Origin of the sequence: Brevundimonas sp., assembly GCF_052436175.1 — a bacterium.
Lineage (GTDB): Bacteria > Pseudomonadota > Alphaproteobacteria > Caulobacterales > Caulobacteraceae > Brevundimonas.
This window is the reverse complement of sequence record NZ_JBQVNM010000014.1, coordinates 1-51,173: the sequence shown is the minus strand read 5'-3', so window position 1 is coordinate 51,173 and position 51,173 is coordinate 1. Positions and strand designations below refer to the sequence as shown.

General features: G+C 68.2%; 57 protein-coding genes and 1 tRNA gene. 22 read left to right on the top strand and 36 right to left on the bottom strand.

Annotated elements, in window-relative coordinates; translation table 11 throughout:
* Window positions 1-35: 35 nt before the first annotated feature.
* Entirely contained in the window at window positions 36-995 is a 960-nt protein-coding gene (gene fabD, locus ACT6QK_RS05540; RefSeq protein WP_444596816.1) for an ACP S-malonyltransferase, read from the bottom strand.
* A gap of 253 nt (window positions 996-1,248) precedes the next feature.
* On the opposite strand from fabD, the gene rpsF reads away from it, so the two are divergent.
* The 7 genes from rpsF to alr all read left to right on the top strand — a co-directional run bounded on the left by rpsF (window position 1,249) and on the right by alr (window position 8,475).
* Window positions 1,249-1,626, top strand: a complete 378-nt coding sequence (gene rpsF, locus ACT6QK_RS05535) for a 30S ribosomal protein S6 (protein ID WP_444596815.1) — start codon at window positions 1,249-1,251, stop codon at window positions 1,624-1,626.
* Window positions 1,627-1,640: 14 nt separating this feature from the next.
* Window positions 1,641-1,922 carry a 30S ribosomal protein S18 gene (rpsR, locus tag ACT6QK_RS05530; protein WP_444596814.1) on the top strand — a complete coding sequence of 94 codons (282 nt, stop codon included), beginning with the start codon at window positions 1,641-1,643 and terminating at the stop codon, window positions 1,920-1,922.
* A gap of 1 nt (window position 1,923) precedes the next feature.
* Window positions 1,924-2,508 (top strand): 50S ribosomal protein L9, encoded by a 585-nt coding sequence (gene rplI / locus ACT6QK_RS05525; protein ID WP_444596813.1) that lies wholly within the window; start codon window positions 1,924-1,926, stop codon window positions 2,506-2,508.
* Between the two features lie 315 nt (window positions 2,509-2,823).
* Window positions 2,824-5,286: a TonB-dependent receptor plug domain-containing protein gene (locus ACT6QK_RS05520; protein ID WP_444596812.1), complete on the top strand. Its 2,463-nt coding sequence runs from the start codon at window positions 2,824-2,826 to the stop codon at window positions 5,284-5,286.
* 119 nt (window positions 5,287-5,405) lie between these two features.
* The gene (locus ACT6QK_RS05515; protein WP_444596811.1) at window positions 5,406-5,774 is read left to right on the top strand and encodes a hypothetical protein; all 369 of its coding nucleotides are present in this window, start codon (window positions 5,406-5,408) and stop codon (window positions 5,772-5,774) included.
* 111 nt (window positions 5,775-5,885) lie between these two features.
* Window positions 5,886-7,370, top strand: coding sequence for a replicative DNA helicase (locus ACT6QK_RS05510; RefSeq protein WP_444596810.1), 1,485 nt, complete (start codon window positions 5,886-5,888; stop codon window positions 7,368-7,370).
* Window positions 7,371-7,419: 49 nt separating this feature from the next.
* Window positions 7,420-8,475: an alanine racemase gene (gene alr, locus ACT6QK_RS05505; protein ID WP_444596809.1), complete on the top strand. Its 1,056-nt coding sequence runs from the start codon at window positions 7,420-7,422 to the stop codon at window positions 8,473-8,475.
* On the opposite strand, the gene ACT6QK_RS05500 is transcribed toward alr, so the two are convergent.
* Entirely contained in the window at window positions 8,472-9,080 is a 609-nt protein-coding gene (locus ACT6QK_RS05500) for a YIP1 family protein (RefSeq protein ID WP_444596808.1), read from the bottom strand. The two genes, alr and ACT6QK_RS05500, sit on opposite strands and share 4 nt — an antisense overlap.
* Before the next feature lie 155 nt (window positions 9,081-9,235).
* On the opposite strand from ACT6QK_RS05500, the gene radA reads away from it, so the two are divergent.
* Genes radA through ACT6QK_RS05475 form a run of 5 tightly spaced genes read left to right on the top strand, consistent with a single transcriptional unit; the run spans window position 9,236 to window position 13,956 of the window.
* The gene (gene radA, locus ACT6QK_RS05495; RefSeq protein WP_444596807.1) at window positions 9,236-10,600 is read left to right on the top strand and encodes a DNA repair protein RadA; all 1,365 of its coding nucleotides are present in this window, start codon (window positions 9,236-9,238) and stop codon (window positions 10,598-10,600) included.
* A gap of 30 nt (window positions 10,601-10,630) precedes the next feature.
* Complete coding sequence (locus ACT6QK_RS05490; RefSeq protein WP_444596806.1) at window positions 10,631-11,227, top strand: CvpA family protein; 597 nt, start codon at window positions 10,631-10,633, stop codon at window positions 11,225-11,227.
* A 27-nt stretch (window positions 11,228-11,254) separates the two neighbouring features.
* Window positions 11,255-12,769, top strand: a complete 1,515-nt coding sequence (purF, locus tag ACT6QK_RS05485) for an amidophosphoribosyltransferase (RefSeq protein WP_444596805.1) — start codon at window positions 11,255-11,257, stop codon at window positions 12,767-12,769.
* Between the two features lie 51 nt (window positions 12,770-12,820).
* A complete protein-coding gene (locus tag ACT6QK_RS05480; protein ID WP_444596804.1) occupies window positions 12,821-13,165 on the top strand; it encodes a VOC family protein in 345 nt (114 codons plus the stop codon).
* Window positions 13,166-13,203: 38 nt separating this feature from the next.
* Complete coding sequence (locus ACT6QK_RS05475; RefSeq protein WP_444596803.1) at window positions 13,204-13,956, top strand: SDR family NAD(P)-dependent oxidoreductase; 753 nt, start codon at window positions 13,204-13,206, stop codon at window positions 13,954-13,956.
* A gap of 3 nt (window positions 13,957-13,959) precedes the next feature.
* Here the strand turns inward: ACT6QK_RS05475 and der are convergent, their stop codons facing one another.
* From der to ACT6QK_RS05440, 7 genes are all read right to left on the bottom strand, one after another.
* Window positions 13,960-15,579, bottom strand: a complete 1,620-nt coding sequence (gene der / locus ACT6QK_RS05470; protein WP_444596802.1) for a ribosome biogenesis GTPase Der — start codon at window positions 15,577-15,579, stop codon at window positions 13,960-13,962.
* A 54-nt stretch (window positions 15,580-15,633) separates the two neighbouring features.
* Window positions 15,634-17,058: an outer membrane protein assembly factor BamB family protein gene (locus ACT6QK_RS05465; protein WP_444596801.1), complete on the bottom strand. Its 1,425-nt coding sequence runs from the start codon at window positions 17,056-17,058 to the stop codon at window positions 15,634-15,636.
* Window positions 17,059-17,081: 23 nt separating this feature from the next.
* Window positions 17,082-17,843, bottom strand: a complete 762-nt coding sequence (locus ACT6QK_RS05460; RefSeq protein WP_444596800.1) for a tetratricopeptide repeat protein — start codon at window positions 17,841-17,843, stop codon at window positions 17,082-17,084.
* Between the two features lie 89 nt (window positions 17,844-17,932).
* The gene (panB, locus tag ACT6QK_RS05455; protein ID WP_444596799.1) at window positions 17,933-18,769 is read right to left on the bottom strand and encodes a 3-methyl-2-oxobutanoate hydroxymethyltransferase; all 837 of its coding nucleotides are present in this window, start codon (window positions 18,767-18,769) and stop codon (window positions 17,933-17,935) included.
* Window positions 18,770-19,183: a hypothetical protein gene (locus ACT6QK_RS05450; protein WP_444596798.1), complete on the bottom strand. Its 414-nt coding sequence runs from the start codon at window positions 19,181-19,183 to the stop codon at window positions 18,770-18,772. It abuts the gene before it with no gap.
* Complete coding sequence (locus ACT6QK_RS05445; protein ID WP_444596797.1) at window positions 19,170-19,730, bottom strand: RNA polymerase sigma factor; 561 nt, start codon at window positions 19,728-19,730, stop codon at window positions 19,170-19,172. Before ACT6QK_RS05445 ends, ACT6QK_RS05450 begins: the two co-directional genes overlap by 14 nt.
* Before the next feature lie 27 nt (window positions 19,731-19,757).
* Window positions 19,758-20,153: a DUF6249 domain-containing protein gene (locus tag ACT6QK_RS05440; RefSeq protein WP_444596796.1), complete on the bottom strand. Its 396-nt coding sequence runs from the start codon at window positions 20,151-20,153 to the stop codon at window positions 19,758-19,760.
* Window positions 20,154-20,306: 153 nt separating this feature from the next.
* On the opposite strand from ACT6QK_RS05440, the gene ACT6QK_RS05435 reads away from it, so the two are divergent.
* Complete coding sequence (locus ACT6QK_RS05435; protein ID WP_444596795.1) at window positions 20,307-21,137, top strand: endonuclease/exonuclease/phosphatase family protein; 831 nt, start codon at window positions 20,307-20,309, stop codon at window positions 21,135-21,137.
* On the opposite strand, the gene ACT6QK_RS05430 is transcribed toward ACT6QK_RS05435, so the two are convergent.
* The 3 genes from ACT6QK_RS05430 to ACT6QK_RS05420 are packed head-to-tail and all read right to left on the bottom strand — an operon-like array spanning window position 21,124 to window position 22,369.
* Window positions 21,124-21,417, bottom strand: coding sequence for a hypothetical protein (locus ACT6QK_RS05430; RefSeq protein WP_444596794.1), 294 nt, complete (start codon window positions 21,415-21,417; stop codon window positions 21,124-21,126). The genes ACT6QK_RS05435 and ACT6QK_RS05430 overlap by 14 nt on opposite strands.
* Window positions 21,407-21,937, bottom strand: a complete 531-nt coding sequence (locus tag ACT6QK_RS05425) for an RNA polymerase sigma factor (protein ID WP_444596793.1) — start codon at window positions 21,935-21,937, stop codon at window positions 21,407-21,409. The genes ACT6QK_RS05430 and ACT6QK_RS05425 overlap by 11 nt, the downstream gene beginning before the upstream one ends.
* Before the next feature lie 24 nt (window positions 21,938-21,961).
* The gene (locus ACT6QK_RS05420; RefSeq protein WP_444596792.1) at window positions 21,962-22,369 is read right to left on the bottom strand and encodes a hypothetical protein; all 408 of its coding nucleotides are present in this window, start codon (window positions 22,367-22,369) and stop codon (window positions 21,962-21,964) included.
* 171 nt (window positions 22,370-22,540) lie between these two features.
* On the opposite strand from ACT6QK_RS05420, the gene ACT6QK_RS05415 reads away from it, so the two are divergent.
* Together ACT6QK_RS05415 and ACT6QK_RS05410 are read left to right on the top strand one after the other, a co-directional pair.
* Entirely contained in the window at window positions 22,541-23,038 is a 498-nt protein-coding gene (locus ACT6QK_RS05415) for a hypothetical protein (protein ID WP_444596791.1), read from the top strand.
* Window positions 23,039-23,051: 13 nt separating this feature from the next.
* Window positions 23,052-23,291: a DUF2188 domain-containing protein gene (locus tag ACT6QK_RS05410; RefSeq protein ID WP_444596790.1), complete on the top strand. Its 240-nt coding sequence runs from the start codon at window positions 23,052-23,054 to the stop codon at window positions 23,289-23,291.
* On the opposite strand, the gene ACT6QK_RS05405 is transcribed toward ACT6QK_RS05410, so the two are convergent.
* Window positions 23,288-23,638, bottom strand: coding sequence for an ArsC family reductase (locus tag ACT6QK_RS05405; protein ID WP_444596789.1), 351 nt, complete (start codon window positions 23,636-23,638; stop codon window positions 23,288-23,290). The genes ACT6QK_RS05410 and ACT6QK_RS05405 overlap by 4 nt on opposite strands.
* Window positions 23,639-23,682: 44 nt before the next feature.
* Window positions 23,683-24,414, bottom strand: coding sequence for a hypothetical protein (locus tag ACT6QK_RS05400; RefSeq protein WP_444596788.1), 732 nt, complete (start codon window positions 24,412-24,414; stop codon window positions 23,683-23,685).
* 96 nt (window positions 24,415-24,510) lie between these two features.
* On the opposite strand from ACT6QK_RS05400, the gene ACT6QK_RS05395 reads away from it, so the two are divergent.
* Window positions 24,511-25,299 carry a crotonase/enoyl-CoA hydratase family protein gene (locus ACT6QK_RS05395; protein ID WP_444596787.1) on the top strand — a complete coding sequence of 263 codons (789 nt, stop codon included), beginning with the start codon at window positions 24,511-24,513 and terminating at the stop codon, window positions 25,297-25,299.
* On the opposite strand, the gene ACT6QK_RS05390 is transcribed toward ACT6QK_RS05395, so the two are convergent.
* Genes ACT6QK_RS05390 through guaB form a run of 6 tightly spaced genes read right to left on the bottom strand, consistent with a single transcriptional unit; the run spans window position 25,300 to window position 31,603 of the window.
* Complete coding sequence (locus ACT6QK_RS05390) at window positions 25,300-26,220, bottom strand: alpha/beta hydrolase family esterase (RefSeq protein WP_444596786.1); 921 nt, start codon at window positions 26,218-26,220, stop codon at window positions 25,300-25,302. It abuts the gene before it with no gap.
* Between the two features lie 2 nt (window positions 26,221-26,222).
* Window positions 26,223-27,782, bottom strand: coding sequence for a glutamine-hydrolyzing GMP synthase (guaA, locus tag ACT6QK_RS05385; RefSeq protein ID WP_444596785.1), 1,560 nt, complete (start codon window positions 27,780-27,782; stop codon window positions 26,223-26,225).
* On the bottom strand, window positions 27,779-28,474 hold the full coding sequence (locus ACT6QK_RS05380) for a 5'-methylthioadenosine/S-adenosylhomocysteine nucleosidase (protein ID WP_444596784.1): 696 nt from the start codon (window positions 28,472-28,474) through the stop codon (window positions 27,779-27,781). The genes guaA and ACT6QK_RS05380 overlap by 4 nt, the downstream gene beginning before the upstream one ends.
* A complete protein-coding gene (locus ACT6QK_RS05375; RefSeq protein WP_444596783.1) occupies window positions 28,471-29,724 on the bottom strand; it encodes an RsmB/NOP family class I SAM-dependent RNA methyltransferase in 1,254 nt (417 codons plus the stop codon). The genes ACT6QK_RS05380 and ACT6QK_RS05375 overlap by 4 nt, the downstream gene beginning before the upstream one ends.
* A 1-nt stretch (window position 29,725) precedes the next feature.
* Entirely contained in the window at window positions 29,726-30,127 is a 402-nt protein-coding gene (locus ACT6QK_RS05370; RefSeq protein WP_444596782.1) for an MAPEG family protein, read from the bottom strand.
* An 18-nt stretch (window positions 30,128-30,145) separates the two neighbouring features.
* On the bottom strand, window positions 30,146-31,603 hold the full coding sequence (guaB, locus tag ACT6QK_RS05365) for an IMP dehydrogenase (protein ID WP_444596781.1): 1,458 nt from the start codon (window positions 31,601-31,603) through the stop codon (window positions 30,146-30,148).
* Window positions 31,604-31,735: 132 nt separating this feature from the next.
* On the opposite strand from guaB, the gene ACT6QK_RS05360 reads away from it, so the two are divergent.
* Window positions 31,736-32,293 carry a DUF2061 domain-containing protein gene (locus ACT6QK_RS05360; protein ID WP_444596780.1) on the top strand — a complete coding sequence of 186 codons (558 nt, stop codon included), beginning with the start codon at window positions 31,736-31,738 and terminating at the stop codon, window positions 32,291-32,293.
* 7 nt (window positions 32,294-32,300) lie between these two features.
* Here ACT6QK_RS05360 and ACT6QK_RS05355 read toward each other — a convergent pair whose 3' ends face one another.
* Window positions 32,301-33,029 carry an RlmE family RNA methyltransferase gene (locus tag ACT6QK_RS05355; RefSeq protein ID WP_444596779.1) on the bottom strand — a complete coding sequence of 243 codons (729 nt, stop codon included), beginning with the start codon at window positions 33,027-33,029 and terminating at the stop codon, window positions 32,301-32,303.
* A 68-nt stretch (window positions 33,030-33,097) separates the two neighbouring features.
* On the opposite strand from ACT6QK_RS05355, the gene ACT6QK_RS05350 reads away from it, so the two are divergent.
* Entirely contained in the window at window positions 33,098-33,559 is a 462-nt protein-coding gene (locus ACT6QK_RS05350; protein ID WP_444596778.1) for a peptidylprolyl isomerase, read from the top strand.
* A gap of 43 nt (window positions 33,560-33,602) precedes the next feature.
* Here the strand turns inward: ACT6QK_RS05350 and ACT6QK_RS05345 are convergent, their stop codons facing one another.
* From ACT6QK_RS05345 to ACT6QK_RS05335, 3 genes are read right to left on the bottom strand one after another with little or no spacing between them, the layout of a single operon-like run.
* Window positions 33,603-34,181 carry a hypothetical protein gene (locus ACT6QK_RS05345; RefSeq protein WP_444596777.1) on the bottom strand — a complete coding sequence of 193 codons (579 nt, stop codon included), beginning with the start codon at window positions 34,179-34,181 and terminating at the stop codon, window positions 33,603-33,605.
* Complete coding sequence (locus ACT6QK_RS05340) at window positions 34,181-34,801, bottom strand: methyltransferase family protein (protein ID WP_444596776.1); 621 nt, start codon at window positions 34,799-34,801, stop codon at window positions 34,181-34,183. The genes ACT6QK_RS05345 and ACT6QK_RS05340 overlap by 1 nt, the downstream gene beginning before the upstream one ends.
* Window positions 34,802-34,860: 59 nt before the next feature.
* A complete protein-coding gene (locus tag ACT6QK_RS05335; RefSeq protein ID WP_444596775.1) occupies window positions 34,861-35,850 on the bottom strand; it encodes a M28 family peptidase in 990 nt (329 codons plus the stop codon).
* A 107-nt stretch (window positions 35,851-35,957) separates the two neighbouring features.
* Between ACT6QK_RS05335 and ligA the strand changes: the two genes are divergently transcribed.
* Entirely contained in the window at window positions 35,958-38,282 is a 2,325-nt protein-coding gene (gene ligA / locus ACT6QK_RS05330; protein ID WP_444596774.1) for an NAD-dependent DNA ligase LigA, read from the top strand.
* 38 nt (window positions 38,283-38,320) lie between these two features.
* On the opposite strand, the gene ACT6QK_RS05325 is transcribed toward ligA, so the two are convergent.
* The 9 genes from ACT6QK_RS05325 to ACT6QK_RS05285 form a co-directional block, all read right to left on the bottom strand.
* Entirely contained in the window at window positions 38,321-39,310 is a 990-nt protein-coding gene (locus ACT6QK_RS05325) for an aldo/keto reductase (protein WP_444596773.1), read from the bottom strand.
* Window positions 39,311-39,370: 60 nt separating this feature from the next.
* Window positions 39,371-39,760 carry a type II toxin-antitoxin system VapC family toxin gene (locus ACT6QK_RS05320; protein WP_444596772.1) on the bottom strand — a complete coding sequence of 130 codons (390 nt, stop codon included), beginning with the start codon at window positions 39,758-39,760 and terminating at the stop codon, window positions 39,371-39,373.
* Window positions 39,757-40,011 (bottom strand): type II toxin-antitoxin system VapB family antitoxin, encoded by a 255-nt coding sequence (locus tag ACT6QK_RS05315; protein ID WP_444596771.1) that lies wholly within the window; start codon window positions 40,009-40,011, stop codon window positions 39,757-39,759. Before ACT6QK_RS05315 ends, ACT6QK_RS05320 begins: the two co-directional genes overlap by 4 nt.
* Before the next feature lie 34 nt (window positions 40,012-40,045).
* Window positions 40,046-41,875, bottom strand: a complete 1,830-nt coding sequence (locus tag ACT6QK_RS05310) for an aminopeptidase P family protein (RefSeq protein ID WP_444596770.1) — start codon at window positions 41,873-41,875, stop codon at window positions 40,046-40,048.
* Between the two features lie 232 nt (window positions 41,876-42,107).
* Window positions 42,108-44,111 (bottom strand): acetyl/propionyl/methylcrotonyl-CoA carboxylase subunit alpha, encoded by a 2,004-nt coding sequence (locus ACT6QK_RS05305; RefSeq protein WP_444596769.1) that lies wholly within the window; start codon window positions 44,109-44,111, stop codon window positions 42,108-42,110.
* 44 nt (window positions 44,112-44,155) lie between these two features.
* Window positions 44,156-44,500: a type II toxin-antitoxin system PemK/MazF family toxin gene (locus ACT6QK_RS05300; RefSeq protein ID WP_444596768.1), complete on the bottom strand. Its 345-nt coding sequence runs from the start codon at window positions 44,498-44,500 to the stop codon at window positions 44,156-44,158.
* Complete coding sequence (locus ACT6QK_RS05295) at window positions 44,487-44,702, bottom strand: AbrB/MazE/SpoVT family DNA-binding domain-containing protein (RefSeq protein ID WP_444596767.1); 216 nt, start codon at window positions 44,700-44,702, stop codon at window positions 44,487-44,489. The genes ACT6QK_RS05300 and ACT6QK_RS05295 overlap by 14 nt, the downstream gene beginning before the upstream one ends.
* Window positions 44,703-44,792: 90 nt before the next feature.
* The gene (locus ACT6QK_RS05290) at window positions 44,793-45,692 is read right to left on the bottom strand and encodes an enoyl-CoA hydratase-related protein (RefSeq protein ID WP_444596766.1); all 900 of its coding nucleotides are present in this window, start codon (window positions 45,690-45,692) and stop codon (window positions 44,793-44,795) included.
* A gap of 13 nt (window positions 45,693-45,705) precedes the next feature.
* Window positions 45,706-47,313 (bottom strand): carboxyl transferase domain-containing protein, encoded by a 1,608-nt coding sequence (locus ACT6QK_RS05285; RefSeq protein ID WP_444596765.1) that lies wholly within the window; start codon window positions 47,311-47,313, stop codon window positions 45,706-45,708.
* Window positions 47,314-47,391: 78 nt separating this feature from the next.
* Here ACT6QK_RS05285 and ACT6QK_RS05280 point away from each other — a divergent pair, with 78 nt between their 5' ends.
* Window positions 47,392-47,829: an HIT family protein gene (locus ACT6QK_RS05280; protein WP_444596764.1), complete on the top strand. Its 438-nt coding sequence runs from the start codon at window positions 47,392-47,394 to the stop codon at window positions 47,827-47,829.
* Between the two features lie 9 nt (window positions 47,830-47,838).
* Here ACT6QK_RS05280 and ACT6QK_RS05275 read toward each other — a convergent pair whose 3' ends face one another.
* Window positions 47,839-48,192, bottom strand: a complete 354-nt coding sequence (locus tag ACT6QK_RS05275; RefSeq protein ID WP_444596763.1) for a DMT family protein — start codon at window positions 48,190-48,192, stop codon at window positions 47,839-47,841.
* 53 nt (window positions 48,193-48,245) lie between these two features.
* Between ACT6QK_RS05275 and ACT6QK_RS05270 the strand changes: the two genes are divergently transcribed.
* Together ACT6QK_RS05270 and ACT6QK_RS05265 are read left to right on the top strand one after the other, a co-directional pair.
* A tRNA-Thr gene (locus ACT6QK_RS05270) sits at window positions 48,246-48,321 on the top strand.
* Between the two features lie 38 nt (window positions 48,322-48,359).
* Window positions 48,360-48,992 (top strand): TetR/AcrR family transcriptional regulator, encoded by a 633-nt coding sequence (locus ACT6QK_RS05265; protein WP_444596762.1) that lies wholly within the window; start codon window positions 48,360-48,362, stop codon window positions 48,990-48,992.
* Between the two features lie 223 nt (window positions 48,993-49,215).
* Here the strand turns inward: ACT6QK_RS05265 and ACT6QK_RS05260 are convergent, their stop codons facing one another.
* The gene (locus tag ACT6QK_RS05260) at window positions 49,216-50,004 is read right to left on the bottom strand and encodes a prepilin peptidase (RefSeq protein WP_444596761.1); all 789 of its coding nucleotides are present in this window, start codon (window positions 50,002-50,004) and stop codon (window positions 49,216-49,218) included.
* Between the two features lie 155 nt (window positions 50,005-50,159).
* On the bottom strand, window positions 50,160-51,173 hold a 1,014-nt coding region (gene feoB / locus ACT6QK_RS05255; protein WP_444596760.1), incomplete at its 5' end, for a ferrous iron transporter B.

The following is a 51,173-nucleotide window of genomic DNA, read 5'->3' as shown; positions in this document are numbered from 1 at the left end:
GCCCTCGGGTCAAGCCCGAGGGTGACGGGTCTGGTTCAGGGCGACTTGGCACAAGCTTCCAGGTCTTCCGGCGTGTTCATCGCGACCGCTGCTGCGTCCGGCGCGATCCGCTTGGCCATGCCGGGGAGGACCTGCCCGGAGCCGACCTCGGCGAAGCGGGTGACGCCGCCCCCGCCTTCGCTGGACGGCGTCGCCAGCCACTCCATCGATTCGCGCCAGCGGACGCGGCCGGTGACCTGCTCGACAAGCAGACGGCGGATGACCTCGGGGTCAGTCTCCGGACGGGCCGTCACATTGGCCACCACCTTCGTAACCGGGGCCACGATGGTCGCGGTCGCCAGGGCCGCCGACATCTCGTCGGCGGCGGGCTGCATCAACGGACAGTGGAAGGGCGCCGAGACGTTCAGGGGGATGGCCCGCGCGCCCAGTTCCTTGGCCTTCTCGATGGCCCGATCGACGGCGGCCTTCTCTCCCGAGATGACGATGTTGCCGGCGTTGTTGTCGTTGGCCACGACGCAGACCCCGACTTCGGAACCCGCCGCCGCCGCCGCTTCCGCCAGTGTCAGGTCCGTCTTCGGTCCGATCAGGGAGGCCATCGCCCCCTGCCCCACCGGCACGGCCCGCTGCATGGCCTGACCGCGCAACTTCAGCAGTCGCGCCGTATCGGCCAGCGACAGCGCGCCCGAGGCCGCCAGCGCCGAATACTCGCCCAGCGAATGGCCGGCCACAAAGCCAGCGGCCGACACATCGACGCCGAACTCGGCCTTCAGCGCCCGGATCGCCGCCATCGACACGGCCATCAGGGCCGGCTGGGCGTTCTCGGTCAGGGTCAGCTGGTCCTCCGGCCCCTCGCGCATCAGCATCGACAGCGACTGGCCCAGCGCCTCGTCCACCTCGGCGAAGACCTCGCGCGCGCTGGGAAAGGCGTCCGCCAGGGCCGCCCCCATGCCGACCGACTGGCTGCCCTGACCGGGAAACAGAAGCGCGAGTGTCATGGATCGCCTACAAACCGTTGAATCAGGCCGCGAGGGGTAGGCCGAACGTCCCGCAAGGGCAAGATCAGCTGTCACGGCATCCGCCTTGCCCTGTCGCCCCTTTTCCCCTATACGCCCCCGCTTTCCAGGGCTTCGGTCCTGACGCGGATCACCAAAGGGTCGGGAAGTCGTTCCGGCCGCCGCATCAGGATCCATCGTGGATCAGGCTCTACCCGGCCTGCCCGCGCCGACGCCCGCCAAGGGAGACTGACGAATGGCTCTTTACGAGCACACGGTCATGTCGCGCCAGGATATCAGCGCGCAACAGGCCGAAGCCCTCAATGACACCATCAAGGACCTGATCGTCGCCGGCGGCGGCTCGGTCGCCAAGATCGAATACTGGGGCCTGCGCAACCTGACCTATCGGGTCAAGAAGAACCGCAAGGCGCACTATTCGCTGCTGGCCATCGATTGCCCTCCGGCCGCCATGGCCGAGGTCGAGCGCCAACTGTCGATCAATGAAGACGTCCTGCGCTGGCTGACCGTCCGCGTCGAGGAACTGGACCTTGAACTGTCGCCGTTGCTGGCCCGCCGTGAACGTGAGCGCGAGCGCGAACGTGAACGCGGTCCCCGCGAAGAAGTCGAAGCGTAAGGAGCGCCAAGAACATGACTGACGCCACCTCCCGCAATGTTCCCGGCACGCCGGTGAACGCCTCGGCCGGCCCTCGCCGTCCCTTCTATCGTCGCCGCAAGGTCTGCCCGTTCTCGGGCGAAGGCGCGCCGAAGATCGACTACAAGGACGTCAAGCTGCTGCAGCGCTACATTTCCGAACGCGGCAAGATCGTGCCCTCGCGCATCACCGCCGTGTCCCAGATCAAGCAACGCGAACTGGCCAAGGCCATCAAGCGCGCCCGCTATCTGGCCCTCCTGCCCTACGTGGTGAAGTAAGATGAAGGTCGTTCTCCTGGAACGCGTCGAAAACCTCGGCGCCATCGGCGACGTCGTCACCGTCAAGGACGGCTTCGCCCGCAACTTCCTCCTGCCCCGCGAGAAGGCGCTGCGCGCCACCTCGAAGAACCTGGAGAAGTTCGAACTGGATCGTGCGGCCATCGAGGCCCGCAACGACCGCAACAAGGGCGAGGCCCAGAAGGTCGCCGACAAGATCGACGGCCAGTCCTACGTCATGATCCGTCAGGCCGGCGAAACCGGCCAGCTCTACGGATCGGTCGCCGGCCGCGACGTCGCCGAAGCCATCCAGGCTGAAGGCGGCAAGGTCGAGCGCTCGCAGGTCGTCCTGAACACGGCGATCAAGACCCTGGGCGTCCATGAGGTGCTGGTTCGCCTGCACGCCGAGGTCTCCGCCACGGTCAAGATCAACATCGCGCGCTCGGCCGACGAAGCCGAACGTCAGGCCAAGGGCGAGGACGTGATCAAGTCGGCCTACGACAACGATCGCGAAGCCGCCGCCGAACAGGCCCGCGACATGGTCGAGGGCGGCGCCGGTCAACAGGACGGGCTCGGAACCGAAGCCTGATCCTTTCGGATCGCTGATGATCAGGGGCGCGCCTTCGGGCGCGCCCCTTTTCAATTCCGGCTCGCGGCGAAATCATGTCAAATTTGCAACGGCTCGCCGCCAAGCGCAATCGACATGCTTGACCATGGCCCATGGCGACCACACCTTTCCCGATGTGGTGAATGAGCGCCCATCGACGCAATAATATTGCGTCCGGTTCGCACATAGCCATCAGAGGGGGAAGCGACACCGGCGATCAACGCCGGGACCCGAGACAGGCATTTCCTCCGGCGTCGTCGCACGTCGGTCATTTCAACGCCGTTCGTCAGGTCACTCATGCTCGCTCGCACCCCCCGCTCCTGGCTCCTGGGATTCGTCTCGGTCGGAGCCCTGCTGTCCCTCCCCTATGCCGCCTCGGCCCAGAGCACTGAGCCCGACGCCGACACGGTTGAGGAAATCGTCGTCACCGGCACCCGGACGGTCGGCCGCACGCGCCTGGACACGATCGCCCCGGTTGACGTCATTAGCGGCGAGACCCTGACCCGCCAGGGCGCCGGCACCGAGTTGGCCGCCGCTCTCGCCGCCCAGGCGCCCTCGATCAACTTCCCCCGCCCCGCCATTTCCGACGGGTCCGACCACGTCCGTCCCGCCACCCTGCGCGGCCTGGCGCCGGACCAGACCCTCGTGCTCATCAACGGCCAGCGCGGACACATCAGCGCCTTGGTCAACGTCAACGGCAGCCTCGGTCGCGGCGCCGCCGCCTTCGACCTGAACACCGTGCCGGCCGTGACGCTCAACGCCGTGGAGGTGCTGCGTGACGGCGCCTCGGCCCAATACGGCTCGGACGCCATCGCCGGCGTGGTGAACCTGCGCCTGCGCGAAGCGTCCAGCGGCGGCGGCCTGACCCTCAACTACGGCCGGTACGATACGGAGTTCGATACCGCGCGCGGCTCTCACTCCCGCACGGACGGCGAACAGACCTCCCTGTCGGGCTGGGTCGGCCTGCCCCTCTTCGGCGACGGCTTCATCACCGTCTCGGGCGAGGCCCAGAAGCGCGAACCGACCAACCGTTCCGACTATGCGGCGCCCGCCGCGACGCCGAACGCCTCGACCACGACCGTGCTGGGCCGCTTCGGCGACCCCCTGGTCGAATCCCAGTCCCTCTGGTTCAACGCCGGCAAGCCCCTCTCGGGCGACTGGAGCGCCTATGCCTTCGGCGGCGTCCAGAACAAGGACACCGAGTCCGCCGCCACGGCGCGCGCCTTCAACAACGCCAACAACATCCTGTCGATCTACCCGAATGGCTTCCTGCCCAAGATCGCGACCCACATCAACGACTACAATCTGTACGGCGGCCTCAAGGGACCGGCCTGGGGGATCGACTGGGATCTGTCGGCCAGCTGGGGGCGCAACGCGCTCGACTACCGCGTCAACGACTCGATCAACGCCTCCTACGGCGTAAACTCACTGCGCAACTTCCGCGCCGGCGGTCTCGAGTACGAACAGATGATCCTCGCCGTCGACGGGGTTCGCCCGCTCGATGTGGGACTTTATGAGCCGCTCAACCTGGCCTTCGGCGCCGAATACCGCACCGAGGAGTTCGTCCAGACCGCCGGTCAGGTCCAGTCCTATGCCCGCGCCCCCGGTAGCGCGCTCGGCGGCGGCGCCCAGGGCTTCCCCGGCTTCAGCCCGGCCAACGCCATCGACAAGGACCGCAGCAACTGGGGCGCCTATGTCGACGTCGAGGGCAAGCTGACCGAGGCCTTCTCCTTCGGCGCCGCGGGCCGCTACGAGGACTATTCCGACTTCGGCGACCAGTTCACCGGCAAGCTCTCGGCCCGCTACGACTTCAGCCCCTCGTTCGCCCTGCGCGGCGCGGTCTCGACCGGCTTCCGCGCTCCGGCCCTGCAGCAGCAGTACTTCAGCTATATCGCGACCAACCTGGTCACCACGGTCGTCGGTGGCGTGCCGGTCACCAACCTGATCCAGAGCGGCACCTTCCGCGTCGATGATCCGGTGTCCATCGCCCTCGGCGCCAAGCCGCTCGAGCCCGAGACCTCGGTCAACTATTCGTTCGGCGGCGTCTTCCGCGCGGGCGGGTTCGAACTGACCATCGACGCCTACCAGATCGAGGTAAAGGACCGGATCATCCTGTCCGAGAATCTCGGCCCGACCCGGCCCAGCCAGTCGACGGCGACCACCAACGCCGTGCTGGCCATCATTCAGCCTTTGGGCGTCTCATCGGCCCGCTTCTTCACCAACGGGCTGGAGACGACGACCCAGGGCATCGACATCGTCGGGCGCTATCGTCTGCCGACGGACTTCGGTCGCTTCGACTTCACCCTGGCGGGCAACTTCAACGACACCTCGGTGGACAAGGTGCCGGGCGTCCCGGTGGTCTCCATCCCGGTGTCGCCCAACTTCCTGTTCGACCGCGCCAACATCCTGGCCTTCGAGGAAGCCACGCCTGCGACCAAGGTCGTCGGCTCGCTGGACTGGACCTTCGACGACCTGTCGGTCACGGCCCGCGCGACCTATTACGACAGTGTTCTGGTCGCCAATAACTCCAGCACCCTCGACTATTCGACGGGCGACGACACGCTGGTCGATCTGGAGGCCCGGTACAAGTTCCCGGCCGGTGTCGGCCTGGCGGTCGGCGTCAACAACCTGACGGACGAATACCCCGAATACACCCCGGCGACCCTGAACGCCGCCACGGGTTCGGTCGGCTTCCCGCAGTACTCGCCCTACGGCTTCAACGGCCGCGTCTTCTACGGGCGGCTCAGCTACAGCTTCTGATCCACGGATCGGCAGCCTGACAGACGGCGCGGAACCCGGGTTCCGCGCCGTTTTCTTTGGCCTTGATTTCGCCGCGCCGCCGTTCTCAACCTTGGCCGTCAGCCTTGGGGAGTTGCGTCATGATCCGAACAACCACGGCCATCGCCGGAGCCCTGTTGCTGATGGCCATGGCGCCGCCGCCCATGACGCTGGAAGAGTTTGTCGTCACCGCCAACCGCATCCCGATGAACCCGACCTCGCTGTTGCGTTCCGACGCCCGGCGGCTGATGCGGGAATCCGAGGGCGCCTTCAAAAGCGTGCTTGGCGAGATGCGGACAGCGCGCCGCGCCGGCCGTCCCACCGCCGCCTGTCCGCCGGAACGGGTCAACATCAACGCGACCCAGTTTCTGGCCCACCTCAACGCCATCCCCGCCAGCCAGCGGCGGACGATGACGGTGGCTGACGGGGTGCGGCACTGGACCATCGCCAACTATCCCTGCCCTGCCTGACCCTGCCGCAACAGGAAATTCCGACCGTCCACAGCAGGGGAAACTTGTCCCCGTTCATGTCTCCGACCGGCTCTGACGCAGCCGCGCGCGAAGGCTATGGCGTTAACCGACATGAACGCCTTCGCTCCGATCTCCAGCGACTCCGTCGCCATTCCGTCCCTGCCCCACAACCTCGAGGCCGAGCAGGCGCTGCTGGGCGCCCTGATGTTCGACAACGGCATCTTCGAGCGGCTGAGCGACCGCCTGCGCGGCAGTCATTTCTACGAGCCCTTCCACCAGCGCCTCTACGACGCCATCGAGGACCACATCCGTCAGGGTCTGCTGGCCGAGCCGACCATCCTGATGGAGCGGTTCAAGCAGGACCCGGCCTTCGCCGAGTTCGGCGGCCTGCGCTACCTCGCCGACCTGATGGACCGGGCCCCTCCGGGCGCCAACGCCCCCGACTATGCGCGGGTCGTCTATGACTTGGCCCTGCGCCGTGACCTGATCCGCATCGGCGGCGAGATCATCAAGGACGCGCCGGATCCAGAACGCGCCGCCATCGACCAGATCGAACAGGCCGAACTGACCCTCTATTCCCTGGCCGAGACGGGCGCGCCCTCCTCCGGCTTCGTCAGCTTCTCGACCGCCCTGGCCGGCGCCGTCCAGATGGCGGGCGAGGCCTATCAACGCGACGGCAAGCTGGCCGGCCTGGCCTCGGGCCTCGACGACCTCGACTCCAAGCTCGGCGGTATGCACCCGTCCGACCTGCTGATCCTCGCGGGCCGCCCGTCGATGGGCAAGACGGCCCTAGCCACCAACATCGCCTTCAACGTGGCCCGCTCCTACCGCTGGGAGCCCACGCCGGACGGACGCAAGACGGTCTCCGGCGGTGTCGTCGCCTTCTATTCGCTGGAAATGAGCGCCGAGCAGCTGGCCATGCGGATCCTGGCTGACGCCTCCGGCGTCTCGTCCGACAAGCTGCGCAAGGGCGAGATCGACGCCTCGGACTTCGGCAAGGTGCGCGACGCCGCCATCGAGATCGGCGAAAGCCCGCTTTACATCGACGCCACCGGCGGCATCTCCATCTCCAAGCTGGCCGCTCGCGCCCGGCGCCTGAAGCGGATGGAACAGGGGCTGGACCTCATCATCGTCGACTACCTGCAGCTCATCACCGTCGGCGAGGGCAACGGCCAGAAGAACCGGGTGCAGGAGGTCTCCGAGATCACCGGCGGCCTGAAGGCCCTGGCCAAAGAGCTCAACGTCCCGATCATCGCCCTGTCCCAGCTGTCGCGTCAGGTCGAGAACCGCGAGGACAAGCGGCCCCAGTTGTCCGACCTGCGCGAATCCGGCTCGATCGAGCAGGACGCCGACTGTGTCATGTTCGTCTACCGCGAGGCCTACTACCTCGGCCGCACCGAGCCGCGCGAAGGCACCGAGGAACATCTGAAATGGCAGGAGGACATGGACCGCGTCCGGGGCACCGCCGAGGTCGTCATCGGCAAGCAGCGCCATGGCCCCATCGGTATCGTCAAACTGTCCTTCCACGACGACACGGTGAAGTTCGGCAACCTGGCGCGCGGCTACGGCAGCGCCTTCGGCGACATTCCGGAATAGGTCGCGGTTTTCGGATGACCCGCGTCCCGCAAGCGGCCTAAGTGCCGCCATGGCCGAGCCTGCCCTTCCCCCCATCAGCCTGACCGTCGATCTCGACGCCCTGGCCCGGAACTACCGGACCCTGGCCGCCGTCAGCGGGGTTGAGGTGCATCCGGTGGTCAAGGCCGACGGCTATGGACTGGGGGCGGTCCCCTGTGCGACCCGCCTGATGGCCGAGGGCGCCCGCACCTTCTATGTCGCCCGGGCGGCCGGAGGGCTGACCCTGCGCGCCGCCTTGGGCGAGACGCCGACGATCTACGTTCTCGACGGTTGCGACGGCGACAGCGCGGGGGCCCTCAGGGCGGCGAACCTTCGCCCCGTGCTCAACCATCCCGATCAGCTTCGCGTCTGGACGGCGGCGGGCGGCGGCGCCTGCGGTCTCCAGATCGACACCGGCATGAACCGCCTCGGCTTCCGCCCGGAGTATCCGCCCGAGCCCTTCGCCGGTCTGGAGCTGGTCATGAGCCATCTGGCCTGCGCCGACGAACCGTCCAACCCCATGAACCGGCGTCAGCGCGACGCCTTCGCCGCTGTCGCCGGCCGCTATCCCGGCGTCACCCGCTCCCTGTCGAACTCCAGCGGCTGCTTCCTCGGCCCGGACTTCGCTTTCGACGCCGTCCGGCCGGGCATCTGCCTTTACGGCGGCGGACCGGAGGGGCGCCCGGACGACCGCATCGCCCCCGTCGCCACCCTCACCGCCGAGGTCATTCAGGTGCGCGACGTCCCCACCGGCGAGAGCGTCGGCTACTCACGCGGCTTCGTCGCCGATCACCGGACGCGCGTGGCGACCTGCTCCGCCGGATACGCCGACGGCGTCCTGAGGTCTCTCGGCGAGAGCGGCCGGGGCCGGGTCTGGCTCAACGGCGCCCTGCGTCCGATCCTGGGTCGGTTGTCGATGGATCTTCTGGCCGTCGACGTCACCGGAGCCGATGTCGCCACGGGCGACAGGGCCGAGGTGTTCGGCGCCCATCGCCTGCTGGACGACGCGGCGTCAGCGGCGGGAACGATCAGCTACGAGTTGCTGACCTCCGTCGCGGCGCGCGTCCCCCGTCGCTATCCGGATTAGAGAACCCCGGCGGCCACCACGGTGCTGGCGGCGAACCCGACCATCAGCAGGCCGGTGATCGAACCGATAATCACCCAGATGACCAGGGCGGCGATGATGACCACGGCCGTGTAGCCCAGCGCCTTGTCCTGAGGCGCGCCCATGACACGCGGCAAGCCGAGATAGAGCAAATAGAGGCTGTACAGGGCTCCGATGATGCCGAGGGCCGCCAGGGCGCCGGGCAGAAGTTCCAGGACGCCCGCCACCCAGGTCGCCGTCGAGGAGTAGACCGCGACCTTCATCGCCGACAGCCGATCCTTTGTCCCGCCGAAGCTCGGCGCCAGCATTTCGATGATGATGCCCAGGATATAGACCCCGACCAGCGACAGGATGTAGCCGACCACCCCGCCGATCACGGCTCCCACGACGCTTTCGCCGTAGAGAACGGCGGCGATCAGGCTGCAGATGGGGCTGATCGCAGCCAGGATCGCCGCATAGCCGGTGAACAGACTGCCGATCGTCTGGTGCTCGGCCCTGATGATGCCCCATTCCGCGCTCGGATTCATCAGAATGCCCTTTACCCGCGCGACGAGCGACGGATTTAGGACGGGCGGCGAGTCGGTCATGAGGATCTCCAATGCGGTCTGGCGCAGCTTGACTGGAAATTCGCCGGTGCGCCAGTGACGCCACTGTGACGCCCTCGAAATCCCGGCGTCGAATTCGGACGCACGCCTCCGCTCGCCCCCTGCCCGTCGCCCCAACCATGATGTAAGCCCGGATCATGGCGAGAGACGGCGCGATCTATGTTTGTCAGTCCTGCGGGGCGGTGCACGGCAAGTGGTCGGGGCAGTGCGCCGCCTGCGGCCAGTGGAATTCCATCGTCGAGGAGAGCCGCAGCGCCCCGCCCGGCGCGCTCAAACCCGCGCCCGCCAGCCGGTCGCGCGGCCTGACCTTCGAGACCCTGCAATCCGACACGCCCGAGCCGGCGCGGATCGTCACCGGGGTGACCGAGTTCGACCGGGTCTGCGGCGGCGGCGTGGTCCCGGGCTCCGCCCTCCTGCTCAGCGGCGACCCGGGCGTCGGCAAGTCGACCCTGCTGCTCGATGTGGCCGGTCGCGCCGCCCTGCGCGGCGCCCGCGTCGCCTATATCTCGGGCGAGGAAGCCATCGAACAGATCCGCTCCCGCGCCAAGCGCATGGGTCTGGAGAAGGCGCCGGTGCAGTTGGCCAGCGCCACGGCGCTGCGCGAAATCCTCGGCACGCTGAAACGCGAGCAGTTCGACATCGTCATCGTCGATTCCGTCCAGACCCTCTGGTCCGACGCGCATGAAAGCGGACCCGGCTCGGTCACCCAGGTCCGCGCCTGCGCCGGGGAACTGGTGCGACTGGCCAAGGCCGGCGGCCCGGCCGTCATCCTGGTCGGCCATGTCACCAAGGACGGTCAGGTCGCCGGCCCCCGAGTGGTCGAACATATGGTCGACGCCGTCCTCAGCTTCGAGGGCGAGCGCGGCTATCCCTTCCGCATCCTGCGCGCGGGCAAGAACCGCTTCGGCGCCACCGACGAGATCGGGGTCTTCGAAATGGGCGACGCGGGCCTGACGGAGGTGTCCAACCCGTCGGCCCTCTTCCTCGGCGAGGGCAAGGACCGGGCGGCGGGCTCGGTCGTCTTCGCCGGCATCGAGGGCTCGCGCCCGGTTCTGGTCGAGATGCAGGCCCTCGTGTCCAAGTCCGCCTACGGCACCCCGCGCCGCGCGGTCGTGGGCTGGGACACCGGGCGGCTGGCCATGGTTCTGGCGGTTCTGGAGGCTCGCTGCGGCTTCGGCTTCGGCGATCAGGACGTCTATCTCAACGTCGCCGGCGGCCTGCGCATCAACGAACCGGCCGCCGATCTGGCGGCGGCGGCCCTGATCAGCTCGGCCACCGACAAGCCCCTGCCCCAGGGCTGCGTCGTCTTCGGCGAGATCAGCCTGTCGGGCGAGGTCCGCGCAGTGGGTCGGGCCGAGGCCCGCCTGCGCGAGGCTGGAAAGCTCGGCTTCGACCACGCCCTGACTCCTTCCCTGACCGTCAAGGGCGACGGCCTGAAGCTGACGTCGGTGTCGCGGTTGACGGAAGCGGTCGATCGAATCTCGCAAAGCCGCTATGGGTGACCGGCAATCCGCTGAGGACCGCCCCGACACGTGACCGGCTTTGACGCCTTCGCCATTCTGGTGATCCTCGCCTCGGCTGCGGCCGGATGGGTGCGCGGCGCCACGCGCGAGATCATCACCCTGCTCAGCTTCGTTCTGGCGGCGTTTCTGGCCCTGGTCAGCCTGCCGCTGACCTCGCGTCTGGGGCGCGGACTGATCGACCCGGACTGGGCCGGGACCATCTTCGCGGCGGTCCTGACCTTCCTGATCCTCTATTTCGGCGTGCGCATTCTGGGATCGTCCCTGTCCAAGCGGGCCCAGGCCCACCCCCAGCTCGGCGGGGTGGATCGGGGTCTCGGCGTGCTGGTCGGGGCGGGCCGCGCCCTGGTCCTGCTGGGCGCCATTCATCTGGTCATCGTGGCGGCCATGCCCGGCGAGCGGACCCCGCGCTGGCTCAGCGAGGCGACCCTGCGCCCGCTCAGCGCCGGCGCCGCCCGGGCCATCCAGATCATCCTGCCGGGAATCGGCCGGGGGATGGACGCCATCACGCCGGTCGTCGATTCCTCCGTCCGCCGAGGGTTTTCGGACGATGGGGCCTTGCCGAAACCGCAATCAGACAATACTTCGCCGCCAGCCGCCCCCCGCTAGATTCCCGCCTGTCATCGGAGCCCCACGATGCGCAGCCTCGACCACGTCATTGCCGACCCCATCGTGCACCGCGAGCACCATCGCGAGGCCGACGACGACCGTCCGCGCCTCGAGTGCGGCGTCTGCGGCGTCTGGGGCGCGCCCGATGACGAGGCCTCCTCCATCGTCGCCCTGGGTCTGCATGCCCTGCAGCATCGCGGTCAGGAAGCCTGCGGCATCGCCAGCGTCCGTGACGAGCGCTTCCACACCGAACGCCATCAGGGTCTGGTGGGCGAGGCCTTCGGCGGCGCCGACCTGGCCAAACGCATGCCGGGGCCCGCTGCGGTCGGCCACACCCGCTACTCCACCGCCGGCGGCAGCTTCCTGCGCAACATCCAGCCGATGTTCGCCGATCTGGACCAGGGCGGCATCGCCATGGCCCACAACGGCAATCTGACCAACGTCCACTATCTGCGGAACCAGCTGGTCGGCGAGGGCTCGATCTTCCAGTCCACCTCGGACTCCGAGGTCATCCTCCACCTGATCGCCCGCAGCCGTAAGGCCAAGATCGTCGATCGCTTCATCGACGCCCTGGCCCGCATCGAGGGCGGCTACGCCCTGGTCGCCCAGACCCGCACCAAGATGATCGGCGCCCGCGACCCGCTGGGCATCCGCCCGCTGGTCCTGGGCCAGCTCGGCGACGCCTGGGTCATGGCGTCCGAGACCTGCGCCCTCGACACCATCGGCGCCACCTTCGTGCGCGATGTGGAGCATGGCGAGGTCATCGTCATCGACCATGAGGGCCTGCGCTCGCTGAAACCCTTCCCGACCCGCGCCGCCCGCCCCTGCCTGTTCGAGTATGTTTACTTCTCGCGCCCCGACAGCGTCGTGAACGGCCGCTCCGTCTATGACGTGCGCAAACGGATGGGCGAGGGTCTGGCCCACGAACACGCCGTCGAGGCCGACGTCGTCGTGCCGGTGCCCGATTCCGGCGTTCCGGCCGCCCTGGGCTACGCCCGGGCCAGCGGCATCCCCTACGAAATGGGCATCATCCGGAGCCACTATCTGGGCCGCACCTTCATCCAGCCCAGCCAGGGCGCGCGTCAGAAGGGCGTGCGTATGAAGCACAGCCCCAACCGTGGCGTGCTGGAGGGCAAGCGCGTCGTCCTGATCGACGATTCCATCGTGCGCGGCACCACCTCGGTGAAGCTGGTTCGTGCGGTGCGCGCCGCAGGGGCGACGGAGGTCCACCTGCGCTCGGCCAGCCCGCCGATCCTCTATCCCGACTTCTACGGCATCGACATGCCCGAGCGGGATCAGCTGATCGCCGCCAATATGTCGATGGAGGAGATGCGCCAGCATCTGGAGGTGGACAGCCTCGGCTTCCTGTCGGTCGACGGCCTGTATCGCGCCATGGGCGAGACCGGACGCAATCCGCACCAGCCCCAGTTCACCGACCACTACTTCACCGGCGACTACCCCACCCGCCTGACGGACCGGGAGATCGAGGAAGGCGGCCGCGACACGGTGGCCCGGCAACTTTCCCTGCTCGTAACCGCTTAAGCTTGCGAAGCCCCGCATTCGCCGGGGCCGGACGACTTTCGGGAGCATGCCTTGGTCCAGCTCGGCTACTTCACCCTCGACACGGGCGACATCGGCAAGGCCCGGGCCTTCTACGGCGCCCTGTTCGGCTGGACCTTCGACGAGGCCGCGTCGAAGTCGACCTATGCCCACGTCAAGGACAGCGACCCGCCCTTCGGCTTCGTCAAGGCCGAGCGCCCGGCCAGCGAACCCAACCTCTACTTCCGGGTCGACGACATCGCCGCCGCCTGCGCCCGCGTCACCGAGCTGGGCGGCAAGGCCGCCATGCCGGCCGAGAGCGCCACGGGCCTGTCCGTCGTCGTCGCGGACGATCAGGGCGTGAGCTTCAGCCTGTGGCAGCCTGCCGAAGGCTGCTGACCCTTCCGCCGGACGCCTCGCCGCGCTATCAGCGCGCCATGTCCGACCTCCCCCTCAAAGACCGTATCGCCCTCGTCGTCGGGGCCTCGCGCGGCATCGGCTATGAGAGCGCCCTCGCCCTGGCCAGGGCGGGCGCCCACGTCATCGCCGCGGCCCGCACCCAGGGCGGGCTGGAGGACCTGGACGACGCCATCTTCGCCGCCACGGGGAGGCACGCGACCCTGATTCCCTTCGACATCATCGACGGCGGCGCGATCGACCGGATGGGCGGGGCGATCTTCGAGCGGTTCGGCAGGCTCGACATCTGGGTCCACACCGCCGCCACCCTCGGCGCCTCGGGCCTGACGCCCGTCGCCCATGCCGACCCGCGCGGCTTCGCCAAGATCGAGAAGACCAACCTGACCGGCGTCTATCGCCTGATCCGGTCGCTGGAGCCCCTGCTGCGCCTGTCCGACGCCGGCCGCGTCGTCCATCTGACCACCAGCCTGGCCGCCAATCCCAAGGCCTTCTGGGGCGCCTATGCCGCGACCAAGGCCGGCGCCGAGGCCCTGATGAAGTCCTGGGCCGATGAGATCGAGTCTACCCCCGTCCGCGTCGCCGTCCTCGACCCCGGCCGGATGCGCACCCAGATCCGCGCCCAGGCCTTCCCCGGCGAGGATCCCGACACCCTGCCCCACCCGTCCGAGATCGGCCCCCTGGTCGTCGAACTGGCGCGCGGCGACCTGACCCCGCCTCTGACGGTCAGTTTCAAGGAATGGTCGGCAGGCGTCTCGACCGACGCGCTCGTCTGAGCCCTACTTCTTCGGCGCGTGCTTCTGGCCGGTACGGATACGCCCGGAACGCGAGACCTGCCTCGCCCCGCCGCGTGCGCCCTTTTGGACCGCCACGCTGGACCCGGCCTTCTTGGACGAGGACGCCTTGACGCCCGAGATGACGCGCGGCTTGGCGACGCGGGTCTTCTTCTGCTCCAGCGCCTTGCCGGGCAGGTTGGAGAGGGCCTCTTCCTTCTCGGCCTTGCGCACGCGGCGCGGCGCGGTCTTGGCGTCGCCCTTGTAGCGTTCGGGCCCAGACTTGGCGCCCCCCTCGGCATAGGGGTTGGGCGTGTTCGATTTCAGGCTCAGCCGGATCGGCGTGCCGGGCAGGTCGAAGCTCTCGCGCAGCGAGTTGGTCAGATAGCGCAGATAGTGGTCCGGCAGGGACGACGCCCGGCTGGCGAACAGCACGAAGGTCGGCGGACGGGCCTTGGTCTGGGCCATGTATTTGGTCTTCACCCGCTTGCCGTCGACGGCGGGCGGCGGGTGCCTCTGGGTCGCCATGGCCAGCCAGTCGTTGAGATCCTTGGTCTTCACCTTCACCGACCAGGTCTCGTAGGCTTTCATCACGGCGGGCATCAGCCGTTCGACGCCGCGCCCGGAATGGGCCGACAGGGCCACGAACGGGGTTCCCTTCAGTTGGGGCAGCTTGTCCTCGGCCATCTGCTTCAGCTTGGCCATGCGGGACTGGGGATTCTCTTCCAGGTCCCACTTGGAGGCCACATAGATCAGGGCCCGGCCCTCGCGCTCGACCAGATCTGCCAGTTGCAGATCCTGCACGTCGAAGGCGTTGTCCTTGTCCATCATCAGGATCACCACCTCGGCGAAGGTGATGGCGCGGATGGTGTCGGCGACCGACAGCTTCTCCAGCTTTTCCTGCACCCGCGCCTTGCGCCGCATCCCGGCCGTATCCACCAGCCGGATGTTCTGGCCCTCGTACTGCCAGTCGACCGAGATACTGTCGCGCGTGATCCCGGCCTCGGGCCCGGTCAGCATCCGGTCCTCGCCGATCAGTCGATTGATCAGCGTCGACTTGCCCGCGTTCGGGCGGCCGATGATGGCGATGCGGATCGGCTTGTCGGGCTCGTCGATCTCCTCGACGAAGATGTCGGCGCTGGCGGCGATCAGGGCGGCGTAGAGGTCCGCCATCCCCTCCCCATGCTCGGCCGAGATGGCGACGGGCTCGCCGAAGCCCAGACCGTGCGCCTCGCCCACGCCCCCGCCGCTCTCGCGGCTCTCGGACTTGTTGGCCAGCAGGATCACCGGCTTGGGCTGTTTCCTCAGCCGGTCGGCGAAGATGCGGTCCAGCGAGGTCACCCCCTCGCGGGCGTCCATCATGAACATCAGGACGTCGGCGTCTTCCAGCGCCGCCTCGGTCTGCTCGCGCATCCGGGCTTCCAGACTGTCGTCCGCGACATCCTCATACCCGGCCGTGTCGATCAGGGTCAGGTCCAGATCGCCGATGTTGCCGTCGGCATAGCGGCGGTCGCGCGTCACGCCCGGCCGGTCATCGACCAGGGCCAGACGCTTTCCCACCAGCCTGTTGAACAGGGTGGACTTGCCCACGTTGGGGCGGCCGACGATGGCGACCTTCAATGCCATGTCGGCCTTCTATCCCAGAATCAGGAGCGCTGCGAATGCAGGCTCGAACGATCGTCAGCGAATGCAGACCAGCTGCCCCTCGTCGGTGACGACATAGAGGGCGCCGTCATAGGCCGACGGCGACACATAGGCTGGCCCCCCCAGCTTCACGCTCGCGATCTGATTGCCGGTCTTGGGGTCGAACCCGACCGCCTCGCCGTCCGAGTTGACCAGCACCAGACGATTGGAGGCCAGGATCGGACCGGTCCACTCCGGCCGCACCGTGCGGTCGAAGAAGCCCAGGAAGCCGCCCTCCTGGCGCACGCGTCCCTCGTTCAGATCCCTGGTCCAGTAGACCGCGCCGGTGTCGCGATTGACGACGGTCAGTTCGCCCGACTTGGACACAACGAACACCACGTCCCCGACCGGCAGAGGCGCATTGACCCCGGCCACCGGCACCGACCATTTCGGCGCGCCGGTACGGATGTCCATGGCCTGCATAACGCCCGAATGACCGACCGCATAGACCATGCCCCGGCTGATGACGGGCCGACCGGCGATGTCGCGCAGTTCGGACAGGGCGCTGGTGCGGCTGGTGCGCGACAGGACCTGCTGCCAGACCGCCGTGCCGTCGATGGCCCGCACCGCCGTCACCTCGCCCGAAGAGAAGGGCGCGATCACCGTGTCCCCGACCACCGCCGGCGACGAGGCGCGCATGATGCGGGCCGGCTCGGTGATGCCGCGATAGGACCAGTCCTGCTGACCGTCGGCGATGTCGAAGGCGAACAACTGGTTGTCCACGTCCACGACGAAGACGCGCGATCCGGCCACGGTCGGCGCGCCATGGATCGGGGCATCGACCTTGACCGTCCACACGACCGCTCCGGTCGCGGCGTCCAGAGCCGTCATGGACCGATAGCCGGACGAGACGAAGACCTTGCCCCCGCCCACGGCCACGCCGCCGCCGAAGCCGCCGCTGGCCGCACGCGAGCCGCCGGGGATGATGCCCAGCCGGCGCGCGCCGCGCTCGGTTTCGTCCGGGCGGACGTTGTGCTTCCACGCCACCTCGCCCGTGCGGGCGTCCACGGCGGTGACGGTGGCCTCGCCGTCCAGAACGAAGACCTTGCCGGCGTCGATGACCGGCGGGCCCATGATCTGACGCGTCTTGCCCGAACCGACCCCGATGTCACGCCTCCAGGCGACGGTGAACTCCGGCGCCGCGATGACGTGTTCGACCAGGTTGTCGGCCGTGCCGCCCGGCTGGGTCCAGGCCGTCACCGACTGGGGTCCGGGCAGGAAGAAATCACGCCCCGACAGGGCCGCCGACGGCGCCAGTTGCTGCTCGAAGCTCAGCACCGAGATGCGCTGTCCCTCGGTGGCGACCGCGCCCTTTTCCTCGCTTCCGCCGAGACCGAACGGCAGCATGCGCCGCTGGGCCGCGCAGGAGGCCATCGTCAGGGCGACGCCGCACGTCAGGGCGACCTTGAGGAAACGCGTCATGGAGGTCTTTCGGATGGCGATCGTCATTGGGCGGGCGCGGCCTGCGGGGCCATCTGGACGGCGCCGGCGGGCAGACCCTGAGGCGCCGTCGGAGCCGGCAGGGCCTTCTGGTTCTTGATGATCTCGGCCAGATTTCCGGCCACGCCGCTGTCGATGACCTCGATGCCGCTCTGGGCAAACTGGCGGATCACATCCGGGACGTCCTGACCCAGGGTCAGTTGCACGAAGCCGGCGCGGGCCTCGGGCAGCTTGCCGTTCTGCAGTTGCGCCATGGCCAGGGCCTGTTGCGCGAACGGACGCAGCGGACGGCCTTCCTTGACCAGGGGCTCCAGCCGCTTCTGCACGTCCTCCAGCGAGCCGGTGTCCATCACCAGCAGGGCCGCGCGATAGGCCGCCGAATCGGACAGCAGGTCGTCGCCCGTCGCCTTGGCCGCCTGGTCGAACAGGGTCACGGCCTCGGCCTCCTTGTTGGCGGCGACCGCCAGACCGGCGCGCTGCATCAGGGCCAGGGACTTGTAGGCGCCGTTGCCCGACTTCTCGGCCTCGGCGAAAGCGGTCTCGGCGCCGCTCAGATTGTTGGCCTGCAGGGCCTCCAGGCCGCGCGAATAGGCGACCGAGGCCTTCTCGGCGCGGCTCGTCTGATACGAATCCCAGCCCCACCAGCCCAGGGCGGCGACGAGGGCGATTCCCAGGACGGCGCCCAGAACGGGCAACCAGGTTTTCGCAAGCCGCTTGTAACGGGCGGAGCGAAGCTCCTCCTCGACCTGCTCGAAGACATCAACCACGGATCGTCGTCCCAACTCTATCTGGCAAAACCGGCGCGGACCCTAGTGGGTAAGCCCCACGAGAGAAAGCCCTCACCGCAATACGGCGGTCAGGACTGAACCGGCTTTTTCGAGAAGTAGGTCTCGACTTCGGCAGGAAAACGGCGGGCCTTCACATCCGCCGCGTATTGGCCCACCGCCCGGTCGATCTCCGCGCGCAGGTCGGCGTATTTGCGCACGAACTTCGGCGTCCAGTCGAACAGACCCAGCATGTCCGGCGTCACCAGGATCTGCCCGTCGCAGGCCGCCGAGGCGCCGATGCCGATGGTCGGCTTGTCGATCACCGCGGTGATCTCGGCCGCGACGGCCTCGGCCGTGCCCTCGACGACCACGGCGAAGGCGCCGGCGTCGGCGGTGGCCTCCGCCTCGGCGATGACGCGCAACCGCTCGTCGTCGGTCTTGCCCTTGGCCTTGAACGCCCCCTCGGTCAGCACCGCCTGGGGCCGCAGGCCGACATGGCCCATGACCGGAATGCCGCGCTGGACCAGATAGGCGATCGTCTCCGGCACCGTCGGGCCGCTTTCCAGCTTCACCGCCTGGGCGCCGGTCTCCTTCATCACCCGGGCGCAGTTCTCGTAGGCCAGTTCCTTGCCGCCCTCATAGGAACCGAAGGGCATGTCGATCACCACCATGGCCCGGCGCGAGCCGCGCATGACCGCCTGGCCGTGCAGGATCATCATCTCCAGCGTGACGCCCACGGTGTTGGGCAGGCCGTGCACCACCATGCCGACGCTGTCCCCGACCAGCAGCAGGTCGCAGTGGTCGTCCAGCAGGGCCGCCGTCGGCGCGTCATAGGCCGTCAGGCAGACGATCGGCTCGCCCCCTTTCCGGCCCTGAATATCAGGCGCGGCGATGCGACGGACGATTTCCTGCTTCTGACTGGACACTCAGGCCTCCTGGGACAGCTTCACGACACCGGCCGCCGCGACGAAGACGAGGGTCGCCGCCACGATCCAGAATAGCTGCATCCCGCCCATGGAGCCAAACGGCATGTCCGACAGGCCGACCTGATCGACCAGGGTCTGGATCAGATCGCCCGCGCCGCCGCCCGCCGCCTGGACGCCCTGCCCCAGGGTTCGGGCCGGCGCATCGGCGGACGAGACATCGAAATCGAAATGCATGCTCTCGCGCACGGCGAACACCCCGCCGACCAGGCCCGCCGCCGTCAGGGCCACGGCCCTGAGCCGCGACCCGGACGCCAGTCTGGCGTCCACCCGGCTGGCGAACAGCTCGGAATCGGCCATGCGAGGCGTCTGGGCGAACAGGCGTTCGATATCGACGTCGAACTCATCCGTTGACATGAACGGCCCTCCCGCTCTCGACCTGTTCGGGCGCAAGCCGCGCACGAAGTTTATCCAGACCACGTTTGACATGAGACTTCACCGTTCCGAGCGGCAGATTCATGGCGGCCGCGATTTCCGGGTGGGACATCCCCGCGCCATGACACAGGGACACGCACAGACGTTCGACCGGGCTCAGCACCTTCAACGCCTCGTCCAGGTCCATCAGCCCGCCGCGATCGACGGTCGGGGCGGCCTCTTCCACCACCGATTCCTCGACATAGCGGGCGTCCTTCGCCTTGCGCTTGATGTAAAGCCGCGCGGCGATCCGCTTGACCCAGGCGGCGAAGGTGCCTTCGCCCCGGAACTCCCCGCACCGCTGGAAGGCGGTCATGAAGGCGTCCTGGGCGATGTCGTCGGCCTCGGACGCCTGGGCGCCCATGCGGCGCAGCAGGCCCCGCACCGCTGAACCGTGACGACGCACCAGTTCGCCGAACTCCCGCCGCCCGCCGGCCGCCGCGAGGGCGGCCAGCTCCACGTCATGTCGATCCATGAGGGATCTGGACATCGTTCTTCCCCCCGATCCAGACCGTGCTCAGTCCTTGTTCTTGTTGAAGAAGCTCAGGATGATGAAGGCCACGCCCACGGCGCCCGGGATCGCCCCCATGCCCACGATCGGATAGACGGCCTTGGCCTCTTCGATGCCGCCGACGAAGCTGAAGGCGTAGCCGAACAGGGCGATGCCGATGCTGACGGCCAGAAGGATCATTCCGAGACGCAGGTCGCGGCTCGCGGACGGCACCCGCGACTTGGCCTCCTTGGTCAGGGCGTCGATCATTTCCGGCGGCAGGGGCTGGCCCTTGTCGATGGCGGCGCGGACGATGTCCTGGGTCGCCAGCTTCTCGCGGCTCTTGATGTAGCCCGGGCCGAGGATGATCGCGACGATCGAGGCGAAGATGATGAAGACGATGAAGATGGGCGTCAGTTCCATTGGATTTATCCCGTTGATGGCTGAACCCGGAGCCTGATGCCCGGGCCTTCTGGGAACAAGAGGCGGCGGCGGCGGCGTACGGATGCGGAAACTGACGTGAAATCTTCGTAAGGTCGATGAAACCGGTTACAACGGCCGAAAACGGAGGAAGCCATGACCACACGCCGCAGCCTGATCCTGTCCGCCGCCCCGGCCCTGGCCGCCCTTGCCCTCGCGGGTTGCGCCACGACCGCCGCCGCGCCTGCCGCCGAACTGAAGGTCGTGACCTTCAACATCTGGCACAATCAGGGCGACTGGGCCGCGCGCCGTCCCCTGCTGATCCAGTCCATCCTCGCCGCCGACGCCGACGTCGTCGCCCTGCAGGAAGTGCTGGAGGACGCCAATGTCGGCCTGCCCAATCAGGCGCAGACCGTCGCCGACGCCTTGTCCGCGCAGGGTCGGCCCTGGTCGATGCATTTCGTATCCACCGATCCGGAGGGCGCGCCCCGCCGTTATGGCAACGCCATCCTGACCCGCCTGCCGGTCGTGGCCCATGACAGTCGCAAGCTCCAGCCGCTGGACGACTACCGCACCGCCCTGCGCGTCCGCGTCCAGGCGCTCGGCCGCCCTACCGACATCGTCGTCACCCATCTGGCCTGGCAGCAGGAGGCTGGCGCCGTTCGCGCGCAACAGGTCGCCGACCTGCTGTCCTGGCTGCCCCAGGACGGAACGCCGCTGATCGTCATGGGCGACTTCAACGCCCCCCTGTCGGATTCCGGCCTGTCGACCCTGACGGGCGTACGCTTCTTCAGCGCCCTGCCCCGCGATTCGGTCGAGACCACCCTCAACCCGGCGAAGGGCCACCCGAACCGGGTCATCGACCACATTTTCGCCGAGACCGAATTCTTCGCGCCCGGCTCCGCCGCCCTGATCGGAAACACCCCCACCGGCGGCGAATATCCGTCGGACCACTTCGGGGTTCAGGCGACGATCAGGCGGCGCTGAACCGCCCGGACATCCACACCAGCATCAGGGCGCCGACCATGGCCAGCCCGCCCGCCGTCATCGCCGGAACCGCAGCCGCCGGGAATGTCAGCCCCGCCAGATAGGGTCTGACCGCCCAGAGCAGGGCAGCGACCGCGACCGCCAGCGGCAGCAGGGCCGCCACGCGAAGCACCGCCCGGCGAGCGGCGACCCGGCGCGCGACCTCCGCCTCGAAGGCCAGGTCGCGAGGCGGCGGCGTCTCGTCCGCGAACAGGGCTTGAAGTCGGGCCTCAGGCGTCATCAGAACCTCCGAGCGCGATCAGCAGGCGCGCCCGTCCGCGCGCAACATGGGACTTCACCGTCCCCAATGGCAAGTCGAGCGCCGCCGCCGCTTCCGAATGCGACCAGCCGTCCGCCAGACACAGGGCCACGCAGGCCCGCACATCGGGCGCCAGATCGGCCATCGCCCGGCCCATGGCGATCCGGTCTACGGCGGACACCCCGGTCGCCGGCGACGCCGCCTCCAGCCATTGCTGATCGCGCGCCGCGCCGCGCCGGGCGCTGCGGATCCGGTCCTGCGCCCGCCTCCAGGCGATGCCGAGCAGCCAGGACCGGAATCCCTCGTCCGACTTCAGCGTCCGCAGCGATCGCCAGGCGGCCAGAAACGTCTCCTGCGCCACGTCGTCGGCCTCGGCCCAACCGCCGCCCAGGACGCGCCTCAGAAACCCGCGCACCGCCGCCTGATGCGCGGCCACCAGCCGCGCGAAGGCCGGGTCCGAGCCTGCGCGCGCCGCCCGGACCCAGTCCGCTTCCCCCAGCACGGACCGCCCTCCCCCGCGCCGGTCTCAGTGCCTCGGCCGCGACAGGAACAGGGCGTTGATAGCGGACCAGACCCCCACCGCCGCCATGACCAGGGCCACGATGATGAAGGCGCCGCTGTTCCCGTCCACGCCCATGGCCGCGCCGACGCCGAAACCCACGGCCATCATCCCGAACAACCCCACCAGCGACCAGTAGTGGGCTGCGGACTTGGGCCCGCTGGACGGCGCGTTCCAGTCCTGGGACGTCGGCGGCGTCAGGTCCAGTCGGCTCACCAGGGCCTCGGGCGGCTGCTCTCCCCGATCCGCATAGGTCTTGATGAGGTCCAGCACCGCCTTCTGCTGACGGTACTTCAGCCAGCTCTGATAGCCGGCGAACAACAGGCCCCCGATCGGCAGCAGCAACCACCAGAAGGCATAGAACAGGTTCAGCATCGTCGTCTCCCGTTTCGACGACCCCGTGATCGCCGTTTCATCCCATAGTCGTCACCCGCGGGCCGTTCGGATGCGGCCGATGCAAATTATCGTGCAGGCGTCTCGGACCATCGACAAACCGACGGTCTTCCCTCCAACTGCACAGCTTGGACATTCGCAACGGGGGTCGCGATGCTTCTGCCTGAACTTTCCGCCGTCGGCTGGTTCCACACCCTGGGCAGTCTGCCCGCCATCCCGCTGTCGTTGTGGCTGCTGGCCCGACACGGCCGCATCCCGCCGGGCACGCGCCTGGGAAAGGCCTGGCTGGTCTTCATGTTTATCGGCGCCCTGTCCGGCGTTCTGGTCATCAAGAGCCCGCCGGGCGTGACCATATCCATCCTCAGCATCGGATCGCTGGTGGTCGGATCCCTCATCGGCCTGATCGCGCGCCGGTGGAAGCATCGCTGGTGGATCGAGACCATGGCCCTCAGCACCGCGACCTTCACCCTGTTCCTGCCCAGCTTCACCGAAATCCTGACCCGCCTGCCCGCCGGGGCACCCATCGCCGCCGGCCCTGAGGCGCCTCTGGTCGTCGCCATACAAGTTTTGCTTCTGCTCTTGCTGATCGGGGGGATCGTGTACCAACTGACGGTGATGCGTGTTCGTCTGAAGCGCGCGATCTACGGCTGAACAGGAGCGTCCCATGACCCAGGTCACCTACCGCATCGTCGAACATGACGGAGGCTGGGCCTACAAGGTCGGCGACAGCTTCTCGGAGACCTTCCCCAGCGCCGCCGCGGCCCGCGCCGCCGCCGCCCGCGCCGCGCGGGAACAACGGGTCGCCGACGCCACCGCCTGGATCGAATTCGAGACCTCCGCAGGCGAATGGGTCACCGAACGCGCCGACGGCCACGACCGGCCGGAAACCTCCGTCGAAGGCTAGGCTGTCAAGGCGGCCGCATAGACTTCCGGCTTGAACCCGAAGATCCGCCGGTCGCCCAGGTCCAGGATCGGCCTTTTGATCATCGACGGCTGCTCCAGCATCAGCGCCACGGCCCTGTCGTCGTCCAGATCGGCCGTCTTCGCCTCCGGCAGGGCGCGGAAGGTCGTGCCGGCCCGGTTCAGCACCGTCTGCCAGCCATGCTCCCTGACCCAGCGCCGCAGCGACGCCTCGTCGATCCCGGCCTTCTTGTAGTCGTGGAAGTCGAAGGCCACGCCGTTCTGGTCCAGCCAGACCCGCGCCTTCTTGACCGTGTCGCAGTTGGGAATGCCGTACATGGTGATGCTCATGACGGCGATCTGCCCGTCACGACGGACCGTGGCAAGAGGCCGTCTCAGTCCTCGACGGCCCCCGTCGCCGACGCCGGCGCCCTCTCCCCCGCCTCTGCCGCCTCCTCGTCTTCCTCGGGCGCCGAGGTCATCGTGATCATGGCGCCGCTGAAGCCGACGCGCTCCACGAACGGGCTTCCGTCGGGAATGAAGCCGATCTTCACGTCCGCCGTGCCGGGCAGGAAGTGATAGACGTTCCAGGTCCCGCCCTCGATCTGGCCCGGCTCATCCACGGTCTGGACGGCGAGCTGTGTGGTCCAGGCGCTCATCAGCCCCGGATGGATGCCCGTCGTCGCCTCGAAGTCCCACAGACCGCAGCCGAGAAAAACCAGCTCCGTCGCCTTCTCCCAGGATTGCAGAACCCCGTCGCCGTCGGAATCCTCATTGTCCCCGATGGTCGCGCTCATACGGTTCAGAATGACGTAACGACCTGCCGGCCCCTCGGGCGACTTCCAGATTTCCTGTTCGTTCTTCATCGGAAGTTCGGGATCGTCCATCTCCTTGCGGGCCAGGGCCAGGGTCGCCGCCAGTTCGGGATGCTCGGTCTCTTCCGCCTTGACCCAGCCCGCCGCCGCCATCCGGGCCGAGGTTCGCTCCAGGCTGCGCCGGTCGGGTGTGCACAGGGTCTTGAAGGTCTCCAGTCGGCTATCCTCGGGAATGCCAACGACCGGCGTCGAGGTCACGGGGGCGTCCGTCTGCAGGGCGGCGACGATCAGGGCGGCGGTCAACAGGGGCATGGCGATCTCCTCACCCACACCCTAGCGAAGCGATCCGAAAACGGGCCTGTCGAAACCCTTCCGCACCCGCTACGACAAGGCCAAAGGGAGGCCCCGATGAACGACCGCGTCACTATCCAGATCGAGGACGGCGTCGCCGATGTGCGCCTGAACCGCCCCGACAAGATGAACGCCCTCGACCGGGCCATGATCGACGGCCTCGCCGCCGCCATTGACACCCTGTCCGCCACGCCGGGCCTGCGCGTCGTGGTCCTGTCCGGCGAAGGCCGCGCCTTCTGCGCCGGTCTGGACATGGAGATGATGGCCGCGATCGGCGATCAGAACTTCGACATCATGACCCGCACCCATGGCTTGGCCAATGTCTTCCAGCAGGTCGCCTGGGGCTGGCGCACCCTGCCCGTCCCGGTCATTGCGGCGGTTCATGGCGTCACCTTCGGCGGCGGCTGCCAGATCATGTCGGGCGCCGACATCCGCATCGCCGCACCCCACGCCCGCCTGTCGATCATGGAGATGAAATGGGGTCTGGTCCCCGACATGGCCGGCATGGCCCTGTGGCGCGGCAATGTGCGGGACGACGTCCTGCGCGACCTGATCTACACCCATCGCGAGGTCTCCGGTGCCGAGGCCATCGCCCTCGGCCTCGTCACCCGCACCGCCGAGGATCCCCACGCCGAGGCCCTCGCTCTCGCGCGTCAGATCGCGAGCCGGAACCCTGACGCCGTGCGCGGCGCCAAACGCCTCGCCAACGCCGCCTTCGACACCGACGCCGCCGGCATGCTGCTGGCCGAGAGCCATGAACAGGGCCTGCTGATCCACTCGGCCAACCAGATCGAGGCCGTCATGGCCAATATGCAGAAGCGCCCGCCCAACTTCAGCGACGGCTGATCAGCGCTCGCGTCGATACTGCGATACGAAAGCCCACAGGGCGTCGTTGTCGGCGACCCAGCTATGGCCGCCGCCGACCGTGATCCGACCCGCGACGTCGGCGCCGTCCGTGCAGCCGGAGTAGCGCTCCTCATAGACGCCATCGGCCACCCAGACGCTGACCGGCGCGGCCGTGCACCGGTTCAACTGGGCCCAGCGCTGTTCGGCCGCATGCATGGTGTAGCTCCAGTAGCCCGCGCCCCCGCCCTGTATGGGATTGGTCGTGTCCGCATCCCCGGCGAAGGCCATCACCGGCATCGACCGCGACGGCGTGCAGGTCTCGGGATCGGGCCGGGCCGGATCGTCCTTCGACGGATTGCCGGCCCTCAGACCGACCACCGGAGCAATGGCGGCGATCCGGTCCGACGCCACGCACCCCAGCCAGGACGCCATCCGCCCCCCGCCAGACAGGCCGGTCACATAGACCCGCGTCTCGTCCGCGCATCCGGCCAGGGCCAGTTCGTCGATGGCCGCCTTGATGAAGGCCACGTCGTCGGCGTCGTCCGGCCCAGGCACGGTCCCCGCGATGGTCGGCACGCCCGGGATATTCCAGACGAAGCCGCGCTCCAGCGGAATGCCTCCGTCTGGCGCGGCGACGAGGAATCCATGCCGGTCCGCCGCCTCCGCCAGTCGCGAGCTCTGCAGCATCCGCGCGCCGTCGCCCCCGCTGCCGTGCAGCAGAAAGACCAGAGGCGCCGGCGTCGCCGCATCGAGCCCCTTTGGCGCATGGACCAGCATCGACCGGCCCGTCCGCCCGATGGGCAGGCGAACCTCGGCCCCGGGCGTCACGACCCGACAATCCCCTGCCGTCGCCGTCCCACCCAGAACCGTCAGCCCGAGCAGGACCGCCGCTAGGCCGATCAGCAGACGTCCGACGCGCATGATTACTCCCACTCGATCGTTCCGGGCGGCTTGGAGGTCACGTCGTAGACGACGCGGTTCACGCCCCGCACCTCGTTGATGATGCGGGTCGCCGTGCGGCCCAGAACCTCCCAGGGGAATTGATAGAAGTCGGCGGTCATGCCGTCGGTGGACGACACGGCGCGCAGGGCCAGGACCTTTTCATAGGTGCGGGCGTCGCCCATGACGCCGACGGTCTTGACCGGCAGCAGGACGGCGAAGGCCTGCCAGATCTGGTCGTACAGGCCGGCCTTGCGGATCTCGTCCAGATAGATGGCGTCGGCCTGTTGCAGGGTCTCGACGGCTTCCGGCGTGATCTCGCCGGGGATGCGGATGGCCAGGCCCGGCCCGGGGAAGGGATGGCGTCCCACGAAGGCGTCGGTCAGGCCCAGCTCGCGGCCCAGGGCGCGAACTTCGTCCTTGAACAGCTCCCGCAGCGGCTCGACCAGCTTCAGCTTCATATAGTCCGGCAGGCCCCCGACATTGTGGTGGCTCTTGATGACGTGGGCCTTGCCGCTGGAGGACGACACGCTCTCGATCACGTCGGGATAGAGGGTGCCCTGGGCCAGGAACTCGGCGCCCTCGATCTTGCCCGCCTCGCGGTCGAACACCTCGATGAAGACTCGGCCGATGGTCTTACGCTTGGTCTCGGGGTCCGATTGACCCGCCAATTCGCCGAGAAATTCCTTCGACGCATCAACGTGGATCAGGGGGATGTTGTAGCGCTCTCGGAAGAGGGTCGTGACCTGTTTGGCCTCGTCCTTGCGCAGCAGTCCCGTGTCCACGAACACGCAGGTCAGCTGGTCGCCGATGGCCTCGTGGATCAGCACCGCCGCGACCGAGGAATCCACCCCGCCCGACAGGCCGCAGATGACCTTGGCGTCCCCGACCTGTTCGCGGATCTGGGCGATCTTTTCGTCGCGATATGCCGCCATGGTCCAGTCGCCCTTCAGCCCGGCGATGCCGTGGGTGAAGTTCTTCAGCATCTGGTGGCCGCGCGGCGTGTGCATGACTTCCGGATGGAATTGAACGCCGTAGAAGCGTCTCTTCTCATCAGCGATCACCGCATAGGGCGAGCCGGACGACGAGGCCACGACGTCGAAGCCCTCCGGGATGGCGACGATCTTGTCGCCATGGCTCATCCAGACCGTCTCCTCCTCGCCGACCGGCGCCAGTCCGGCCAGCAGGGGCGAAGCGCGCTCGACGGTGATCTCGGCACGGCCGAACTCGCGGGTGTGGCCGCCCTCGACCTTGCCGCCCAGCTGTTCGCACATGGTCATCTCGCCGTAGCAGATGCCCAGGACCGGCACGCCCGCCTCGAACACCGCCTGGGGCGCACGCGGACTGCCCGCCTCGTGCACGCTCTCGGGCCCGCCCGACAGGATGATGGCCGCGGGCGTCATCGCCGCCATAGCCGCCTCGGCCTTCTGAAACGGATGGATTTCGCAATAGACGCTGGCCTCGCGCAGGCGGCGGGCGATCAGCTGGGTCACCTGACTGCCGAAATCGACGATCAGCACCTTCTGGTGGGGAATCTGGGTCATGCGAAGCTTTCCGAGGCGGCGGATGCGGCGGGGTCTTGGCCCGGTCGGGCGGGGATTTCAAGCGCGGCGAGACCTCGCTCGGCCAGGACGGCGACCAGCTTGTCGAGGGCGACGGCCAGGGTCTCGTCCACCTGCACCAGAGGCGAGCGCCAGTCGTCCAGCCCGGTCAGCTCGGCCTTGCCGTCCGACACGCCCCGCAGGGCGATCAGGGGAATGTCGAAGGTCTGGGCCGCCCTCACGAGCGCCCAGGTCTCCATGTCCACCATATCGGCCTCGATGGCGGCGTAGCCCGCGCCCGACACCACGTTCGCCCCGGTCGACAGGGTCGCGGTCGGCAGGTCCGGGACAGGGCACGGCAGCGGCAGGACCGGCGGCAGGTCCAGCAGGGGCGTCACCCCCTTCGGGAACCCCAGCGGGCTCGCGTCCATGTCGCGATAGCTGACCGACGACGCCTGATAGACCGCCGCATGCTCCAGTGTCGGCGACCCGCACGACCCCAGCGACAGGATCAGATCGAGCGTCTCCCCCTGCCCTTCCAGCCGGGCCAGGGCGGCGCTCAGGACGACGGCGGCCTCCACCGGGCCGATGCCGGTCATCAGGGGCTGGATCCGCGCCCTCAGATGCTCGCCCCACTCCAGCGGCGCGGCCATGACCGGCAGGACCGTGACCTCACCGTATCGCTCCAGCCTCACGCCGCGCGCTCGTACAGGGCGAAGAAGAAGCCGTCGGTGTTGGTCGTGGCCGGCGACATCCGCAACCGCAACCCCTCCCCGCCCCAGGGCGCGGTGACGGCGACGGGGAAGAACTCGGGATGGGCCGCCTCGAAGGCGTCCGCGCTGGCCTCGTTCTCTGCCGTCAGCATCGAACAGGTGACATAGGCCAGCCGTCCGCCCGGCTTCACCAGCTTTGACGCCTGCCCCAGAATGCGCACCTGAAGGGCGTGCAGACGCTCGACTTCCTCGGCGGTCAGCCGCCAAGCGTCCTCGGGCCGCCGCCGCCAGGTGCCCGACCCGCTGCACGGCGCATCGACCAGCACCAGATCGGCCTCCCCGTTCAGGGCCTCCAGCCCGCCGCCGTTCTGGCCCAGCAGGACCAGTTCCGCCTCGACGCCGGCCCGCTCCAGACGCGGCTGGATGTTGTCCAGGCGCTTGCGCACCACATCGGCGGCGATCAGTCGGCCCTCGCCCTTCATCGCCTGCGCCAGCCCCAGCGTCTTGCCGCCCCCGCCCGCGCAGTAGTCGACCACGGTCATTCCGGGCGCGGCGCCGGCCAGGGCGCAGACCACCTGACTGCCCTCGTCCTGGATCTCGATCCGCCCGGCCGAGAAGGCGTCGAGCGCCTGCACGTTCGGCGGCGGCTCGGACGCCAGCCTGAGCCCCCAGGGCGACCAGGGCGTGCGCTCGGGGGCCAGACCCGCGTCGCGCAACTCGGCCTCCACCGCATCGACGTCCGTGGTCGCATTGACCCTCAGGTCGATCGGCGCGCGCGGCGCCATCAGGGCGCGGGCCTGTTCGGTCCAGCCCTCGCCATAGGTGGCCTTGAAGTCCTCGACCACGAACTCCGGCAGGCCCGACGCCACCCATCCGGGCAAGTCGCCGTCGCCCGCCGCCAGCCGCGACCGTTCCTGTTTCGACAGGGGCCGCGGCCCATAGCCGTCGCCCGAATGCAGGGCCTCGATCTCTTCCAGCGGCAGCCCGTCCAGCGCCGACAGGGAGCCGATCACCAGGGCCCGACCGTCCTCGCGCCCGCCCATGATCCATGACAGACGGCCCCGCGCGCGCAGCACCTTATAGACCCGGTCGGCGATCGCGCGGCGGTCCTTGGACCCGGCATAGCGGTTCTGCTGGCCCCAGGCCTTGAGCACAACTTCCGCCGGCTGGCGGCTCTGGGCGATGGAGTCCAGGATCGAGGCGGCGGCGGCGAGACGGGCGGTGGGGGTCACTCTAGACTTTCAGCAGGAACAGGGAGGCCAGCACCATCACCAGTCCCGCGAGCGAAACCAGCCAGGCCAGCGACCGGACATAGGGCACGCCCAGGGCGTAGAGCGGCACATAGACCACCCGCCCCCAGAAGAAGAGCGCCGTCCCCCAGAGGGTCAGGGCGCCGGACGCCCCGATGACATGGGCAATCAGCACCGCCCCGATGAACAGGGGCAGGGTTTCGTAGAGATTGGCCTGGGCCCGCTCCAGCCGCCCGGTCACGGGCCGGGTCGAGGCGGGCGTGCTGTCGCGCGGTCCCGCATTCCATTTCGAGCCGAACTCCAGCGTCCGCGCGCCGGCGGGCAGGAAGACCTGCACCAGGGCCAGGACCAGGGTCAGGGCCAGATAGGTCAGCTCGGTCGTCATGGTTCGTCCCCCTGCGGATCAGCCCTGCCGATAGTTCGGCGCTTCCCGCGTGATCATGACGTCATGGACGTGGCTCTCGCGCAATCCGGCGCCGGTGATCCGCACGAAACGGGCCCGCTTCTGGAACTCCGCCACGCTGGCCGCCCCGACATAACCCATGGAGGCGCGCAGCCCCCCGACCAACTGGTGCAGGACCGGGCTGATCGGCCCCTTATAGGGGGTCTGGCCCTCGATGCCCTCGGGCACCAGCTTCTCGGACGAGACCTCCTTCTGGAAGTAGCGGTCGGCCGATCCGCGCGCCATGGCGCCGACCGATCCCATGCCGCGGTACGACTTGTAGCTGCGGCCCTGGTACAGGAAGACCTCGCCGGGGCTCTCGTCAGTGCCGGCGAACATCGACCCCATCATGGCCACGCTGGCGCCCGCCGCGATGGCCTTGGCCAGGTCGCCGGAATACTTGATGCCGCCGTCGGCGATGACCGGGGCGCCGCTTTCGCGCGCCGCCCGGGCGGCCTCCATCACGGCGGTCAGCTGAGGCACGCCCACGCCCGCGACGATACGCGTGGTGCAGATGGAGCCCGGGCCGATCCCGACCTTCACTGCATCGGCGCCGGCGTCGATCAGGGCGCGGGTGGCGTCATAGGTGGCGACGTTGCCGGCGATGATCTGGATGCGGTTCGACTCGCGCTTGATGCGTTCGACCACGGCGGCGACCGACGACGAATGGCCGTGGGCGGTGTCGATCACCACCACGTCCGCCCCCGCCTCCGCCAGCATCATGGCCCGCTCATAGCCGGCGTCGCCGACCGTCGAGGCCGCGCCCACCAGCAAACGGCCCTGATCGTCCTTGGCGGCGTTGGGGAAGGCCTGGGCCTTCTCGATGTCCTTCATCGTGATCAGGCCGACGGCGCGATAGTCCTCGTCCACGACGATGACCCGCTCGATCTTGCGGGTGCGCAGCAACTCGCGCGCCACGTCCCGCCCGGCGCCCTCGCGCACGGTGATCAGATCGCCGGTGGTCATCAGGGCCGAGGCCTTGATCGACGGATCGCCCTCGAACCGCATGTCGCGGTTGGTCAACATCCCGACCAGCTTGCCCGACTTCGGATCGACCACGGGGAAGCCCGAGATCTTCTTCTGGGCGACGATCTCGCGGACCTCGCCCAGGGTGGTGTCGGGCCCGACGGTGACCGGATTGACCACCATCCCGCTCTCATAGCGTTTGACGGCGCGGACCTCGTCGGCCTGTTCCTCGATGGTCATGTTCCGGTGCAGCACGCCCAAGCCCCCGGACTGGGCCATGGCGATGGCCAGCCGGCTTTCCGTCACCGTGTCCATGGCGGACGACAGCAGCGGGATGTTCAGGCGGATGTCGCGTGTCAGCTGGGTCGAGACGTCCACATCGGCAGGCATGACCTCCGAGGGACCGGGTTCAAGCAAAACATCGTCGAAGGTGAGGCCCTCGCGAATCTCCATGGGGAGTCTCCGTTTTGCGGGCCGCGTATAAGGGCGACGGGGCCTCCAGAGCAAGGCCCGTCGTGTTGCGGCGCCATATTTTATTGATTTGCAACCGGCCCGCGGCCTCCCCATTCTCTGCTTATGGTCGCGATGATCCTGTCCACCGCGCGCAAACTGGCGCTGAAGATCGCCAGCTATGGGCTGATGCACCTGGCGGTCGCGATTCTGGTGGCCTTCGCCATCACGCGCGACTGGCGACTGGCCCTGGCGGTCGGGGTCGTCGAGCCCTTCTTCCAGACCGTGGCCTATTCCATTCACGACCGCGTCTGGCACCGGATCGAGAAGCGCCGCCTGCGCTCGGGCGTGGAAGAGGCCGCCGAGGCCTTCACCGCCCGTCTGGACGTCATGTCCCCGGCCGAGCAGTCGCGCTCGCACGGCAAGGGCCCGCTCGGCCACCACGGCCACAGCCACGCCCTGCCCCGCTCGTTCAAACAGATCGCGCTGAAGACGATCACCTACGGCTGCATGCACTTCACCGTGGCGGTGCTGGTGGCCTTCGCCCTGACCCGCGACATCCGCATCGCCCTGGCGATCGGCACCATCGAGCCGCTGGTGCAGACGGTCTTCTTCACCCTGCACGACCGCATCTGGACCCGCATCGAGGCGAAACGCGAGCGCGAACGTCTCGCGGCCGATCAGCCCGCCTGAACGCGCGTCAGCGCTTGTTCAGCGCCACCAGATAGACCTCGGAACTGCCCTTGCGGCTGGCCTCGGGCTTGACGAATTTCACGTCCTGAAAGTTGGCGCGCAGGTCGGCCAGAACCCCGCCCGCGTCACCGCCCTGGAAATTCTTGGTCACAAAGGCGCCGCCGGGCCTCAGGGTCCGGATGGCGAAATCGGCCGCGATCTCGATCAGGGCGATGATCTTCAGGTGGTCCGTCTGGCGATGCCCCACGGTGTTGTGCGCCATGTCGGAGATGACCAGGTCCGGCGCCCCGCCCAGCAGGTCGATCAACTGCTGGTCCACGCCGGGGTCGGTGAAGTCGGCCTGCACCAGGATCGACCCCGGAATCGGCTCGATCGGCAACAGGTCGACCCCGACCACCGCCGCCGCTCCCCGGTTGACGCAGACCTGTACCCAGCCGCCGGGCGCCGCGCCCAGGTCGATGATCTTTGAGCCCCGCTTCACCAGCCGGAACTTGTCGTCGATCTCGGCGAACTTGAACGCCGCCCGGCTGCGCCACCCCTCGGCCCGCGCCTTTTCGGACCAGGGATCGGCCAGCTGGCGCTTGATCCACTGGATCGAGGACATAGACTTCTTGTCGGCCGTCTTGATCTGGGCGCCCATGCCGCGCCCGGCGGCGGTTCCACCGGTGGGCGGACGCACCATCTTGCGGCGCGCCGGCGCAGCAGCAGGCGTTTCGGGCTTTTCATCGTCGCTCATCTTCCCCACATAGCGCCCACGGCCCTCAGCGGCTATGACCCCCGCAATATTCAGACGGAGAACCCGGCATGGCCGGGACCCTGACCTTCACCCTGGACACCGGCGACGGCGTCGAAAAGGACGTCGTCATCAAGCTGCGCAACGACCTGGCCCCCGGCCACGTCGAACGCATCACCGAACTGGCATCCGAGGGCTTCTATGACGGCGTGGTCTTCCACCGCGTCATCCCGGGCTTCATGGCCCAGGGCGGCGACCCGACCGGCACCGGCACCTCGGGCTCCAAGAAGCCCAACCTGAAGCAGGAATTCTCGTCCGAGCCCCACGTGCGCGGCGTCTGCTCCATGGCCCGCACCTCGGACCCGAACAGCGCCAACTCGCAGTTCTTCATCTGCTTCGACGACGCCACCTTCCTGGACCGCCAGTACACCGTCTGGGGTCAGGTCATCGAGGGCATGGAACACGTCGACGCCCTGCCCAAGGGCGAGCCGCCCCGCGCGCCGGGCAAGATCGTCAAGGCGACGGTCAACTGAGTTCAGGGGGCGGGTCGAAAGGCCCGCCCTTTTCATTTGCGGCTCAATCCCCCGCCCACCAGCGGAAGCGCACGCCGTCGAACCGCCGCCCGCCGACGGTCAGCGTCCCGACCAGCACCGGGCTCTCGTCGCCCAGATTGCGGCGGGCCGTCGCCAGGGCGTCGCCGTCCAGCCGCCCGTCGAAGCGCACCACGCCGACGCCGTCCGCCCGTCCCTCGAATGACACGCGACTATCGTTGACCGCATACCGGCTCGGCAGGACGCGGATCTGGCCCGAACGCACCTCGCCCAGTTCGGTCGCCGTCATGGGGCTGGTCACGTCCTCGAACTCGAACATCACCGGAGCGAAGACGCCCTGACGCGTCCCCGCCTCCCAACTGGCGAAGTCCGCCGCCTGTCCGACGAAGGCGTTTCGGAGCAGCCAGTCGCCCGCGCGCACCTCGCCCGCCGGCATGTAGTAGCCCGAGATGTCGCCGCTCAGATCGGACCGGAACGCCGCCGCGGCCGGCGCCGCAGGCGGTTCCGCCCCGCTGTCGGAGCGCGGCCTGAAATCGTCACAGGCTGCCAGAGCGGCCAAGGCCCCGCCGCACGCCAGCACCGCCGCCAGACGCCGCACGGTCATCAGGGCAGACGCGCCAGAACCGCCAGCCAGCCGCTTTGCTGCAGCATCTCAAGCGACTCGAACACCGGCACGGCCAGCAGGAAGACCAGCCCGTCCCGGATCGTGGTCAGGAAGAAGCGCGGCTTGACCTCGATGGTCTCCTGATCCCGCCACTTGCTGAAATCGGGGCCGTAGCGCGGCGTGCGCGCGCGATAGACCTCGTAGTCCGCCCCGAAGGCGTTCGACAGCCAGGCCTCCTCCCGCTGGATGGTGAAATGGAACACCGCGAAGGTCAGGACCGTGAACACCAGGGCCAGGGTCACGCTGCCCGTCTGGGCGCCGACACCGAAGGCCCCGATGAAGCTGAACAGGTAAAGCGGATTACGACTGATCGAATAGGGCCCCCGATCCACGATCTCGGCCTTCTTGCGCCCGCCGATGTAGAGCGAACACCAGGCTCGACCGACGATGCAGACGACGATGAAGCCCAGGCCGACCGCCTCGATCCCCTCATGCCAGGCCGTGTCGCCGCCAATGGTCCCCGTCAGGGCCGCCAGGGCCATGGCCCCGATCAGCCCGGCGCCCATGGCGACCTTGCGCCACCTCTGGACCCGTTGAAGGTCGAAGTTCGTCGCCGTCATCTCTGTATCCCCCGCAGTTCAGACGCGATTGTTAGCGCCGAGATTGCGACAGGTTTACGTCAACGGTCCAGACCCTGATCCAGACGCCGGAACGCCGTGATGGCCAGCTCCGTCGCACTGGCGAAAACCAAGGGCGTGATCTTCTCGAAATCGTCCGACGGCCGGTGGTAGTCGGGGTGATAATCGACCCCGAAATAGAGGAACGGCAGCCCCGCTCGGTGGAAAGCCCCATGGTCGGACGCGCTGACCCAGTTGTCCGCGCCCGTGTCCGCCGGCGTGTCCTTGCCGAAGGCCAGCGTTACGGCGCCCACCGGCCCGACGCCCTCGATCAACGGCTTCAGGTCGGGATGCTGGTAGGTGCCCGTGACCCACAGCTTGCCGTCCGTCTCGGCTCGCGAGGTCATGTCGTAGTTGATGTTCAGCACGATGGACGACAGGGGCACGGGCGGCGCCTCGACGAAATGCTTGGCCCCGATCAGCCCCCGCTCCTCGCCGTCGAACGCGACGATGATGACGCTGTGCTCGGGCGGGGCCGCCTTCAGCCGCGCCGCCAGCTCCAGCATGGTCGCCACGCCCGAGGCGTTGTCATCAGCCCCGTTGTAGACAAAGCCTCCACTGACGCCGACGTGGTCGTAATGGGCGCTGACCACGATGTATTTGTCCGTCGCGCGCGTGCCCGGGATCAGGCCGAGGATGTTCGTGCCGTTGAATTTCTTCGCGCCCTCGCGCGTGCGCCCATCGGCCTCGAACGGCTGAAGCCGCCCCATCGGCGGCGCCGCGATCCCCATGGCCTCCAGCCGCGACACAATATAGGCCCGCGCCCGCTCCCCGCCCGGCGAGCCGGTGTCCCGCCCCTCCATGTCGTCAGCCGACAGGATGCGAACGTCCTCCATCAGTTGCGGCGGCACGGCGACCTGGGCGGGCGTGGGCGCCTCCGCAGCGACCGGCGCGGCTTCCTTCGTCTCCCACGGCAGGTTCAGGCTCTCGCATCCGGCCAGAAGCGTCAGGGCGGCCATTCCGGGCAGGACGGCGAGAATCGGACGGCGCATGAAGACTCCTGACACTTTTCCGATGAATAGCGGGACGCAGGCGCCGCGTCAGCTTAAGTTCCCGTCATGGACTGCTAAACCCGCCCCCCCAGCCGTTGCGATTCCCGATGACCGAGACCGACCTCGCCCCCCTGACCGAAGACGCCGCGCGCGAGGAACTGGCGTATCTGGCCGCCGAGATGGCCCGTCACGACGCCCTCTACTACGCCGAGGCCGAGCCGGAGATCACCGACGCCGACTATGACGCCCTGAAGGCCCGCAACGCCGCCCTCGAGGCCCGCTTCCCTCACCTCGTCCGCGACGACTCTCCGTCGAAAAAGGTCGGCGCCCCCGTCTCGACCCAGTTCGCCGAGGTCCGCCACGGCGTGCCCATGCTGTCGCTCGACAACGCCTTCGACGACGCAGACGTGGCCGACTTCGTCGCCCGCATCCGCCGCTTCCTGAACCTGCCCGCCGACGAGGCCGTCGCCTTCGTCGCCGAACCCAAGATCGACGGCCTGTCCGCCTCCCTTCTCTATGTCAATGGCGTGCTTCAGGTCGGGGCCACGCGCGGCGACGGCAAGACCGGCGAGGACGTCACCGAAAACCTCAGGACCTTGGGCGACAGCCAGATCCCAACGCGCCTGCATGGCTCCGGATGGCCCGCCCGCATCGAGGTGCGGGGCGAGGTCTATGCCCCCAACGACGAGTTCGCCGCCTTCAACGCCGTCGCCGAGGCCGAAGGCCGCCGCACCTACGCCAACCCCCGCAACTTCGCCGCCGGCTCCCTGCGCCAGAAAGACCCCAGGATCACGGCCGGCCGCCCGCTGCGCTTCTTCGCCTATGCCTGGGGTGAACCCGTCGAGGGCTTCAGCGACACCCAGCACGGCGCCCTGGAAAAGCTGGCCGAATGGGGCTTCCCCACCAACCCCCGCTCCGAACGGGTCGAGAACGCCGAGGGCCTGATCGACGTCTACCGCCGTCTGGAGACCGACCGTGCCGGGCTGGGCTATGATATCGACGGCGTCGTCTACAAGGTCGATCGCATCGACTGGCAGCAGCGCCTCGGCTTCATCGCCCGCAGCCCCCGCTGGGCCATCGCCCACAAGTTCCCGGCGCAACAGGCGACCACCGTGCTCGAAGGCATCGACATCCAGGTCGGCCGCACCGGCTCCCTGACCCCCGTCGCCCGCCTGACCCCCGTCACCGTCGGCGGCGTCGTGGTCCGCAACGCCACCCTGCACAACGAGGACGAGATCGCCCGCAAGGACGTCCGCCTCGGCGACACCGTCGTCCTGCAACGCGCCGGCGACGTCATCCCCCAGATCGTCTCGGTGGTGGCCGACAAACGCCCGGCCGACGCCGCCCCCTATGTCTTCCCCACCCACTGCCCCGTCTGTGGCTCCGAGGCGGTGCGGCCCGAGGGCGAGGTCCGCCGTCGCTGCACCGGCGGCCTGATCTGCGACGCCCAGCTGGTCGAGCGGCTCAAGCATTTCGTCTCTCGCCGCGCCTTCGATATCGAGGGTCTGGGCGAGAAGCAGCTCATCGCCTTCCACGAGCGCGGCTGGATCCACGAACCCGCCGACATCTTCCGCCTGGCCCGCGACGCCGAAAAGCTCGACGCCCTGCGCGCCGAGGACGGCTATGGCGAAACCAGCGTCAGGAACCTCGTCGCCGGCATCGACGCCCGCCGGACGATCACCCTGGAACGGCTAATCTTCGGCCTCGGCATCCGTGACATTGGGGACCAGACCTCCCTCCTGCTGGCCCGCGAGTTCGGCAGTTGGAGCGCCTTCCACGCTGCTGGACTGGAGGCGGCTCAGGGCATCCCCTCCGCCGAATGGACCCGTCTGGCGGAAGCCCACGCCGTCTCGCCCCGCGTGCTTTCAACCCTCGCCGCCGCCGACGTCGCCGAGAACGATCCCTGGCCCGAGGCGCCGCTGGACCAGAAGATCGCCCTTGCCTTCCCGGGTCTCGCCTCCCCCGCCCGGCGCGCCCTGGCCGAACTCGCATCCGACTGGACCGGCCTGCGCCGTCTCGCCGCCATCGCCCGCGACGAAGGCCCGTCCGAGACCCTCGGCCGCATCGCCGGGATCAGCGGCGTCGGCCCCGTCGCCGCCCGCGCCGTGGCCGAGTTCTTCCACGAGGATCACAACAAGGCCGTGGTCGATGCCCTGATCGCCGAGCTGGAATCGGTCATCGACGCCGAACGCCCCACCGCCGACAGCCCCGTTTCGGGCAAGACCGTCGTCTTCACCGGCAGCCTCGAACGCTTCACCCGCGACGAAGCCAAGGCCCGCGCCGAAAGCCTCGGCGCCAAGGTCTCCGGCTCGGTGTCGAAGAAGACCGACTATGTCGTCGCCGGCCCCGGCGCCGGGTCAAAACTCGCCGACGCCCCGAAGCATGGCGTAACGGTTCTGACCGAGGACGAGTGGCTGGCGCTGATCGCCTGACGTCCTCCCCATCGCGGCGCGACAGGGAGGACTTGAACTCACCGATTCAGCGCCGCCCGCGCCGCCTCGGCGTAGCGGTGGCCAGACGCCGCATCCTTCGGGAACACCGCCTCGATCGCGGCCAGGTCTTCCGCGGTCAGCACGATGTCCGCCGCCGCCGCGTTCTGCTCCAGCGTCGCGATCCGGCGCGTGCCGGGGATCGGAACCAGATCCTCGCCCTGGGCCAGCACCCAGGCCAGGGCCAGTTGCGCCGCCGTCACGCCCTTGTCGGCCGCGATCCCCTTGATCGCCTCGACCAGATCGAGGTTCTTCTGGAAGTTCTCACCCATGAAACGCGGGTTCGAACGCCGGAAATCACCCGGCTCCAGATCGTCGATGGACTTGATGTCGCCCGACAGGAAGCCCCGCCCCAGCGGACTATAGGGCACGAAGCCGATCCCCAGTTCGCGCACGGTCTCCAGAATGCCGTCCTCCGGCTCACGGCTCCACAGCGAATACTCCGTCTGCAACGCCGTGATCGGATGTTCGGCATGACCCCGACGGATCGTCTCGGGCGCCGCCTCCGACAGGCCGAGGAAGCGGACCTTGCCCTCCTTGACCAGTTCGCCCATCGCCCCGACCGTCTCCTCGATCGGCGTATTCGGGTCCACCCGGTGAAGATAGTAGAGATCGACGTGGTCCATGTTCAGCCGCTTCAGGCTGCCCTCGATGGCGCGCCGCACATTGGCGGGCGTCCCGTCCACGGCCAACGCCGTGCGGTCGGCGTTGTAGCCGATGCCGAACTTGGTCGCGACGAAGGCGTCGTTGCGTCGGCCCGCCAGCGCCTTGCCGACCTGGATCTCGTTGGTGTGCGGCCCATACATCTCGGCCGTGTCGAAGAAGGTGACGCCCAGATCGAGCGCCCGGTGGATCACCGCCGTCGCCTGCGCCTCGTCCGACGCCTGGCCGTAGAAGGCCGCCATCCCCATACAGCCCAGACCGATGGCCGAGACCTCGGGTCCGTTCGGACCCAGTTTGCGCGTCTTCATGGGGATGCTCCTTTGGTGTGCAGGCGCCTCAAGTCGTCTCCCGACCCCGGCAGCGCAAGATCAGACGGCGGAAACGATGTCCGTCCGGCCGAAATCCTCGCCCTTGAACAACAGGGGCTCGCCCGTTTCCTTCGCCAAGGCATAGGCGAAACAGTCGCCGAAGTTCAGCCGCGCCTCGTGATTGCCCTTGCCGAAGCGCGCATAGGCCCGGCGGGCGCGATCCGCATGCTCCCGGGTCACTGGAACAACGTCGATGCGGGCGAGGGTCAGCAACCGATCAAACGCCTTGGCCGGAAAATCATCCTCCGCCTTGCGATCAATCACCATGCCCATTTCGAAATAGGTCGCCGCAGACATTCGTGGCTCGCCGCCCATCAGCGACCTCAGCAATTCGTCTGCATCCGGCTCGCCGAAAATGATCGCGATGATGGCGGAGCTGTCGACGATCAAGCAGGCATCCCCGTCTCGGGGTCGTAGAGGAAGGCGGTGGGATCCTCACCCGGCTCCAACGGCTGCATGTGTTCGCGCATTTCGGCCAGCAAGGCCCTGACCTCGTCATAGGTCGCCTTGACCGGTGCCTCCGGCTCCCGGGACAACTGTTCGCGCAGGGCCGCCGTCACCGCTGCGGTGAGGCTCTCGCCGCGTCGGCGCGCGAGCTCCCTGGCAAGACGATGGGTTTCGGGGTTCTTGATGTTCAGCATGGTAGAACCGCTTCTACCACACCGCCCCACCCCCTCAAAGCGGCGCGCAGACCTCGGTCAGCCACTCCAGCGCCGCCGCATCCGCCTGCACGCCCTCGGCCAGCAAAGGCCCGACCTTGGCCAGGGTCTCGGCGTGATAGGCGTCGACATAGGCCCGCTCGGCCTCGGTCAGCATCGAGACCTCGATCAGCCGCCGGTCGATGGGCGCGAAGGTCAGTTGCTCGAACCCGTGCATCGGCCGCTCGCCGCCCAGGATGGGCTCCGGCGCCGTCACGACCTGCAGGGTCTCGATGCGAATGCCCCACGACCCCTCGCGGTAATATCCCGGCTCGTTGGACAGGATCATGCCGGTCAGCAGGGGCTGGCTGTTGAACGCCTTGGCGATCCGCTGCGGCCCTTCGTGGACGCCCAGATACGACCCCACGCCATGGCCGGTGCCGTGGTCATAGTCGAAGCCCGCCGCCCACATCGGCGCCCGGGCGATGGCGTCCAGCTGGTGCCCCGTCGTCCCGACCGGAAAGCGGATGGTCGCCATGGCGATATGGGCCTTCAGCACAAGGGTGAACTTGTGCTTCTGGTCCGCCGAGGGTTCGCCCACGGCCATGGTGCGGGTCACGTCGGTCGTGCCGTCCAGATACTGGCCGCCGCCGTCCACCAGCAGCAGGGAGCCCGCCTCCATCTTCCGGATCTTGGCGCCCACAGGCTTGTAGTGCGGCAGGGCGCCGTTCGGCCCGGCCCCGGCGATGGTGTCGAACGACAGATCCTTCAGCATGCCCGTCGCCTCGCGGAAGCCTTCCAGCTTCGTCACCACGGCCCGCTCGTCCGGCAGTTGATCCTGCGCCTCGGTCGCCACCCAGTGCAGGAACCGGCTCAGCGCCGCCCCGTCGCGGATGTGGGCCCGGCGGCTGCCCTCGATTTCGACGGCGTTCTTGGCCGCGCGCGGCAGGGTGCAGGGGTCCATCCCGCGCACCACCTTCGCCCCCGCCGCCTCCAGCCGGTCGAACACCCAGGCGGACGAAAGCCCCGGATCGACCAGCACGGCCTTGCCCGACATTCCGTCCAGCGCCGCTTCCAGCGCATCCGGCGACTTCAACTCCACGGCATCGCCCAGCCAGCCGGGCAGTTCATTGGTCACCTTGGCCGGGTCGAGGAACAGGCTGGCCGAGCCGTCCGCCGCCACGATCGCCTGGCCCAGCGGCAACGGCGTGCGGATCACGTCGCCGCCGCGAATGTTGAACAGCCAGGCCAGGGACGCCGGCGCCGTCAGCACCGCCACCTCGGCCCCGGCGGCGGCCACAGCCTGTCCGATCCGCACCCGCTTCGCCTCGGCCGTCTCGCCCGTATATTGATCCTCATGCGGCACGACCGGCGCCTGCGGCTGGGCCGGGCGCGCATCGCCCCAGGCCAGGTCCAGCGGATTGACGTCCACGGCCTTCAGCGTCGCCCCGGCCTTCTCCGCCGCACGTCGTAGCACCGCCAGCGCGTCCGGGCTGTGCAGACGCGGGTCATAGCCGATCACCGCCCCCTTCGGCGCACGCTCCAAATAGGCGGGCACCCCTCCCTCGACGAAATCCAGAATCTCGAATTGGCTGGCGTCCACCTGGGCCCGGACCTGCACCGTATAGCGCCCGTCCGCGAACACCGCCGCCCGGTCGGTGAGCACCACGGCCGCGCCCGCCGAGCCGGTAAAGCCCGACACCCAGGCCAGCCGCTCGTTGGCGTCCGGCAAATATTCGTTCTGATACTCGTCCTCGTGCGGGACCAGCAGGCCGTCCAGCCCCTGTTCCTTCAGCCGCGCCCGCACGAGGGGCAGATGCTTGGCCCCGAAGGACGGATCGGTGGTTTCGTCGAAGGTCTGGCGCATGCGACCGGATTAGGCCGGGTCGCGACGGGGCTCAAGAGGGCGAGCACCTCTCCCTCTCCCGTCGGGAGAGGGAGACCGCACACGGCGCCCCGGGCTTGATCCGGGGCGTCGTTCTGGTGCGGTAGGGTGAGGGTCGCGGCGGCTCCCGGTCGAGTCCTGCCCCTAACCCGTTCGCGGTACCGATCGCGGCGCTCCCGGACGCGCAAGCCCTCTCCCGCCGGGAGAGGGACAGTTACTCAGACGCCGCCGCAACCACCGCCAGCAACGCATCCGCCCCGACCTGATCCCCCACCGCCGCATTCACCTCTCCCACGACCCCGTCGAAGGGCGCGGTCAGGGCATGCTCCATCTTCATCGCCTCCAGCACGATCACCGGCTGCCCCTTGACCACGGCGTCGCCCGCCTTGGCCGGCGTCGCGACGATCTTGCCGGGCATGGGTGCCCGCAGGGCGCCGTCGGAGGTGGAAGCGCCACGGCCAGCGCCGTCGTAGCGGGGCATTGCGACCCTGTGCGTGTTTCCATCGACAAAGACGAGATAGTCATCATTCAACCACGGCTCGTAGTGAAACCGCCGCGCACCAAGCTGAACCAGGGGCGAACTTGTCTCAGGGTCGTAGTCCAGATGGAGCTCCCTTCCGTCTATCGACGACCAAATCCCTATATCGCCATGCCTTTGGGTCAGAGAGACCGTCTGGGTTCTGCCGTCGACACTGACCGACACCGGCGATGTCGAGGACGAATTCAACCGAAACCCAGACACGCCGTATGGAGCACCCCACGGTGATGAAGCGTAGGCGTCGTCACGGCCAACTCGATGCGGAAGTCCTCCCAGCATCAAGGTCGCGCCGATAAGGCCCATATCACCGCTCACGCCACCGGCGACGAGGGCGTCTTCTTCCGCCCCGATGAACCCCGTATCCACATCCCCGGCCACGAACCGGGGATGCTCCAGGCACCGCTTCAGGAAGCCCGCATTGGTCCTCACCGGCCAGACCTCGACCTCGCCGCAGGCGTCGGCCAGACGCGCAGCCGCCGCCTCGCGCGAGGTTTCATGCACGATCAGCTTGGCGATCATCGGGTCATAAAACTGGCTGACCTCACCGCCCTGCTCCACGCCGGTGTCCACCCGGATGTCGTCCGGCAGGTGGAAATGTTCCAGCCTGCCGATGCTCGGCAGGAACCCGTTCGCCGGATCCTCGGCATAGAGGCGCGCCTCCATGGCCCAGCCGTTCAGGGGGATGTCGGCCTGCTTCAACGGAACGGGCTCGCCCGCCGCCGCCCGGAACTGCCATTCGACCAGATCGACGCCGGTGATCGCCTCGGTCACCGGATGCTCGACCTGCAGCCGGGTGTTCATTTCCATGAACCAGATGCGGTCGGCGCGCAGCCCCTCCGACGCATCGGCGATGAACTCGATGGTCCCCGCCCCGACATAGTTCACCGCCTCGGCCGCCCGCACCGCCGCCCCGGTCACCGCCGCCCGCGTCGCCGCGTCCATGCCGGGCGCAGGGGCCTCCTCGATCACCTTCTGGTGCCGGCGCTGCAGCGAGCAGTCGCGCTCGTTCAGGTGCACGACCGTGCCATAGCTGTCGCCGAACACCTGCACCTCGATATGACGCGGGCTCAGGATGTATTTCTCGATCAGCACCCGATCGTCGCCGAAGCTGGAGGCCGCCTCTCGCTGACACGACGCCAGAGCGTCCAGAAACGCCCCGGCCTCATCGACCCGCCGCATCCCCTTGCCGCCGCCCCCGGCCACCGCCTTGATCAGCACCGGATAGCCGGTGGCGTCCGCCTCGGCCTTCAGCCGCTCCGGCGACTGGTCCGCCCCCATGTATCCGGGGGTGACCGGCACCCCGGCCTCGACCATCAACTGCTTGGCCGCGTCCTTCAGCCCCATGGCGCGGATCGAGGCCGCCGGCGCGCCGATCCACACCAGACCCGCCGTCTGAACCGCCTCGGCGAACTCCGCGTTTTCACTCAGAAAACCGTAGCCCGGATGGATGGCCTCGGCGCCCGTCGCCTTCGCCGCCGCCAGCACCTTTTCCTGCACCAGATAGGACTCACGCGCCGGCGCCGGGCCGATCAGCACCGCCTCGTCCGCCTCCCGCACGAACAGGGCGTCGGCGTCAGCCTCCGAATAGACGGCGATGGTGCGGATGCCCATGCGACGGGCGGTCCGGAACACACGACAGGCGATCTCGCCACGATTGGCGACAAGGACGGATTTGAACATGGGCGAAGTCTAGAGACGTGAACCGAAAGTGGCGAGGGGCGAGTTCAGCCCAGACCCAGCCGCTCGCGGAGCTGGCCCCTGACGGCCTCGTGCACCGCGTCCGGCAACCGGCCGATGCCCTCCAGCCGATCCAGCTCGACCGTGGCGATCTTGGCCGTGCGGATCAGGGACGCCACCGGCAGTCCGGCGGACCGGAAATCCTCCGTCAGCTCAACGTCCCCGGGCCAGGCGCGGTTTTCGGCGCTGGTGACCATCAGCACCCAGCACAGCCGTTCGCCCAGCCCCACCCCGCCGTCGCTGACGACCACTGCGGGTCGCCACTGACGGGTGTCCCGGTCGGTATAGGGAAAGGGCGCCCGGACGACCGTGCCTGCCTCAAAGGTCGGCATAGGCCCGCGCGTCCGCCTCGGTCGCCCATTCGTCGAAATGGACGAATGGATCGTCCCGCTCGACCGGTCGCGCCTTGGTCAGCCGCACGCTGTCGCCCATAATTTCATAGGCCAGATCATCCCCCGGCCCGACGCCCAGGGCGTTGCGCACGGCCAGGGGCACGGTGGTCTGGGCCTTGCTGGTCAAACGACTGGAAATCATGGCGTAAGGATAATCCTTACCGCGCACGGTCGCAAGCGACGGCGGCGTCGGCCTTCCTCGGCACTCGCCACGCGTCACTCGCCACTCGCCTCACTCCGCCCACTTCGCCGGGCGTTTGTCGAGGAAGGCCCGCACCCCCTCCTGCCCTTCTTCGGAGACCCGCGCCCGCGCGATGCGCTTGGCCGTCTCTTCCATCAGGCCGTGATCGATCTTCTTGCCGGCCACGTCGTGGACCAGCCGCTTGGCGTCGCCCATGGCGCCCGGGGCATTGGTGGTCAGGCTGTCGGTCAGCATGGAGACGAACTCGTCCATCGACCCCTCGGGCAGGACCATGTCGATCAGCCCGGCATGGGCCGCATAGTCGGCGTCGAAGATGTTGGCGGTCAGGAACAGCTGGCGCGCCCGGCGCGCGCCCACGGCCTCGATCACATAAGGGGCGATGGTCGCAGGGATCAGGCCCAGCTTGACCTCGGAGAAGGCGAAGCGCGTCCCCTCGACGGCGACCGCCATGTCGCAGGCGGCGACGATCCCTGCGCCCCCGCCCATGGCCGAGCCCTCGACCAGGGCGACCGTCAGGGCCGGAATGTCGTGCAGAGCCTTCAGCATTTTAGCCAGACCCATGGCGTCGTCGCGATTGTCGCCTTCGGACCACTCCACCGCATCCCGCATCCAGCCCAGATCGGCCCCGGCGCAGAAGGTGCCGCCCGCCCCGCGCAGGAAGACGACCCGCACATGATCCGCGCCCTGCAGGGTCTCGAACGCCTCATACAGGGCCGCGATGGTCGCGGCGTCAAAGGCGTTCTTCTTCGCCGGCCGGTTGATGGTGACGAAGACCACCCCGTCTGTCGTCGAGTCGATCTGCACCAGATCGTCGTTCGCGTCCGGCGCGGGATCGGCCAGCAGCGGATGGGCGATGGCGTTGATCTCCGCCGCCTCGGCGTCGGTGATGTCCAGGGCGTTCAGCTCGGCTTCGGTGGGGGTGTCGGTCATCGTGTAACTCCAGTCACATCCTGAACACGCCAAACGTCGTGTCCTCTATCGGGGCGTTCAAACTCGCCGAAATCGCCAGACCCAGGACGTCGCGCGTCTGGACCGGGTCGATGACGCCGTCGTCCCACAAACGCGCGGTGGCGTAATAGGGGTTGCCCTCGTCCTCATATTTCTGACGGACGGGTGCCTTGAAGGCCTCGGCCTGTTCGGGGGTCCAGCTGTCGGCGTCGCGGTGGACGGTGGCCAGCACCGAGGCCGCCTGCTCCCCGCCCATGACGCTGATCCGGCTGTTGGGCCAGGTGAACAGGAAGCGCGGCGAATAGGCCCGGCCGCACATGCCGTAGTTCCCGGCCCCGAAGCTGCCGCCGATCAGCACCGTGAACTTCGGCACGTTCGCCGACGCCACCGCCGTGACCATCTTGGCCCCGTGCTTGGCGATGCCCTCGGCCTCGTATTTCCCGCCGACCATGAAGCCCGAAATGTTCTGCAGGAAGACCAGCGGGATCTTCCGCTTGCAGGCCAGTTCAATGAAGTGCGCCCCCTTCTGCGCGCTCTCCGAAAACAGCACCCCGTTGTTGGCCAGGATGGCGACCGGATAGCCCCAGATGCGGGCGAAGCCGCAGACCAGGCTGGAGCCATAGTCGCGCTTGAACTCCTCGAACTCCGACCCGTCCACGACCCTGGCTATGACCTCGCGCACGTCATAGGGGGCCCGCACGTCGTCCGGGATGATGCCATACAGCTCCGCCGCATCCAGCGCCGGTGCGCGCGGCTCGCGCACGTCCAGATCGACCTTCTTTACTGAATTCAGATGGCCGACGATGTCGCGCACGATCTCCAGCGCATGCTCGTCGTTCTCGGCCACATAGTCGACGACGCCGGATTTCCGCCCATGGGTCTCGGCCCCGCCCAGCGCCTCGGCCGAGATGACCTCGCCGGTCGCGGCCTTAACCAGCGGCGGTCCGGCCAGGAAGATGGTGCCCTGATTGCGTACGATCACCGTCTCGTCCGACATGGCCGGCACATAGGCCCCGCCCGCCGTGCACGACCCCATGACGCAGGCGATCTGCGGGATGTTGCGCGCGCTCATCCGCGCCTGGTTGAAGAAGATGCGGCCGAAATGCTCGCGGTCGGGAAACACCTCGGCCTGGTGCGGCAGGTTCGCCCCGCCCGAGTCGACCAGATAGACGCAGGGCAGGTTGTTCTGCTCGGCGATCTCCTGCGCCCTCAGGTGCTTCTTCACCGTCAGCGGGAAATAGGCGCCGCCCTTCACCGTCGGATCGTTGGCGACGATCATGACCTCTCGGCCCGACACCCGTCCGACGCCGCAGATCATCCCCGCGCCCGGCGCGCCGTCCGGATCCTTCGCATCGCCATACATGCCGTTGGCCGCCAGTTGACCCACCTCCAGGAAGGGCGAACCGGGGTCCAGCAGCCGTTCGACCCGGTCGCGCGGCAACAGCTTGCCCCGCGACACATGCCGCTCCCTCGACGCCTCGGACCCACCCAGAGCGGCCTTCGCCACCTTGGCCCTCAGCTCGGCGACCAGCGCCTCATTGTGCGCCTTCAGGGCCTTGAAGGCGGGGCTCGACGGATCGGCGGTGCTGGTCAGCTTCGGCATGGCCGAAGGTTTAGGAGGGAAACCGTCGCCTGGCAAAGCCCGTCTCTGCTAGGCTCGACCCGACAAAGGAGACCGCCCATGAGCCTGACCGGCGCCTATGATCCCGCCAACATCTTCGCCAAAATCCTGCGCGGGGAAATTCCTTCGGCCAAGGTGTGGGAGGACGAAAACATCCTGGCGTTCATGGACGTGTTTCCGCAGTCCGAGGGGCATGTTCTGGTCATTCACAAGACCTCGACCGCCCAGAACCTGCTGGAGATTTCGCCCGAACACCTCGCCCAACTGACCGCGGCGGTTCAGCGCACGGCCCGCGCCGTGACCGCCGCCCTGTCGCCCGAGGGCTTCTCCATCATGCAGTTCAACGGCGAGGCCGGCGGCCAGACCGTCTTCCACCTGCACTTCCACGTGATTCCCCGCTGGTCCGACCGCGCGCTGAAAGGCCACGGTCACGCGCCGATGGCGGACACGGAAACTCTGAAGGCCCTTGCAGGACGGATCGCGGCGGCGCTGGACTAGCCAACCCGCCTAGAACGGCCCCCGGAAGATCACCCAGGCGCCGCCGAAGATCAGGGCGAAGCCGATCGCGTGGTTCATCGTCAGCTTCTCGCCCAGCACCGCCACCGAGAAGACGGCGAAGACCAGCAGGGTGATGACCTCCTGCATCGTCTTCAGTTCGGCGGCCGAATAGACCTGATGCCCGATCCGGTTCGCCGGCACCGCCAGACAGTATTCGAACAGGGCGATGAACCAGCTGACCCCGATGACGATCCACAGGGGCTTGGACCCGAACTTGAGGTGGCCGTACCAGGCGAAGGTCATGAAGACGTTCGACAGCAGCAGCATGACGACGGGGGCGATATGGGGAAACGAGATCGGCATGGCGTGATCTTGCTTGCCCCGAGGCTCCGACGCCAGCATAAGCGCGTCGAAACGCCGGTTTAGCTCAGTTGGTAGAGCGCCAGTTTTGTAAACTGGATGTCGCGGGTTCGAATCCTGCAACCGGCACCATCTTCCTTCCGCGGCGTCCTCTCCCCAGGGTCACCACGATGCCGACGAGCACGACGAACAAGCTGGGACACCGCATCGGCGCGCGCGGCGGCCGGACCCGCTCGTCCATCCTCGCCGCCAGCCGCGCCCTGCTCGACCGCAAGCATCTGGGCGAAATCCGCGTCGCCGACGTCGCCGCCCACGCCGGGGTCTCGGCGTCCAATTTCTACACCTATTTCAAGACGGTCGAGGAGACGATCCTGGCCCTGTGCGATATCGCCGCCGCCGACTTCCAGCCCCTGGCCGCCCAGCTCGACGGCGACTGGTCCGGCGACGGCGCCTTCCGCATCGCGCGCGGCTATGTCGTCGACGTCCTGCTGCAATGGCGCGAGCACGGCCCGGTCCTGCGCATCGAACACATGCTGGCCGACCAGGGCGAGCCGGGCTTCGTCGAGAGCCGCATCAGACGACTGCGCCGCGTCCACCTGGCCCTGGAACGCCGCATCGCCCGGGCCCACGCCACCGGCTATCACGCGCCGGGCCTCGACCCCCGCCTGACCTCCTATCAGGTGGCCAGCATGGTCGAATCGGCCGCGGACGGCTTCGAGCTCCTGAAGCGCGGCGACACCCCCGCCGACGCGGTCATCGACACCACCGCCCACATCGTCGCCAAACTGGTGACCGGACGTTAGGCCCGCACAGAAGGCGGCGCCTTTCCGAGCCGGATCAGGGCCTTGCCGATTGTCCGCCCTCGCAACCCGTCAGTGATCCCCACCGGGCTATAATGCGGACCGGTCTTTGACATCCCGGTCTCGAGCCCTGTCCCGTCTGGACTCTATGGACTCTCCCGACTGCATTTTTCGGCCCGACCGGACGGAAAGTAGAGGTCATGACAGACGATGGGCGTAGATCCCGCTAGCCGTTCAGGCCCAGCGGCCCCCACAGCCAGGTCAGCCAGATCCCGATCGCCAGAAATGTCCCGAACGGCAGCCGGTCGGTTCCGCTGACCGATTTCCGCAGGATCAGCCGCGCCAGCACCAGGCTGAATCCGCCGGCACAGGCCCACAGCATGACGCTGGGCAGGCCCATCCACCCGAGCCAGGCCCCCGCCCCCGCCATCAGGAAGGGATCGCCCCCACCCAGTCCCTCGCGCTTGCGCACGGCGCGGTAGAGGGCCGCGATCCCCCACAGCAGGCCGAACCCGACCGCCACCCCGATGATCTGCGGCCACGGAACCGCCTGCCCGATCAGGGCCGCCGCCCCCAGCCCCGTGACGGCCAGCGGCCAGGTCAGCACGTCCGGGAGCCAGAAATGCTCGGCGTCGATCAGCCCGATCAGGAGCAACTGCCAGCCCAGCAGAGCCGTCGCCCCGACCGTCAGCCAGGAGGCGTCAGCCTGCGCAACGCCAGCCAGCGCGGCCCAGACCCCGATCCCGCCCGCAGCCAACTCGATCAGGATATAGCGCGGCGAGATCGCCGCCCGACACCAGCCGCACCGCCCCCGCAGCGCCAGCCAGCTCAACACCGGAACCATATGCCGCGCCGCCAGAGGCTTCTCGCAGCTCATGCAATGCGACCGCGCGAAGACCACGTCCTCCTCGCGCGGCAGCCGCACCGACACGGCAGCCAGAAAACTGCCCACGATCAGGCCCAGCAGGCCCATGACGGCGGCGACGAAAACTGTTGCAGGCAGGGGGGCGGGCATTGGCGTAATCGCCCTCACTTCAATCCCGTCATCCTCGGGCTTGACCCGAGGATCGGGCGCTGTCTCGGTCTGTGCTTCGATCCCGTCGCACGGGCGGCGGATCGTCCGGCCCTCGGGTCAAGCCCGAGGGTGGCGGAGCGGTGTGTAAATCCGCTCTAGCCCCCGACCGCCCCTCCGCCAAGGGCCACCGCCGTGTGATAGGTCGCGAACGATGCCAGATAGGCCAGGGCGAACATGTAGACCACCATCACCCACATCCATTTCCAGCTGTTCAGCTCCCGCTTCACCACCCCCAGGGTCGCCACGCACTGCGGCGCGAAGACGTACCAGGCCAGGAAGCTCAGCCCCGTCGCCAGCGACCACTGGGCCGCCAGGGTCGCGCCCAGCAGGCTCCCGGCCGCCTCCGGATCGCCCACGGCGTAGACGGTGCCCAGAGCGGCCACCGCCACCTCGCGCGCCGCCATGCCGGGCACCAGGGCCACAACCATCTGCCAGTTGAAGCCGATGGGAGCGAAGATCGGCTCCAGCGCCTGCCCGATCATCCCGGCGAAGGAATAGTCGATGGCCGGCCCCGTCGCGCCCTCCGGCGGATAGGGGAAGGTTCCGGCGGCCCAGACCACGATCATCAGCGGCAGTATGATCCGCGCCGCCCGCTCCATGAATATCCGCGCCCGGAGCCACAGGTTGAACGCCACGCTCTTCAGGTCAGGCATTTTATAAGTCGGCAGCTCCATCATGAAGGGCTCGACCGCCCCTCTCCAGAAGACCTTTCGGATCACGAACGACACCAGCAGGGCCGACACGATCCCCGCCGCATAGAGGCCGAACATCACCAGCCCCTGCAGACTGGCGAAGCCCCACACCGTCTGTTGCGGAATGAAGGCGCCGATGATCAGCACATAGACCGGGATCCGCGCCGAACAGGTCATCAGAGGCGCGACCATGATGGTCGTCAGCCGGTCCCGCTTGGCGTCGATCACCCGGGCCGCCATCACGCCCGGGATGGCGCAGGCGAAGCTGGACAAGAGGGGAATGAAGGCCCGCCCGTGCAGCCCAGCCCCGCCCATGATCCGGTCCATCAGGAAGGCCGCCCGGGCCATGTAGCCGAAGTCTTCCAGCAGGATGATGAAGGCGAACAGGATCACGATCTGCGGCAGGAAGACCAGCAC

Bases quoted from the DNA above. Each gene is read 5' to 3' on its own strand.
- fabD (WP_444596816.1), bottom strand. From the start codon at position 995: ATGACACTCGCGCTTCTGTTTCCCGGTCAGGGCAGCCAGTCGGTCGGC.
- rpsF (WP_444596815.1), top strand. From the start codon at position 1,249: ATGGCTCTTTACGAGCACACGGTCATGTCGCGCCAGGATATCAGCGCG.
- rpsR (WP_444596814.1), top strand. From the start codon at position 1,641: ATGACTGACGCCACCTCCCGCAATGTTCCCGGCACGCCGGTGAACGCC.
- rplI (WP_444596813.1), top strand. From the start codon at position 1,924: ATGAAGGTCGTTCTCCTGGAACGCGTCGAAAACCTCGGCGCCATCGGC.
- ACT6QK_RS05520 (WP_444596812.1), top strand. From the start codon at position 2,824: ATGCTCGCTCGCACCCCCCGCTCCTGGCTCCTGGGATTCGTCTCGGTC.
- ACT6QK_RS05515 (WP_444596811.1), top strand. From the start codon at position 5,406: ATGATCCGAACAACCACGGCCATCGCCGGAGCCCTGTTGCTGATGGCC.
- ACT6QK_RS05510 (WP_444596810.1), top strand. From the start codon at position 5,886: ATGAACGCCTTCGCTCCGATCTCCAGCGACTCCGTCGCCATTCCGTCC.
- alr (WP_444596809.1), top strand. From the start codon at position 7,420: ATGGCCGAGCCTGCCCTTCCCCCCATCAGCCTGACCGTCGATCTCGAC.
- ACT6QK_RS05500 (WP_444596808.1), bottom strand. From the start codon at position 9,080: ATGACCGACTCGCCGCCCGTCCTAAATCCGTCGCTCGTCGCGCGGGTA.
- radA (WP_444596807.1), top strand. From the start codon at position 9,236: ATGGCGAGAGACGGCGCGATCTATGTTTGTCAGTCCTGCGGGGCGGTG.
- purF (WP_444596805.1), top strand. From the start codon at position 11,255: ATGCGCAGCCTCGACCACGTCATTGCCGACCCCATCGTGCACCGCGAG.
- ACT6QK_RS05475 (WP_444596803.1), top strand. From the start codon at position 13,204: ATGTCCGACCTCCCCCTCAAAGACCGTATCGCCCTCGTCGTCGGGGCC.
- der (WP_444596802.1), bottom strand. From the start codon at position 15,579: ATGGCATTGAAGGTCGCCATCGTCGGCCGCCCCAACGTGGGCAAGTCC.
- ACT6QK_RS05465 (WP_444596801.1), bottom strand. From the start codon at position 17,058: ATGACGCGTTTCCTCAAGGTCGCCCTGACGTGCGGCGTCGCCCTGACG.
- ACT6QK_RS05450 (WP_444596798.1), bottom strand. From the start codon at position 19,183: ATGTCAACGGATGAGTTCGACGTCGATATCGAACGCCTGTTCGCCCAG.
- ACT6QK_RS05445 (WP_444596797.1), bottom strand. From the start codon at position 19,730: ATGTCCAGATCCCTCATGGATCGACATGACGTGGAGCTGGCCGCCCTC.
- ACT6QK_RS05440 (WP_444596796.1), bottom strand. From the start codon at position 20,153: ATGGAACTGACGCCCATCTTCATCGTCTTCATCATCTTCGCCTCGATC.
- ACT6QK_RS05435 (WP_444596795.1), top strand. From the start codon at position 20,307: ATGACCACACGCCGCAGCCTGATCCTGTCCGCCGCCCCGGCCCTGGCC.
- ACT6QK_RS05430 (WP_444596794.1), bottom strand. From the start codon at position 21,417: ATGACGCCTGAGGCCCGACTTCAAGCCCTGTTCGCGGACGAGACGCCG.
- ACT6QK_RS05420 (WP_444596792.1), bottom strand. From the start codon at position 22,369: ATGCTGAACCTGTTCTATGCCTTCTGGTGGTTGCTGCTGCCGATCGGG.
- ACT6QK_RS05415 (WP_444596791.1), top strand. From the start codon at position 22,541: ATGCTTCTGCCTGAACTTTCCGCCGTCGGCTGGTTCCACACCCTGGGC.
- ACT6QK_RS05410 (WP_444596790.1), top strand. From the start codon at position 23,052: ATGACCCAGGTCACCTACCGCATCGTCGAACATGACGGAGGCTGGGCC.
- ACT6QK_RS05405 (WP_444596789.1), bottom strand. From the start codon at position 23,638: ATGAGCATCACCATGTACGGCATTCCCAACTGCGACACGGTCAAGAAG.
- ACT6QK_RS05400 (WP_444596788.1), bottom strand. From the start codon at position 24,414: ATGCCCCTGTTGACCGCCGCCCTGATCGTCGCCGCCCTGCAGACGGAC.
- ACT6QK_RS05395 (WP_444596787.1), top strand. From the start codon at position 24,511: ATGAACGACCGCGTCACTATCCAGATCGAGGACGGCGTCGCCGATGTG.
- ACT6QK_RS05390 (WP_444596786.1), bottom strand. From the start codon at position 26,220: ATGCGCGTCGGACGTCTGCTGATCGGCCTAGCGGCGGTCCTGCTCGGG.
- guaA (WP_444596785.1), bottom strand. From the start codon at position 27,782: ATGACCCAGATTCCCCACCAGAAGGTGCTGATCGTCGATTTCGGCAGT.
- ACT6QK_RS05370 (WP_444596782.1), bottom strand. From the start codon at position 30,127: ATGACGACCGAGCTGACCTATCTGGCCCTGACCCTGGTCCTGGCCCTG.
- guaB (WP_444596781.1), bottom strand. From the start codon at position 31,603: ATGGAGATTCGCGAGGGCCTCACCTTCGACGATGTTTTGCTTGAACCC.
- ACT6QK_RS05360 (WP_444596780.1), top strand. From the start codon at position 31,736: ATGATCCTGTCCACCGCGCGCAAACTGGCGCTGAAGATCGCCAGCTAT.
- ACT6QK_RS05355 (WP_444596779.1), bottom strand. From the start codon at position 33,029: ATGAGCGACGATGAAAAGCCCGAAACGCCTGCTGCTGCGCCGGCGCGC.
- ACT6QK_RS05350 (WP_444596778.1), top strand. From the start codon at position 33,098: ATGGCCGGGACCCTGACCTTCACCCTGGACACCGGCGACGGCGTCGAA.
- ACT6QK_RS05345 (WP_444596777.1), bottom strand. From the start codon at position 34,181: ATGACCGTGCGGCGTCTGGCGGCGGTGCTGGCGTGCGGCGGGGCCTTG.
- ACT6QK_RS05340 (WP_444596776.1), bottom strand. From the start codon at position 34,801: ATGACGGCGACGAACTTCGACCTTCAACGGGTCCAGAGGTGGCGCAAG.
- ACT6QK_RS05335 (WP_444596775.1), bottom strand. From the start codon at position 35,850: ATGCGCCGTCCGATTCTCGCCGTCCTGCCCGGAATGGCCGCCCTGACG.
- ligA (WP_444596774.1), top strand. From the start codon at position 35,958: ATGACCGAGACCGACCTCGCCCCCCTGACCGAAGACGCCGCGCGCGAG.
- ACT6QK_RS05325 (WP_444596773.1), bottom strand. From the start codon at position 39,310: ATGAAGACGCGCAAACTGGGTCCGAACGGACCCGAGGTCTCGGCCATC.
- ACT6QK_RS05315 (WP_444596771.1), bottom strand. From the start codon at position 40,011: ATGCTGAACATCAAGAACCCCGAAACCCATCGTCTTGCCAGGGAGCTC.
- ACT6QK_RS05310 (WP_444596770.1), bottom strand. From the start codon at position 41,875: ATGCGCCAGACCTTCGACGAAACCACCGATCCGTCCTTCGGGGCCAAG.
- ACT6QK_RS05305 (WP_444596769.1), bottom strand. From the start codon at position 44,111: ATGTTCAAATCCGTCCTTGTCGCCAATCGTGGCGAGATCGCCTGTCGT.
- ACT6QK_RS05300 (WP_444596768.1), bottom strand. From the start codon at position 44,500: ATGCCGACCTTTGAGGCAGGCACGGTCGTCCGGGCGCCCTTTCCCTAT.
- ACT6QK_RS05295 (WP_444596767.1), bottom strand. From the start codon at position 44,702: ATGATTTCCAGTCGTTTGACCAGCAAGGCCCAGACCACCGTGCCCCTG.
- ACT6QK_RS05290 (WP_444596766.1), bottom strand. From the start codon at position 45,692: ATGACCGACACCCCCACCGAAGCCGAGCTGAACGCCCTGGACATCACC.
- ACT6QK_RS05285 (WP_444596765.1), bottom strand. From the start codon at position 47,313: ATGCCGAAGCTGACCAGCACCGCCGATCCGTCGAGCCCCGCCTTCAAG.
- ACT6QK_RS05280 (WP_444596764.1), top strand. From the start codon at position 47,392: ATGAGCCTGACCGGCGCCTATGATCCCGCCAACATCTTCGCCAAAATC.
- ACT6QK_RS05275 (WP_444596763.1), bottom strand. From the start codon at position 48,192: ATGCCGATCTCGTTTCCCCATATCGCCCCCGTCGTCATGCTGCTGCTG.
- ACT6QK_RS05265 (WP_444596762.1), top strand. From the start codon at position 48,360: ATGCCGACGAGCACGACGAACAAGCTGGGACACCGCATCGGCGCGCGC.
- ACT6QK_RS05260 (WP_444596761.1), bottom strand. From the start codon at position 50,004: ATGCCCGCCCCCCTGCCTGCAACAGTTTTCGTCGCCGCCGTCATGGGC.